Below are 57,671 nucleotides of genomic sequence, written 5' to 3' on the forward strand. Positions count from 1 at the left end.
GTTTGGATAAACCTCGGTCCAAAATAGACGCGATCAGAGCACCACCCATACCTGCAATAGTGATGACTTCCACTTCTCCCGCAGAAATCACATCAAGCCCGTCTCCACGACGCACTGTGATTTTCTCTTTCAGGCCAGCATCGCTAACTTGTTTGCATGCAGCATCATAAGGGCCAGGATTGACTTCCCCGGCTACTGCACTTGCGGCTTTCCCACTGCGGATCGCGGCTACTGGCAGCAACGCGTGGTCTGAACCGATATCAGCCATGCGGCTGCCATCGGGAATTTGATCATGTATTCGCTGTAATCGATTCGAAAGTTTCATGAAGCACCTACACCATTCATTTAATTTATTGATTTGCATTGAACAAGGAAAAGCGATAAAATAAAATCCAATCAAACATTTCAAGGATGAATTTCCAAAACCAAGAAATCAAGACGTTTAAATTAAAAATAAAGGAGACCCCGCCGCCGCTAAAGCGTCTTGCGGAAAGTCTCCCATAGTTCGATTATTCGAGGAAATCCTTGAGTCGTTTACTACGACTCGGGTGACGCAATTTACGAAGAGCCTTGGCTTCGATCTGACGAATACGCTCACGCGTAACTCCAAATACCTTGCCGACTTCCTCCAGCGTTCTTGTCCGTCCATCGTCCAGACCAAAACGCAGACGAAGAACATTCTCTTCACGCTCAGTCAATGTATCAAGTACATCTTCGAGCTGTTCTTTCAACAACTCATACGCAGCAGCATCCGCCGGAGCAAGTGCTTCCTGATCCTCAATGAAGTCACCCAGATGGGAATCATCTTCCTCACCAATCGGTGTTTCCAGAGAAACCGGTTCCTGTGCAATCTTCGTAATTTCACGAACTTTCTCCACACTCAGATCCATCTCAGCAGCGATTTCTTCTGGTGTCGGTTCACGCCCAAGTTCCTGCAACAGCTGACGGGATACCCGGATCAGCTTATTAATCGTCTCTACCATGTGCACAGGGATACGAATGGTACGCGCCTGGTCAGCAATAGCACGAGTAATCGCTTGGCGAATCCACCATGTGGCATACGTACTGAACTTGTATCCTTTTTTGTGGTCGAACTTCTCAACCGCTTTGATCAGACCCATATTACCTTCCTGAATCAAATCAAGGAACAACATTCCACGTCCAACGTAACGCTTCGCGATACTGACAACGAGCCGTAAGTTCGCTTCAGCCAGACGACGCTTGGCTTCTTCATCCCCGTTCTCAATCCGTTTGGCCAGTTGTACTTCGTCATCTGCCGACAACAATGGCACACGACCAATTTCCTTGAGATACATACGGACAGGGTCATTGATTTTGATACCTGGCGGCAAGCTCAGATCATCATCAAAGTGGAATTCGTCCTCTCCCTCTCTGGTGTTGTTCTCGGAATCTTCACTAGGACGAAGTGTAACCTCTTCATCATTTTCATTCACTACATCGATACCCAGATCACTCAGTTGCTCATAGAACTCATCCATTTGCTCTGCATCTTGCTCAAAAGGAGAGAGTTTCTCTATAATTTCCTTGTAATTCAACGAAGCTCTTTTCTTACCTGATTCAATCAATTGATCTTTAACCTGATCCAGTGTCAATTCTGTTTCTAGTTCAGTATGCTGATCATTCGCCATAACTCGACTCCCTCCTCCCTAGAAACATCCAATAATCAGACGTTCACTGTCTCTCTAGGGCAATCATTTCAATTGCAATCTGTGCCGCGCGTACAGAATCACCTGCCCGCTCTGCAGCAATCATTTCTTCTTTTTTCAAATCGTACTCTTTCTTACGCGGATGCTTCAGCACTTCCCTGATGCAATCATCGAGCATTTGAATACTCCATTCACCTGGACCATCCATCATCGAGATTGAACTAACCGTCTTTTCCAGGCGATCGTCATGCAGTGAAGACATAAAACGGCTTGTATCCGACGGTTTGCCTTGCGCATAGTAGGCATATAGATAAGCAGCAATAGCTGCATGATCATCCAAGTTAAAAGCTTCACCAAGATGCTCATTCACGTACTGGGCAGCCTCATCATCCTGCAACATCCAGGCAATCAGTTTGCGTTCAGCAGCGTGGTAAGCCGGCAACAGATTGGGTGTAGGCACCTGCCTATTTTGTTGCCTACCATTATTCCACCTTTTCGGGTTATTATCCCCAAACTGGAGGTTATTTTTCATCGCCTCCCGTTCTTCATTACACTCCTGCTTCAATGTTTCGAAGGATACGTCCACTTCTGCAGCCAGTTCACGAAGATACACTTCCCGCTCTGTTGGAGAAGGTAAGGGGGCAATCAGTTTTACTGCTTCTTTCGAATAGGCGATTTGTCCGCCACCCTCTAGCAGTATATGGCTTTTTTTTAGGTTTATAAGTTTAAATTTTGTAGTTGTCACGGCGCCGTCCACAATCTGGTTTCGGAACCGCTCACCACCATGCTTCCGGATAAAATCATCCGGGTCGAGTCCCTCAGGTATGAGAGCCACTTTGACCTGCAATCCGGCTTCCTCAAGAATGGGAAAGTTTTTGAGTGCAGCAGCCTGTCCTGCTCGGTCGCCGTCATAACATATGATGACCTCGTCACACATCCCTTTGAGCATCAGTGCCTGATTCTCGGTTAACGCAGTACCCATTGCCGCTACACCGTTCTGGATATCCTGATCCCATGCGGAGATGACATCACCGTATCCCTCGAACAAAATGGCTTGCCGTTGTTTGCGAATTGCATTTTTGGCATGATGCAGATTATAGAGAACACGGCTTTTGTTAAATAACCGGGTTTCCGGTGAATTTAGATACTTCGGTTGCCCGTCTCCCAATATGCGCCCTGCAAATGCAATTGGCTTACCGCTCCTGCCATTGATCGGGAACATAATCCGGTCTCGGAATCGATCCACATATCCCTGACCTTCATTTCGCGGTGACAGTAGTCCACCCTTTTCCATCTCTTCAAGCGGATAGTTACGTTTTTCGAGAAATTGTACCAGGGTGTCCCAACGATTTGGTGCGAACCCAATCTGGAACTGGTCGATCAACTTGTCGCCAAAACCTCGTGAGCGTAAATACTCCATGGCTGACTTGCCGTGCTCTGTATTTTTCAACAAAAAATGATACAGCTTCGCGGTAAGCTCATAAGCCTCCAACAGACGTTCTGTCTCCGGATTCACATGAGCAGATTCACGCCCTTGCCAGTCGCCCATAGAGATGTGACTTTCTTCCGCCATCGTCTTGACAGCCTCGGGAAAGGATAACCCTTCGATTTCCATCCTGAATTTGATGGCATTTCCACCCGTGCCGCAACCGTAGCAGTAGAAAATCTGTTTCTCAGGTGTAACGGTGAACGAAGGCGTCTTCTCGGAATGAAAAGGACAGAGGCCTTTCATATACTTCCCCTGTTTGGTCAGATGCACAAATCGGCTCACCGTATCGACAATATCATTCTGCTGTAACACCGATTCAATAATACTTTCGGGTATACCGCCTTGTCCGGTACTCATCTCTGGCCACCTTCATCTCTTCAACACGTAAATATAATTCGATAAACTTACACATTCTCCTGCAAATCTTTTAAAAGTTTTGTCAGTTTATGTTGAAAAATTTCTCGATCCTGCTCTGTGAAAGGCTTTGGGCCTTTCCCGTAATGGCCTCTTTTTCGTGCTTTGGCCGCAGTATGACGAGAATCCAACATGAAATCAATGTCACGATCGTTAAACTCACGACCACGAAAGGATAAAACATAACAACGTTTGCCAAGCGCAAGTGCCGCAAGTCCATAGTCCTGAGTGATAACCACATCGTATGGCTTAATATGATTAGCAATATACAGGTCTGCGCTCTGATCACTACGATCCACTTGCACGGTTCGCACCCCTTCTCCTCCTTGAAGCAAATGATCAAATGAAGAGACTAACAGTACAGGGACGTTGAAAAGGCGAGCGGTTTGCGCAATCTCGGTTTTGACCGGACAAGCATCACCATCCACAACAATGTGGCGTATATTTAACTCACTCAAACCCAGACCACCCGGTTTCATAAAATAGCTGCATATTGTAATATACGACCCCGGCCAGGCAAAATCCTTCTGCCGGAACGAGGGAAATCAAAGGCTAAAATACGGAGCGGTTGTCAAAAATACATTTCACAACCCGTTCCGTATATTTATACCCTCATATATCCTTCTTTAATACTGAATTTTAGCATTGCTCCAAGACTGTGGAAAAGGACTCATGAAATACGCCCAATTACCAAACCAACTTGGAAAAATCAGCAAATCCTTTCAAGTCACGATCAATAGCCGCGAGCAGTGCAAGTCGGTTCGCACGAACAGCATCATCTTCAGCCATAACCATAACCGAATCGAAGAATGAGGTAATACCATCCTTCCAAGCGGATGCAATAGCCAGCGCTTCAGCAGCATCGTGCTGAGTCAACGCCTGACGGTACTCTGCATTCGTTCTGCTCCATGCCTCGTGTAACTGACGCTCTCCATCTTCTGTGAACAGTTCCGGATGTACGGAAGCATTGGATGCTTTGGCAGCCAGATTACCCACACGGTTGAACGATTCAACCGTTGTTTTGAATGCGTCTCCTGTCAGAACAGCTGCCATCAACGCTTCACCTTTTGGAACCACAGCGCTGATATCATCGAATCCAGAAGAAATCACGGCATCCACGACGTCGTAACGGACGGTTTCGGACAACAATTTTTTCACACGAAGTCCGAAGAAGTCTTGCAGATCTTTACGAACTTCTTCATCTGCACGTTTCAACAGGTTCATCTGGGCATGCACTTGAAGTGCCACTCCGAACACATCTGACAATGTCAGCGGGAGCTTGTGATCCAGCAAAATCTGTACAATACCTGCAGCCTGACGGCGCAGCGCATACGGATCTTGAGAACCCGTTGGAATGATATTGATGGAGAAGCAACCCACGATTGTATCCATTTTATCCGCAGCACTCACAATAGCACCGACAAGAGAAGCAGGGGATTGATCTCCGGCGAAACGTGGCTGATAGTGTTCAAATACCGCTTTGGACACATCTTCTTTTTCGCCAGCTTTACGAGCGTAATCCTCACCCATCACACCTTGCAGTTCCGGGAATTCTCCTACCATCAGTGTCACCAGATCGAATTTGCAGATATCTGCTGAACGGCTAACGGATTCAGCAACATCACCGGATACTTGCAGTTTGGCAGCAAGTCCATCGGCAATCTTGCGAATACGACGCACTTTATCTCCAACCGTACCCAATTCTTCCTGGAAGACGATACTTTCCAGCTTCGACAATGCATCCTTAATCTGTAGCTTCTGATCTTCCTCATAGAAGAACTTGGCATCAGACAGACGTGCACGCAGAACTTTTTCATTCCCTCTGGCAATAACATCCAGTGAATCACTTCCACCGTTACGTACCGTCACGAAGAATGGCAACAATTGTCCTTCACTGTCCAGTACAGGGAAATAACGCTGATGCTCACGCATGGAAGTAATCAATACTTCTTGTGGAATATTCAAGAATGAGGAGTCAAATGTCCCGAACAATACGGTAGGTGTTTCCACCAGGAACAGGACTTCCTCCAGCAAGTCTTCCTTAATCGCAATATCCCATTTTTTCTCAGCAGCCAGTGCCTGAATTTGGGATACAATCATCTGTTCACGTTCCTGAACATCTGCAATAACATGTTCCGAACGCAGAACTTCCACGTATGAAGACGGATTGGAAATCACGGCCTCCTTGCCGAGGAAGCGATGTCCGCGAGTTATATTACCAGACTTGACGCCTGTTACTTCCAGGTCGATAACCTCACTGCCGAGCATAGCCACAATCCAGCGGATTGGACGTACAAATTTGAAATCATAGGAAGCCCAACGCATGAATTTCGGGAACGTCATGGCATGCAATACAGAAAGCAGCCCTTCGCCAATCACAGAAGCTGTTTCCACACCTTTGCTGCTCTTCGTAGCATAGATATATTCGACACCGTTTAATTCCTTAAACGTGAACTGGTCTGGCTCAACGCCTTGACTACGGGCGAATCCCAGTGCAGCTTTGCTCCAATTGCCACTGTCGTCCAGTGCAATTTTGCGTGAAGGACCTTTCACTTCTTCCTCTATATCTTCCTGCTTTTCAGCCACATTCTGAATCAAAACAGCCAGTCTGCGTGGTGTGGCATATGCATTCACTTCACCATAAGCAATGCGGGATGCATCAAGCCATTTCACGACACGTTCTTGCAGCTGTGCGATTGCTGCGCGCATGAAGCGTGCAGGTACTTCTTCCAGCCCAATTTCAAACAACAGATCCTTAGACATGCTCGGCTCCCCCTTTCTTGATCAGCGGGAAGCCTAGCTTCTCACGCTCTTCCATATATGTTGCAGCGACTTGGCGAGCCAGATTACGCACACGTGTGATGTAACCCGTACGTTCCGTTACACTGATGGCTCCACGTGCATCCAACAGGTTGAACGTGTGGGAACATTTCAGCACATAGTCATATGCCGGGAATACCAGATGCTGCGCCATGGCTTTGTTTGCTTCTTCTTCATGCATGTTGAAGAGGGTAAACAGCATTTTGACATCAGATACTTCAAACGTATATTTGGAGTGTTCGAATTCTGGCTGACGGAATACATCACCATACGTGATACCTTCCACCCATTCCAGATCAAACACATTCTCTTTATCCTGAATGTAAGAAGCCAAACGCTCCATACCATACGTAATTTCAACAGCTACCGGATTCGTCTCGATTCCACCAACCTGTTGGAAATACGTGAATTGCGTAATTTCCATTCCGTCCAACCATACTTCCCAACCTAAACCTGCACAACCAAGGGAAGGATTCTCCCAGTTATCTTCAACAAACCGAATATCATGTTTGAGCGGATCAATGCCCAGACGCTTCAGACTTTCCAGGTAAATTTCCTGAATATTGTCCGGAGAAGGCTTGATGATCACCTGGAACTGATGATGCTGATACAGCCGGTTAGGGTTCTCACCATAACGTCCGTCCGAAGGACGACGGGAAGGCTCCACATAGGCCACTTTCCAAGGTTCAGGTCCAAGTGAACGTAAAAAGGTCATCGGGTTCATCGTACCTGCCCCTTTTTCCGTATCGTATGGCTGGACAATAATACAGTTATGCTCGGCCCAGAATTGTTGCAGCGTTAAAATCATCTGCTGAAAATTCATAATCATGCTCCTTTTCAATGGTTTGTTAGCAAGCTTAGAACGGTGCAGACAACAATAAATAGCCCCCGTCCTACGCCTGTTGTACAGACGTAGGGACGAGAGCTATTCCCGCGGTTCCACCCTACTTGGCTTGGATCAAACAGATAATTCTGTTCGTTCCAGCCCACTTTTCCGTGTCCTTTCATGCTCCCGAGTGCCGTTTCAAAGACCGATTTAGCCCGGCTTCCACCATCCCCAGCTCGCTCATTCATGATTCACAAGTGTAATACAACAACTTGCCCCCACAAATGCAATAAATCCAGTCTTTTACTTTCTCGTTCAATGCATGTCTCATAAAGAGAAATTATATTTCATAATATATAAAATCTAGTATGAAGTCAAGATATAGTTTCACTTCCAGCAAAACGCCTCAAATCCCGTACTTCTCCATCTGATCGAGGAAAGAACGGGATTTAAGATTTAGACCAAGCTGATGATCCATGAAGGCACGCATCAGTTTTTTGATCTCATCACGGGTAGATTCACTCACTGATATATTTCCCAAGCGCTGCAGATCCAACTGCGCGAACAAACGTAACAACTTCAGAGCCTTTGGACTGACTGACATCGCCGGAGGATCGAAATGGTTGCATGCACGACACAGAACGCCGCCAAGTCTGGGACTAATAAACAACTGCTCATCCGGTCGCTCCTGGTTACAGGAGATACACTCATCAAACTGCGGACCATAACCGGATGCCTGTAATATTTTCATTTCGTACAGACTTGTAATAACAACCGGATCTTTCTCTTCCTTCAACGCCTGCAAACACGCCTTTAACTGTTTGAACCAAAAAGTACCTGTCTCTTCATCCTGAAGCACGCGATCCAATAGTTCACACGCATAAGAGGCATAAGAGGCCTTGACCAGATCTTCACGCAACTCATGATAGGATTCAACAATTTCTCCAGCATTCAGTGTGCCTAGACCTGTATTGCGAAAATATACATATTGACCATACGTAAACGGCTGCACCAGTGCAGCATGTCGGCTCTTGGGCTTTTTGGCACCGCGGACGAGTACCCCTACTTTCCCGCCGCTTTCGGTGCAAAGCGTAATGATTTTGTTCCCTTCGCCGTAGTCCATGCTGCGGATGACAATCCCTTCCACCCTGTATAGCATGCCTCGTCACCTAACCATTCCCGAATCAGCCAGTTATACATCGGCTTCTTCATCTTCAATCACTTCCCTTGCAGGTTCCGACTCCTGTCCTAACGAGTTACACGCCTCGGTATATAACAAATAGGACTCCACGTCCCCCGTCATCGCAAAAACCTTCCACGAAAAATCTCGCATCGGAATTTCATCCTCTCTTCGGAAATGACGTCTGCATCTACCAAATAGGATGGAGTCTTGCAAGGTAAACTATGTGTTGCAATTACTGGATACAATTCCGACGATCATTCGCGGCCAAAGCCAAGGTCACGCAGAACGCGATCCTGATTTCTCCAGTCTTTTTTCACTTTAACCCACAGATCCATGAAAATTTTGGAACCAAGCAGGTTCTGAATGTCATGTCGAGCACGTTTGCCCACTTCTTTCAGAAGCGCACCTTGCTTACCGATAATGATCCCTTTTTGCGAATCCCGTTCCACAAAAATGACGGCTGAGATATAAACGACACCATTATCCTGTACTTTCATATCCTCAATAGTTACAGCAATGGAATGAGGTACCTCTTCACGAGTCATCTGTAGAATTTTCTCACGGATCAACTCCGCACATACAAACTGCTCCGGATGGTCAGTAACCTGGTCATCTGGATAGTACTGAGGACCTTCAGGCAAATACTTGCCGAGCTGTTCCAATAGTGTGCTAACATTGCTACCCAGCATGGCAGATACAGGTACGATTTCAGCGAAATCGTGCAACTTGCGATACTCTTCGATGAGTGGCAATAGAGCTTCCGGTTCAATTTTGTCGATTTTATTCATGACGAGAATGACAGGCGTACGAATATTTTTTAACTGTTCCGCAATGTAACGGTCACCGCCACCCATTCCTTCCGAAGCGTCAATCAGGAACAGGGCTGCTTCTACTTCTCCAAGTGTGTTCAGGGCAGTCTGGTTCATGTAATCGCCAAGTTTGGATTGACGTTTGTGAATCCCCGGTGTGTCCAGGAAAACGATTTGCTGATGTTCGGAGGTATACACACCATGAATTTTATTACGTGTCGTTTGCGGCTTGTCCGACATAATCGCAATTTTCTGTCCGATCACCTGGTTCATCAGTGTGGATTTACCTACGTTTGGACGTCCAATAATGGCTACAAAACCGGATTTGAATGCTTGTTTTTTCATATGTTCCTCCTCAGGCGCCTAGGCCTGGAATATTGGTTTATTTTTTGGCAGAATTCAGATCAGAAGGCCCAAAAGCCCAAGGTAACAATTCAGCAACAGTGGTCTCTTGCAGATCACCTTTCATGTTCCCCAAGATGACTTTCATATCGGGTTCACACAGTTCGTACATAACCTGACGACATACGCCACATGGAGCAATCGGACCATCCGTGTCTCCCACAATGGCAATCGCTTTGAAGCTGCGAGGCTGCTGTCCACCTGCAATGGCACTGAACATCGCTGTACGCTCAGCACAGTTACCTGGGGTATACGCAGCATTCTCAATATTACAACCATGATGCACATGCCCTTCACTGTCAAGCAAAGCTGCACCTACACCAAAATGGGAGTAAGGCGTATACGCCTTCGTACGTGCCTTAATTGCCTCTTGCATTAACAAACCGTTATCCATCAATATTCTCTCCCTTAGGGTGATATAAAGCTGCGCTCTGTAAGTTAAGTTCAACTAAAGATCATTTACACTGGCCACTCCGCGTCCAGAATAACTTTTTGATCGCTGTTATCCCCAGATTTTTTGATTCACTTTTTTCAAAGTGAAAATCCGGGGATAAAGGCGAACGCTACGCTTCTACAAGTTATTTCTGGCCTCTACGTTATCGTGTAAATTAGAAAGTTCAACTTAAAAAAGATCCAACTTTACAATTAGTGTGTAGTATTAAAACCAAATCAAAATGAATCAAAACAAAGTAAAAAAAATCAGTACAAACCGAGCCAGTTCATCACCGGCTTAATGAAGACCATGCAACCGATGATGACGGCGAATACCGCAGCCAGCAGAACTGCCCCGGCCGCGGTATCCTTCGCCGCTTTTGCCAGCGGATGGATATGGGGATGTGCCAGATCAACTGCAGCCTCTACAGCCGTGTTCATCAATTCAGTCACCAGGACCAAAAAGACAGCGGTCAGCACAAACATCCAATCTATTCTTGAGATTCTGAAAAAAAAGCCGGCTACACACATCAAAACAGCCACTCCCGTGTGAACTCTCACATTACGCTGAGTCCGCAACCCATATGCGATTCCTTCCGCAGCATTGCGGAATACCAGACCCCAGGAGCGTCTTTTCATTATCGTGTCAACCCGGCCTGGGCCAATACCGCTTCTTGTTTGCCCATCATTTCAGCCTCACTAGCTTCATCCTGATGGTCATATCCGAGCAGGTGCAAGAAGCCATGGACAAACAGAAAACCAAGCTCTCGTTCAAAGGAGTGTCCATACTCCTCACTTTGCAGGATGGTCCGTGGAACGGAAATGATGATGTCTCCGAGAACATCCGGCATTTCTTCCATTTCTTCATCTTCGTCCAGCTCATAGATAATATCGAGTTCTTCATCCACCGTCTCGTTCATTGCAAAAGACAATACATCCGTAGGACGGTCAATACCGCGATAATCCCGGTTCAACTCATGGATCTGCTCATCATTCACAAAAGTCAGAGCCACTTCTCCGTCTGCTACACCTTCCGCTTCTCCGGCAAGATTCAGCAACTGCTCCAGCATTGCAATCATCGGTTCTGTAATTTCTTTATCCTGTTGTTCATTATTCCATGCCAGATTAAGACTCATTCTTTCATAACTCCTGTCTGCTCTTATTATTAAATTAGCCTGCTTCGGGTGAAGTCGGCTTCGGTTTCTTGATCTCCTCCGGATATTCTATCCGGGAGTGGAAGATACCCATCACCGTTTCCTTCAATGTTCTGGCGACGATGTCCAGTTCACGCATCGTAAGGTCACAATCATTGAATTGATGATCATCCAATCGTCCTTTAATAATCTTCTCAATCATGGACTCCACTTGCTCCACTGTCGGTTTGCGCAAAGATCTCACAGCAGCCTCCACACTATCGGCAATGCCAACAATAGCAGATTCCTTCGACTGAGCCTTCGGCCCAGGATAACGGAAATCTTCTTCGGTGAAATCAGGCTCAACGCCTGCTTCTTCCGCCTGGCGCAGTGCTTTGTGGTAGAAATAGTGGAGAAATGTTGTTCCATGATGCTGTTCCGCAATATCCCGAATAGGTCTTGGCAGCTTGTAATCCTTTTGCATTTCCACCCCATCGCGCGCATGGGCAACAATAATAGATTTGCTAAGTTTCGGATCGATCGAATCATGCGGATTCTCCATATTGTTCTGATTCTCAATAAAATAGATGGGTCGTTTTGTCTTGCCAATATCATGATAATACGATCCCACTCGACAGAGCAATCCGTTTGCTCCAATGGCTTCTGCCGCAGCTTCGGACAAATTACCTACCATAACGCTGTGATGATAGGTACCCGGTGTCTCTGTCAGCAACTTGCGCAGAAGCGGATGGTTCGGATTGGACAGTTCCACCAGTTTGAGCGCTGACAAGATACCAAATGATGTTTCGAAAAATGGCATCAGCCCGATGACCAGTATGGCCGTCAATACGCCACCAGCAAATGCAAATCCAACGCCATACAGTGTCGTGGTTCGGTTCCAATCTCCCGAGTCAATCAAAGCCAGAGTAAAGACGGCTATGGACCCGAACAAGCAGACCATAATGGCCCCTTTCAGGATCGTTGATCGCTGGCTAGCCTTATGTGTTGCAAAGATCGCAACAAACGAAACTACCACGGCGAAGAACCCTAGTTCGAAGTCAAAAAGCTGACCCTGATGCGTGTTCAAAATGATGCTGGACAACATGCCGATCAATATCGAACATACAAAGGCAAGCGACGTATCCAGCAGCAGCGCAATTAACATCGCCCCTACCGCAACTGGTGCAAGGAAGCCGACATAAGACCTCTCATTGGTCTGGATAATCGCCGTCACATGCATAACTACAATCGTAATAATAAAAATGAGAACAAGCATCAACAGCTGCGCATTATTATATTTGAAATGCGTTCCGCTGCATTGCTGAATATACATCAGAATTGCTGCCGACAACAGGCAGGAAAACATAAGAAGTCCAAGCTGTGGCCAGTAGTTCACTTCATTTTTCAGCAAGTCATTCTCATCCAGGAGAGCATACATTTCCGGGGTAATCATCTCACCTTTGGCAACTAATGTATCCCCTTGCTTGATAAAGACCGTTTGCGTGTTCTCACGCGCCTGTACTTTCGCTTCCTTGGTTCCCTCTTCGTCGTAGAAACGGTTAGAGGTCACCACGAGACGAGCAAGCTCCTGCACCACCTCACGTTGCGTGCGCTTACTAAGAGAGCTGACACTCACCATCTCGGCTACTTTGGCACGCGCGGTGGTTGCATCGCTGATCTGATCCGTCATTAACCGGGCAACAATGTCCCTCGCAACTGGTTTCATCTCCTGGATATCATCCGATGTCAGACGTGAGATTTTAATGTAGGTCTCTTCCGGAATACGGTAGCTCTGCTCCTGTACCACATTTCTGATCTCTTCCAACAGCGTCTCGGAGTATGTACCGGCTTTCCGATTATTATTGATATAGTTGGTCACAAAATCCTTCTGGCGTTGCGGAATTTCATCCCGATAAATATCAATTTTATCCTGACTTGAAATCTGATCATCCTGGTTCAATCGATCTACACGATCAAGCAGGGTTGTCATCAAATTTTCGTTCCGCATCTGCACGATCTGAAATATCGGCTGTACGCGTTCAGCCGCTTCTTCCTGTGCTTTGAGTGTGGCCTTGTTATTCGGAATCTGCATGGGCGCAGCAATATCCACTTCACTTCGTGTACCTTCCTGAATATCATACCGCTCGGGGAGCAGCTTGGAAGCCAGACTCACGTAGAAAAGAATCACCAGAAACAAAAACAGAAGATAGCGTGCCCACACGCTATACTTCCATCCTGTAGCCTTATTCTGAAAAGATTTGCCTTTTGACGGTTCCTTCGAGGTCACTTTAGACAATCCCTTTCTATGCTTGATTTTCTGCGGCGTGGTTGTAAGCCACGATAATTTTCTGGACGAGGGAATGCCGCACAACATCTTGCTCGGCAAAATAGACAAATCCAATCTCGTTAACTTCGTTCAAGATCGTATTCGCTTCCACAAGCCCGGATTTCTTACCACGCGGTAAATCAATCTGTGTCACGTCTCCGGTGATGACCATTTTGGAGCCAAAACCAAGACGGGTCAGGAACATCTTCATCTGTTCCGGTGTTGTGTTCTGTGCTTCATCAAGAATGATGAAGGAGTCATCCAGTGTACGCCCCCGCATGTAGGCGAGTGGCGCGATTTCGATTAACCCACGCTCCAGTGCCTTCGCGGTCTGTTCCTGTCCCATAACGTCATACAGGGCATCGTACAGCGGTCGCAGATACGGGTCTACCTTCTCCTGAAGATCACCTGGCAAAAACCCAAGACTCTCTCCTGCTTCAACAGCAGGCCGTGTGAGTACGATGCGTTTGACGCTACCTTCTTTAATTGCGGCAACAGCCAGTACAACAGCAAGGTAGGTTTTACCCGTACCGGCAGGACCAATGCCAAATACAATATCACGTTTTTTAATTGTAGTTACATAGTGCTTCTGTCCAATGGTTTTAACACGGATTGGTTTACCTCGGTATGTCGTCGTAATCTCGCCCTTGAACAGATCCAGTAGCTGGTCCGCCCGCATATCCTTGGCAAGTTCAATCGCATACTTCACATCTCTTTCGGTTAACACGTATCCGTTGCGTATCAATTGCAGTAACACATCAAATAATTGTTCAAGCGATTCCACCTGTTGTGCATTGCCGAAAATCACAATCTCCGCTTCACGGGATGCAATCTGGGCGGGAATCTCGGATTCAATCAGTTTAAGAAAAGTATCTTGGGGTCCAAAAAGAGATTGGCCCTCTCCCGCACTCTGGAGGGAGATTTGTATGCTGCGTGTTTGCTCTGACAAATATCCTCATTCTCCTTGACTATGGACTAGCGGAAGTTCCTCCGCAATGCTTTCTTCTACCTCAAATAAGACTTTCATATAAACTTTACCATTCTCTTTCTTCTCATGCAAAATTTTTTCACTTATAATTTTCGTTCCTTTGCCGTTTTTGGCGATAATATCGTTCCTTGCTCCTTCCAATCCTTTTGTTCTGGCCCATTCTATCGTCTGTTGTTGCTCATGTTCGCGGGTTTCCAGATCCTTCTCTGTCAGCCAACCCATGGGGAGTGTAAAGGATCGCCAAGTCAGTGGTTTATGATTACTCTCGGTATCAAAAGAACTGAACGGTGTACTTCCATATCCCCACAGTTGGATCGCCCATTTCCCCAGCACCATGTAAAAGCGTTCTTTGCTCTCACCTGTCATCGTGTTATGTTTTTGAACAAGCGGGACTTCTACCTCATACTCACGCCATACCAGACCACGAACTTCCCCTTTAGCAACGATGGTCTTGGTGTTCTCCTCATCCCCAAGAATACCCGAGATCAATACCTGACCCTTTTTGACACGCATGTCCTTCTGAACAACAGGACGTCCCTGCTCTGCATAGATTTGAGTGACAACAGCATCTGCTTTGCTGATCAAATGTCTGGGATTTAGTAATGGCTCGCGCTTCGGTTGCGCCGATTCCACGACCTGAATGGTAATGGTTGTCCCCTCTTTGCTCACGCCAATCCAGGTTACATCCGGCAGGGCGAGTGCGAGCTGTCTGGAGAGCTTGTCTTGGCTTTGCAAGCGGAACCCCCACTGGAAAGGGTATACCCCCTCCTTCTTCGCTGCTGCGAGCACCTCGTCCGTAGGAATGGTAACGTTACCCTTGACCTCCACATTCCACACCATAGACGACAACGCAAATAGAGCTGCCACAAAAAACAACATTCCCCCGAGAAAAAACTTCCTTCGCAATAGTCGGGCCGCAAAAAAAGGGAAACCGCTGCGATGGGTCACTTTCACCCTGCAGCCTGTCCGTTTCAGCAGCGGACGCAGCCTGAAAAAATGCGGCAGCAGAATGTTCATCTCTGCCACGCGTCCATCGTGAGCACGCAGGTTCCACACTTCCAGTCCCTGCTCTGCCACCGTGTTGATCAATGCTTCAATGTCTCCCCCAGTGACCGTGATTCGGACTGCTCCCCGCAGTTTGTACAGACTGGGCTGCTTCATCCGTTCCCCTCCACTCCATTCATATGAATATCCAGAATTGTTCCTTCAACAGCTACTTCATCCGGCAAAATGTTGCGTATCACCAAAGCAGTCCCTTTGATCTCCAACTGGCCTTGGGAAAGAGCCAGCACGATGCGATCCGGCGTGAAATGGATGACACCGCGATGATTCTCTATATACAGTTGCTTACTGCCAATCAGGGTTAACCGTGGCATATCATAAAGCACATCCTGCGGCAGATCCAACACTTCACTGGTCCATCTGCGCAGCTTGCGGCTGATCCGGGTCATTCGAAGGTCTTCCCCCTTCCTCTACAGTTCAACTTATGCGCAGATTCATGAATTTATGAAAATTCCGGGGCGTGTTAGGTACGAATATTGAGAAAAAAGGATAGAACACAGAAAAAGCCGTCTCCGGCGGCTTTATGCTCACCAGAGACGGCTCTATTTCCGTCCAATAGTATGACTTGTTTACAGTTTCCCTCTTGTGCCAAACGGCTGTTTGGAACGAGGAGAACCGAGTACTTCTGCCCATAGTACACCTGTACGAATATCAGCAGGACGAAGCGGAGACGCTCCCGATTCATCGGTGCTGGTCTCATCCCAGCTGGAATCAGACACAACTGGCCGATTCGCAGAAGAGATACGATTCAAGCGTTCTTCAATCAAGCGCTGCTGCTGTTCCATGCCTCTCATCTGTTCCTCAAGTGAATTTTCCATGGCACTCATCGTGCCCTCACTTCTGTAGTCACTTGCAGGGCGAGAAGATGCAGCAGGCTCCGAATACGGCTGATCATACTGATTCTCATATTGCTCGTCATCATACCGATCGTCATACTGTTCATCATAGCGGGGATCTACAGGTCCGGAAGACTGCTGCGGAGATGAGTTATCTCTTGAGCGTTCATCCCGACCTGAATCACCACTGCCTCCAAACGTAGGCATCCCGTTAGCAGGACGCTTTTTGTTCGGATCAGCCGATTTGGCAGCTTTCCCCAAGAAGGAGAAGAGCGCAAAACCGATGACGGCCACAATATACAGATTATCAAAAATCCATTCAAATAGGCCCATATGCACTCACCGCCTATCTTCCGTTTTTGGAATCACCCTGATCGTTGGAATTCGAACCTTCACCAGGTTTTCCCAATGTGTTACGCATTTGAGTATCCGCTTCAATATTCTTCAGGTTCATGTAATCCATGACACCGATTTTACCACTACGCAGTGCTTCGGACATCGCCAAAGGTACTTGGGATTCGGATTCAACAACGCGCGCTCTCATTTCCACTACGCGTGCTTTCATCTCTTGCTCTTGGGCTACGGCCATTGCACGACGCTCTTCCGCTTTGGCCTGAGCGATTCGTTTGTCAGCTTCTGCTTGCTCTGTTTGCAAGAATGCACCAATGTTTTTACCTACATCAACGTCCGCAATATCAATGGACAGGATTTCAAAAGCAGTACCTGCATCCAGACCTTTGGACAATACGGTACGGGAGATCAGATCCGGATTTTCCAGGACGTCTTTGTGAGAATTGGAGGAACCGTTCGTACTTACGATACCTTCGCCGACACGGGCGATGATCGTTTCTTCACCAGCACCACCGACGAGACGGTCAATATTGGCACGAACCGTAACCCGTGCTCTAACTTTAACTTCGATACCATCTTTGGCTACCGCAGAGACAATCGGTGTTTCGATAACACGTGGGTTAACGCTCATTTGTACGGCTTGCAATACGTCACGACCTGCGAGGTCAATGGCAGCAGCACGTTCAAATTCGAGTGGAATGTTCGCACGTTGTGCAGCAATCAGAGCGTTTACAACGCGGTCAACGTTACCACCGGCCAGGAAGTGACTCTCCAGTTGGTTCATTGAAAGTTTAAGACCCGCTTTAGTTGCTTTAATCATTGGATTTACGATACGGCTAGGCGTTACACGTCTCAGTCTCATCGCAACCAGTGTAATAATACTTACGCGTACGCCGGATGCAATCGCTGAAACCCAGAGCATAACCGGGAAAAAGCTGAAAAATACGCTCAATACGATAATACCTACTACCGCAATGAGCAAAATCGTAATCATAGATGTGTCCATTGTTTAATTTCCTCCATTTGCAATTTAAATTTGATAAAAATATTAGAAAAGACAATCATAAGTCCGCTGCTAAAGTAAAGAATGCACCACCTCGCTGGCAGCTTCAGCTACGTGGTTATGTACATTGCCGAAGCGTTGATCCGCTTCGACAACAGAGCGAGTTACACCGGCAATGCTTGCTGAACCACAATCCGGGTACCTTCCGCTTTAATCACAATAATCGGTGTATCAATGGGAATGAAGTCTCCGTCGGTCACGACGTCAATTCGTTCCCCTTCAAACATCGCTGTTCCAGAAGGACGAAGCGGTGTCAGACTGATTCCTTGCAGACCCACCAGCTCTTTGCGTTCTGTCGCTGATGAATAACCACGATCCGCAGACATACTGTCACTCAGTATGAACCGATTCCAGATCCCTCGATCCTTAAAGATGATTGAGATGATCGCAATGACTACCAGCGCTGCTCCAAAAGCGATACCCAGAGATACAAATGCGTCACTGGTATCATAAGCAGCCCTTACAACACCGGCCACAAGCGCAATCGATCCCAAAATCCCCAGAATACCGAAGCTCGGAATAAACATCTCCAGAATCATCATGATGAGTCCGACTGTAAATAGTACCCATGTCTCCGCTCCGGCAAATCCCGCAATGTAATTACCTGAGAAATATAAGACGAAACACACGATACCCACAATACCAGGAACTCCAAAACCAGGAACAATCAATTCAATGATCACACCCGCGATTCCGAGGAACAATAATACAGTCATGATAACAGGATTGGTAAGAAAAGATGAAATATTCTCTGCTGTCGTCCGTTCTACCTTAAACACATCATCCTGACTGTAACCGAGCCAAGTTGCCGCTTCTTCCGGTGTGTTGCTGATGTGGTCGGCATAACCGACTTTCAGCGCTTCTTCAGCCGAGAGAGCAATAATTTCACCTTTTTGCTTGGTTTTATTGATCTCCGGCATCTCCACGACCATGTTAACATCCGTCATTCCAGCTGCAATCTTGCTATCACGGCCACTGATTTCAGCCGCTCCCTGCATTTTGCTCTTCCAGAATGCAACAAGCTTCGGATCATCAACATGTTTACCCGTACTGTCCACCATAGCTGCCGCACCAATCATACTGCCTGGTGACATTACGATCTTATCTGCATTCAGGGCCAGAAAACTCCCGGCCGAAGCAGCATCTCCACGGACAAATGCAAGTGTCTCAATCGGACTGTCCTTAATCAGGGTACCCAATGCTTCCGCAGTGTCGACACGGCCTCCCGGCGTATTGATATCAAGAACGATCAGGCCAGCGTTCATCTTTTCCGCTTCCTTGAACCCGCGTTCCATGAACTTGCCAAGTCCCTGCTCGATTGGTTTATCAACCGGAATAATATATACGGCGCCACTCTTCTCAGCTGCATGCGCTGACGGTGATCCAATCCAGACAGGAAGCAACAGCGTCAGCAGCATTAAGAGCATTAATGGCCCCGTAAGCTTCTTCCGGCGCTTTCCCTTCACAATAGTCCCCCCTTTTCCATTAATGTTATACTGTCCAGCTTATGGTATTTATTACGTGCAATGCAACATTTCGTTTCAAAATCTTAAAATTATATTTGAAAACAGGCTCAATTGCAAGAATATAAATCCATAATAATACATATTAACCATTAAAAAGAAAATATCAACGATCACAAGAACATCAAGTGGTCTTGTATATGGAAAAAACACCCCCTGACAAGTCAGGAGGTGTTTATTGATTTGCTTTATTGCAGAAATTGTTGAACTGCTTGATTTACCAGTTTGCCGTCCGCTTTGCCTTTAACTTTCGGCATAAGGGCCGCCATGACTTTCCCCATCTCGGCTTTCGAAGAAGCACCGGTTTCCTGGATGGTCTGCTGTACAATAACTTTAATTTCTTCTTCGGAAAGCTGTGCGGGAAGGTACTGGATGAGTACTTCAATTTCCGCTTTTGCATTTGCCGCGAGGTCTTCACGGCCCGCTTTGTCAAATTCTTGGAGGGCATCTTTGCGCTGTTTGATTTCACGACTCAGGATATCAAGCACTTCGTTGTCATCCAAATCTCTTTTCAAATCTATTTCAAGATTCTTGATCGTCGAACGAATCAACCGAATGTTGGAGAGTCTGAACTTGTCCTTACTCTTCATCGCTTGCTTCATATCTTCGTTCAATCGTTCGCTAAGATTCATGTAGTTAAAATCCTCCTAAAACTTTCTCTTACGAGCAGCCTCGGACTTTTTCTTGCGCTTTACGCTTGGCTTCTCATAATGCTTACGTTTCTTCACCTCAGCCAATACGCCATCTTTAGCGATGGAGCGTTTAAAACGACGAAGTGCAGCATCAATAGTCTCGTTTTTGCGAACTTTAGTTTCAGACACCAGTTTTCCCTCCCTCCGACCAGACCGTCCAAGAGCAATAACACGGTTCATCATCTTTCATTATAGGCGAAAGGTAATAAAGGTGTCAACCTCAATGTAATGATCACTTATTTATATGAGCCATGTTCACATATTCATGGATTAAATGCATATGCATAATGACTCAATATTAGCACACGTTTGCATGTTTATTTGTGAGAATCAGACAAACTTGTCAACGCGCCAAGTCTTGTACCACCCAGCAAATGATAATGCAGATGATGAACGGTTTGTTCTCCATCCTTACCACAATTGTTGATTAAGCGATATCCTGTTTCCTCCACGCCAAGACGCTTGGCCGCCTCTTGAGCAGCCAGATGAATCTCGCCGATCAAAGGCAGATCTTCTGCAGTCACTTCATTCATGGAAGCAATATGTTTCTTCGGAATGACGAGCACATGTGTCGGTGCTGCGGGCTGGATGTCATGAAACACGATAACATGGTCATTCTCCAATACTTTATTGGAGGGAATGCTGCCCTCTACAATTTTGCAAAATAAGCAATCCATAGTTCATACCCTCCTTTGTAAACCATTGTATGTATTCCCTCTTATCATACTAGAAGTAAAAACCCACGTCCAATCTCTAGGCACATAGCCAGCCAGTCTAAACAAACTCTTCGTTCCTCTTCCTTTCATCGATCCATATCCATGGCTTTCAGGTGAAGAAACAACTCAAGAAATTCATGGGAATCAGTCAAGTAAAGAGGTACAGAGTTGATGATTTAAAGCCATAAAATTCCATATTTTTCTTTTAAATTACACTTTTATAGTATATAATCCCCATTGATATAGTTGCTTTTATTCTTGGCAATCCAAGGAGGATATTAAGGTAATGGGTAGAGAGTTTGTGGCTTTATTTGACCAATGGTCAAATGATTATGATCAAACCGTGATGGGACATGACCAACAATATCAGGAAGTATTTGAGCATTATGAAGAAATCCTTCATACAGTGGTCTCAGAGGTGAGCGGAACAATTTTGGAATTTGGCGTAGGAACGGGAAATCTCACAGAAAAGTTGATAGCCGCAGGTCATAAAGTATACGGGGTTGAACCCTCACAAGGAATGATCCATCAGGTGCAGAAGCGGAATCTGAATTTCGAATTGTTTGAAGGAGACTTTCTGGAATTCCCTCCTCTACCTGAGCCAATCGATGCCATCGTGAGCACTTATGCTTTCCATCATTTAACGGATGCGGAGAAAGAACAGGCGATTTCAATATATGCCAAGCTGCTAAGCCCCAATGGAAAAATCGTGTTTGCGGATACCGTCTTTCAAGATCAGGAGAGTCGTCATCAGATCGAGGATGAGGTAGCTTCTCTAGGCTATACCGAACTGCTGACAGATCTACGGACCGAATACTATACGACAATGGATGTATTACAAACCATTTTATCGAAATATGGTTTTATCACGCACTTTTCCCGATTAAACAAATATGTATGGTTAATGAACGCACAAAAGGAGATTGGTTAATTTGCCCATTTATCAACATGTACAGGAACTTATAGGTAATACGCCTCTGCTTGAATTAACCCGTTATCCATTACCGGAAGGAATCCGTCTATTTGCCAAACTGGAATTCATGAATCCCGGAGGAAGTGTGAAGGATCGGATTGGCAAGTTTTTATTGGAGCAGGCCTTGGCAAGAGGAGACGTTAAGCCAGGCGGAACAGTAATTGAAGCTACCGCAGGCAATACAGGAATTGGTCTTGCGATGGCGGCTGTAGGCCTGAATTTAAAGGTCATTTTCACAGTACCTCAGAAGTTCAGCATCGAGAAGCAGCAATTGATGAAAGCTCTTGGAGCTACGGTCGTGAACACACCCACATCAGAAGGAATAACGGGTGCTATACGCAAGGCTGAATTGCTGGCGAAAGAAATACCGGGGTCGTATATCCCAGGTCAGTTCTCCAATCCGGATAACCCACTCGCACATTATGAACATCTGGGCCCTGAGATTTGGCGTGATTTGAACGGACAGGTGGATGTATATGTCGCCGGAGCCGGGTCTGGCGGTACTTTTATGGGAGGATCCCGCTATTTGAAGGAGCAAAACCCGTTAATCAAAACATGTATCGTCGAACCTGAGGGTTCAATTCTCGCAGGTGGTCCCTCGGGACCACATCGTACAGAAGGGATAGGCGTCGAGACGTTATCTTCTTTTATGGATGTGAGTTATTTTGATGCCATTCATACGATCTCAGATGAAGATGCCTTTGAGCGGGTCAAGGATCTAGCCTTGCTGGAAGGCTTACTGGTAGGAAGCTCCTCAGGTGCAGCTATGCAAGCCGCATTAAACGAAGCCGGCCACGCAGCCCCCGGAAGTAATATCGTCGTTATTTTCCCGGATAGTAGCGAACGGTATTTAAGCCAAAATATCTATCATAGAGGACAATAACATGAGACCAAAAACAAAGCTGATTCATGCAGGAATTGTTGGTGATCCACACACCGGAGCAGTAAGTGTCCCGATCTATCAAGTAAGCACGTATGAGCAAGAATCGGTTGGCGTACACAAGGGATACGAGTATTCACGTACTGGCAACCCTACCCGTCATGCGTTGGAAGAAGTCATTAAAGAGCTGGAGAATGGCGTTCGCGGTTTTGCTTTTAGTTCGGGAATGGCTGCAATTCATGCTGTACTGTCTCTGCTGAAAACTGGAGATCACGTCATTCTGACGGATGATGTATACGGCGGGACTTACCGCATTTTCACCAAGGTGCTGAATCGTCTGGGGATCGAGTCTACCTTTGTAGATACCACCTCACTAAAGGCACTGGAGCAGGCTTTGCAATCCAATACGAAGGCCATTTATGTAGAAACACCTACCAATCCGTTACTCAAGGTCACCGATATTGCTGCTGTAGCGAAATGGTCGAAACAACATGAGTTACTGTTCATCGTGGATAACACGTTCAGTACGCCTTATTGGCAAACCCCGTTGGATATGGGGGCAGATATTGTACTGCATTCTGCAACGAAATATATCGGCGGTCATAGCGATGTTGTGGCAGGACTTGCGGTTGTCAACAGCGAGCAGCTTGGAGAAGACCTGCATTTTATTCAAAATGCCATTGGCGCTGTTCTGGGACCCATGGATTCATGGTTGCTAATGCGAGGTCTAAAAACATTGGGACTGCGGATGGAAGCGCAAGAACGCAATACAGAGCAGATTGTGACATTTTTAAATCAGCATCCGACCGTGAGCAAAGTCTATTATCCTGGGTTGCCCGACCATCCGCAGCACAAGCTGGCATCCACGCAAGCCAGAGGATATGGCGGTATGGTTTCCTTTGATGTAGGCAGTGCCGAAAAAGTAGATGAGGTGTTAAGCAAAGTCCGTTATTTCACATTGGCTGAAAGTCTGGGTGCGGTGGAGAGTTTAATTTCTGTACCTGCCCGTATGACACATGCTTCCATTCCCTATGAACGTCGGCAAGAATTGGGGATCACGGATGGTTTGATTCGTATCTCCGTTGGGATCGAGGATGTTGAAGATTTACTTGATGATTTGAAATCTGCATTAATTTAAGGGCATTTCAAATGAAGTCCATGATGGCTATCAATCGATTCTTACACTCATAGGTTTCAAAAAGGTCATGACTTACAGAAGTTCGCTTCTGCAAAGCATGACCTTTTGGATATTCGGTATGTTGCCACTTGTATTGCAATGACTGTCGCAATACATCAGGCTGGACTCCATATGTGATAAGACCTCTCTTTTGCATACTCTACGGTATCTATGAACGAAAGATATCCATCCTCAACTTGTTCTTTTCAGAGATTTTATAAGATGCATGAGAATGAATCACTGTCGTTATATCTGATTTTCTAATTTCAATAGTAAGGTAAAAGGGTTAACGCCGTAAGCGCAAATAACGGGAGCACCAGTCGGTTAAAACGTCTACGGCCATAACCATAATACGGATAAGGAGTAGGGTACCCGTATCCTGGATAAAATCCGCGCGTATGACCTATCGGATAGTTCGCTCCCGGCATTGCATTTGGAGCCCAGTTCGCATGATTCACCATGGCTTCTGGTCCAACGGGAACCGCCAGATATATCATTTCATCATCCACGTTTTCCATAATGCCATCATAGTGCATGCCATCATTCATCTGTACACATACATAACGGTGCATGTGTTCCTTGCATATTTTCTTCGCTTCCACCTTTTCCACTTGCCAACGCCTCCTCGATTCTACTCTTGATCACCTTTTCATGGTATTCAGAACTGGGCGAATTGACACTACGGGAAGACAGCAAAAAAAGAAGCACCCCGTGAGCGGCTTCCTTGGAAGGCTGCTGCGCGGACATCTATTCAGGAAACGTCCTGATCAGATGTCCGCCGGGGTACTTAAAACAAGTTTGTCGGCTTAACTGTAGTATAACAGCGGGATGAACCTGTATCTGTGATGTAACTCACTCCGCTATGTTATAAAAGCAAGAAAAGAAATATTTTTACAATAAGATTCGGTAATATTCAGTTGTTTGGACTATAAGAGGCGCTTCTATCATTTGTATTACTTACACGTTTCCCTCTACAGGGTCTCCAAGACCACCCGTGAGCCGTTTCCAGCTTCACCTGCCGGGATCACCACAAGCTTGCGTGGCAAGCGTGCACGCAGTTCAGGCACGTGACTGATTACACCGACAGCCAATCGGTCGTCATGCAATTTTTCCAGCGACGTAATGACGGTATCCAACAACTCCGGGTCAAGTGTACCGAACCCTTCATCCAGGAAGAAGAATTGAAGCGGGTATTGACCTCGCAGCTGAATCTGGGCCGACAGTGCCAAGGCCAGTGACAATGAGGTCAAAAACGTCTCGCCACCGGACAACGTCGATACCGGTCGTTTGACTCCCCCGTTGGCATCATCACAGATCACAAAACCACCACCGGAGTCTACCTCCAGTGAATAGCGTTGTTTGGTCAGGAAGCGCAGACGCTGAGAGGCCGCGTGACTAACCTGCATCAGTTGTTCCTCGGCAATATACTCGACAAAAGCATTGCCTCTGAACGCGGATTGCAGTTTGCTGAGCAGCTCGCCTTGACGGCTTACCTCCACCCGCTTGTTCTCCAGTTCGGTCCAGCGAACATGTCGCTGCTCTACATCCTCCAGATCACGTTCAGCGCGTGCTTTGGCCCGAAGGGCAGCCTCATCCTCAATTCGGACCTGCTGCAAACGTTCGGTACAGGCTAACCACTGTTCCTCCGATACGACTGCACCCCCCAGCTTCTGTTCCAGTTCACGCAATTGGGATGCGAGTTCACGCTCACGTTCACGGTGCTGCTGAATCTGTCCTGCCAGTCGTTCTGCTTCCTGAGAAGGAATCGCCGCGGACACAACAGCATCATCCGAGTCAAACGGGGATTGTTCCAGCAATTGCTTCCACCGTTCCTGTGCCTGTTGCAGATGTTCTGTTGCCGAGGCGGCTGCCTGCTGAGCCATAACGTCTTTCTTGGCTGATTCCTGCTTCAGCGTGTCTGCTTCTTTGAAGCGTTGTGCCGAGTCTGCAGCTGCTTTTCGCAGTCCATCCAGACGAGCCTGAGCCGCAGCAATCAAATCTTCTACCCGCTGCTCTCCAACCCACTGGCGCAGGCGTTCTTCCTTCTCCGCCAGCTGTTTACTATTGCCCTGCCACTGCGTCTGCCACTGGATCAGTTGTTTATCCAATTCCACCAGCTTCTGCTGGAGAGATTGAATGATCTGGTCTTTTTCCTCAAGGAACGTCACGCTTTTGTTCAGACGTTCCTTGATGTCTTCGGCGCGCGCATCGCGCTCCTGCATCGCCTGATAGAGGGCCTTGGCCTCCTCCTGAGCGATGCCCGGCAGTTCTGCGGCCCAGCGGCCCTGCAAGGCAGCCGCTGCGGCCTCGCTCTCGGCCAGCTTGCGCTCCGCCTGGGCGAGCCCGGCACGGCCGGCCTCCTGCGCAGCTGCCGCTTCCATGCGGCGCTGCTGCGCGCCCACAGCCGCCTGCTGCAACGCGGCGGCTTCGGCCTGGAGCGGCGCTGCTGCGGCAGCCAGCGCCTGCGCGGCTTCGCGCAGCGCAGCGGCACGCGATGCCCAGCCTGCCGGGGAACGCCCGTGTTCGGGCGACCCGGCGGGCTCGGGCTCCGCTGCCGCAGGCGCGGCCTCGGCTGCGGCAGGAGCTTCGCCAGCCGCAGCGCCAAGCTGCGTCAGCAGGCTGCGACGTTCGTGCAGCTGCTGGCGCAGCCCAAAGCGCAGCTCCTGCAGCTCCGCGTGCAGGCTGCGCAGCAGTTCCAGGTCCGCATCGCCTGCGTGCGGACCTTCTCCCGGCGGCGCAGCCGGGAGCGGGTGGTGCGGCGAGCCGCACACCGGGCATGGCTCGCCATCGCGCAGCTCGGCGCGCAAAGCGGAGGACAGCCGGTGCAGCTCCTGCTCACGCATTGTGCCACGCAGCTGTTCCTCCGCAAGGGCCAGCAGGCTTTGTTCGCGGCTAATATCCTGCTCACAGGCAAGCAAGGCCTCAAGGCCTGCTGACGCCTGTTCTACCAGATGCTGACGCTGATCACTCAGGCGTGTTTCTTGCTCAGCCGCCGCCTTCAGCTTGTCGGCTCCCTGTTCTGCCGACTGCTTATAGGCCAGCATGTCAGCCTTGTTTTGCTGCAGCTGCTCCGCGGCAGTATCCACACGATGCTTCAGTTCAAGCGCAGCCTGCAGCTGTCTGCGTTCCTCTGACTTCACTTCATTTGGCTGGAGGCTCTCCTGTAGTTCCTCACGCCGTTTGCGTCCACGCTGTTGCAGCTCCTTTTCTTTCTCAAGCTGCTGTCCCAGCGCAGTCTGTTCGCCCTGTCCCTGTTCCAGAAGCTGCGCGAGGCGCGAGCAATCGGCTTGAAGTCCGTCCCGTTCCCGTTGCAGCTCTTTCGCTTGTTCGAGTTGCTCCAGGCGCAGCAAAAGTTTCGGTTCTTCCTCGGCCATTTGCGAACGTGCCGTCTCGGCCTTGTCCGCTTCCTGAACAGCCAGACGCTCATGTTCCAGTGCTTGCTGATGAGCTGTCTCGGCGGTATCCTGCCGCTGCTTCTGCGTAGACTTGGCGTCTCGAACCGTCTGCAACGCAGGCAGTATTGCATCTGCCGCAACGGATTGTTTCAGCCGTTGTTCACCTGCCTCGACCTGTGGTTCTAGTGCTTTCAGCTTCTGCTGTTCATCCGTACGGGCCTGCCGTTCGTTACTTAACTCACGAATTTTACCCAGCTGTTCAGCTTCCTTCACAGCTTCATCCAGCGCTTTGCGGGACAATTCAGACTGCTGAACAGCGGTTTGAAGAAGACGCTTGGTTTCTTGCAGCGTCTCCTTACTGGCATTGCCAAGCCCCTGCTGCTCCGCAGCAAGAGATTGGTGAACCATATCGTTATCCTTGACCCGCCGACTTAATTTGATGGCCAGCTGATCCCCATACTTCTCCAGATGGAACAACCGTTGCAGCATCTGGCGACGTTCACTGCCTTTGAGTGACAAAAACTCGGCAAACTTCCCTTGTGGAAGTACCACTGCCCGTGTAAAATCATCCATCTTCAAACCGATCACATCTTCAACACAGCGATTCACATCTGCCAATTTGTCGGCAAGTACCTGCTCTTCGCCATTGACCGTCTCTATGAATTTGCTAATCGTGTTACTCACCGACACTTCATTATTCCGTTTGAAACGCCGCTCTACCCGGAACCTTCGAGTGCCTGCTGCCGACATCAGTTCGAATGTAAAAGCAACCGACAACGAATCTTCTGCGTGATTCATAATGCCTTGCGTACCGTTCACCGCACGTTCCACTTTTCCGTACATGGCAAGTGTGATGGCATCCAGCAAGGAAGATTTACCACTGCCCGTAGGACCGAAAATACCGAATAGACCCGTCTCCGTCAGCACGGTAAAATCAATTTCCTGCATCTCCCGATAACTTTGCAGTCCGGCAACTTTTAATAAAATGGGCTTCATCTTTCCTCGACCTCCTCACGCACACCCGGCTCGTCTTCATCCACAAGTTCCAGGAAAAGCTGTACCAGGCTGTCTTCCGGTTGTGCACCACCCGTCTGGCGCTGATAGAATTTACGGAACAGTTCATGTACAGGTAGCTCGGATCGTTGCTCCAAAAGCCCTGCTGCAGCCATCTCGGGGTACACGGGGCGAATGTGAATAATACCCTCATGTGATTTTCGCAACTGCTGAATCTCCTTCAGCGACATCGCCTCGTCCAGCCACACTTCCATGTCGATAAAAGCCTGCGGATCACGTCCCTCGTCCAGCCAGCGATATACTTCTGCCAAACCACCACGTGCCTGCCAACGCACAAGCGGACGCCCAGACGTTAACAAAACTTCCTCTACCTGTGCAGCTCCGCCCGGTGCCAGATCAACCATCGTGACAGACTTACTCTGCCCCGCTTCCGAGAAACTGTAGGCCAAGGGAGAGCCGCTATATCGAATCACACCGTCTCCTTTGACAGCCTGTGCACGATGAAGATGCCCAAGCGCTGTGTATTGTGCGCCAGTCGATAAGGACGAAGGGTCTACCGTGTAGGCCCCACCGATCTGAATCGGACGTTCCGAATCACTCTCAAGTCCGCCGAGCACATAGATATGGCTCATGGCTAAATTTACGGTATCCGGGCGAAAAGAAGCTGCCAGACGCTGCATTAACATGCCTACCCGGTGACTGTATGCCTGACGAAGTACATTTTCGTCCCCATCCGTGGTCAGCAATTCATTCAATCTCGCTTCAGAAGGATAAGGTAATGCGGCTATATGTGCGGTCTCATCGGTTCGCTTCGCATAGATGGTTACCGCTTCTGAAGTAGGCATCCCTACGAGTGTAATGCCCTGCCTGTTCACCAGTGGTGTTACAGAAGCCACCCGCTCTGGCTGATCATGATTTCCTGCAATTACCACGAGAGGTCTTCCATGCTCCGTCAGACGTGCTGCCGCTTCATAAAAAAGTTGTTCCGCCGCTGCGGGAGGATTCACGGAATCATACACATCTCCGGCCATCAATATGGCATCAGCCTGCTGCTCATCAGCCACCCTGACAAGTTCATCAACGAAATCTTCCTGTTCACGCAGTCGGCTTCGTCCTTCCAGCGTTTTTCCCAAATGCCAGTCCCCTGTATGCAAAATACGCATCGTCCGTTCCACCTCTCTCTCCCATGTAATATCCATGGTTTCAAATTCCGACCTTTTTATAACTTCACTGCATGTCCACCATCAAAAAAGTACAGCCACTTCCGGTCAACTTTCCGTCCCAATATATCTTCAATGGCCCGTCCATACAGCTCCAGCTGGAAGCCATAGTTTTCCGTAAGTGTACGCAGCCCACCACGATGGTCCAAAACCCGATCTGTCTTGTAATCGAGCAAAACAAGCTCACCGTCCACCTCATACAGACAGTCAATAATTCCCCGGACCAACACCGTTTCATTTTCAATGGTGGCCTGCATTTTATTTTTTTCATCTACAGTCTGTATTTCTGAGTTCGTAGACTGCGCATGTAGCCATTCCACAGGGGACTGATGTGCCGGAAGTCCATACACAAACGGGATCTCCCGTTTTACCCACGCTGCACGCAACAGCTCTTTCCCTGGTTCTGTATCGAAAAATCCGACCAGCTCTTCGAGTTCGATAGCCTCCACGTGGTGGGGCAGCAAAATCTGAAGCTCTACCAATCGCTGAGTGGTCTGCTCAATAAGCTGTGAGTCAATGGCCGATCCATCTACAGGAAGATGTTGCATCAACGTATGATACACGGTCCCCCGCTCTGTCCCTGTCAATTGCTTCTCTCCCATAAATTTGGGACGACGCAGATGCAATTTGAACGATGTACCCGCAGATCCCGCATCCGAAACGTTCAGCGTACCGTGTGAATCCGACCCTGATCCAGTCTCACGCTCGTTAGATTCACCAGATACGCCACGTAGTACATGACCTGCTTCATCTTTGGTGTAATTGCTTCCTGGGGTGTTGTGTTCCAATAATGTCTCGGACTGCTCTCCCAGTTCCTCCATCACCTCTACGGACTGGATGTCCTGCATCGCAAGTAACGTTTTCAACTCAGTAACAGATGTGCTGGCTGCCACTTGAGTTGCTGCTTCATAGGGGTACATCCACGAAAGCCGTTGATCAACCTCGCGAATCAGCCGTGTCTCCTCTTGTTGAAGAGCTACTGTATCTGCACCTTCATCTCCAATGTTTTGGTTAGCCATATCTTGTTCACTCTTCGTCAGCTCTTCTACAGTTGAGGATATAACCAACTTCACAGGCTGAACTGCTTTTAGGGCAGCAATTCGTTCTTTCCGCACCTCAGTCATCCCGTCTTCTTCCCCAAGTGTCTGATCCACCACATGGTCACGAGACACCTGATCAGCAGAAACAATAGAAATCGCCCATCGTGATTGATCATCTGCAAGACAGGCTGAGAATGAATCATTGCTTCCTGCAAGTTCTCGCAGCACAGTCGCATCTGGATGTCTCATCAGGGATGGCCCAATCCAGTCCAGGTAGCTCCGTCCCGCAGCAAGCAGATAGTCTGGTAATGCCAATTCAGAGCTATCCTTGACCTGAGACCACGCCAGCGCTTTTTTCGCGGCATCTTTTACGGTACCCAGCAGAATCATTTTTTCTTTGGGACGGGTCAATGCAACATACAGCACACGCATCTCTTCAGCAAGCAGTTCAAATTGTGCACGACGACGAATCGCCAGATTGGCTAGTGTAGGATAGGCAACCCGGTTCTCACGATCCACAAACCTCGGACCAAATCCCAGTTCCTTATGCATTAGAAACGGTGCGTTCAGATCCTGCTGATTGAACATCTTGGAGATGCCACCGACAAAGACAATTGGAAACTCCAAACCTTTACTCCGGTGAATCGTCATAATACGTACGGCGTTGTCCTGCTCACCAGAACTACCTGCTACAGTTCCGAGGTCTCCCCCATTTTCCCGCAGTCTGGAGACATAAGTGAGGAAACGGAACAAACCGCGATTCGCAGTTGATTCCTCATATTGTCGTGCGCGATCGTACAGTGCCTTGAGATTGCTTTGACGTTGCAGTCCTCCTGGAAGACCACCAACCCAGTCCAAATACCCGGTTTCCCGATACATACGCCAGATCAGTTCACTTAGACTGCCTTGTCTTGCCTCAAGTCTCCACTGCTGCAATTGACGCATAAAACGAATTAACTTTTGCTGCAGCTCCGAGCCTGAAATCTCCGTTATGTCCATATCCTCGCTTGCCTGTCCAGTAAAACCAGCATCTTGAATTCCATCTCTATGCACATCCAACTCGTATACATCGTCCAGAATCTCTGCCTCAACAGAAGCTGCTGTCTCCCGCTGTCCCTGTTCCATCTGTGACCAGGCTTCCGGCCACTGCAACTGGACCATATTGGAATCAGGATCGTTATCCTGCCGGGATTGTTGCACGGCATTAGTGGAAGAATCTCTCCACTCTCCGGCAGCCGATATAACTGCATCATAGAATGACTGTCTTTTGTCACCGAGCCGAATCTGTGCCAGTTCCTCTTCATCCAGTCCAACAATCGGGGAACGAAGCACGGAAGCGAGCGGGATATCCTGCCTTGGATTATCAACAAGCTGAAGCAGAGACATCATGATTTCCACTTCCGTAGCCTGAAAATAACCCTTGCTCTGTTCCCCTCCAGCAGGAATTCCCTGCTGTCTGAATTCCTCAATCATGAGCGGAGCCCACATCAAGGTTGAACGCAGCAAGATGACCATGTCACCATAACGTGCAGGGCGCATCGCTTGCAGGGCTTTGTCATATACATGGAGGGCAGGTTGGTCCGTATCCCCAACCATCTCACGAATCCGCCTCGCGATCGCCCGCGCTTCCAACTGGGCCGTTTCAAGTTCGGCACTCTCCAGTTCTGCGGAGACCGATGAATCCCCGTTCTCATCCGTACTCTCTGTCAGATCAGGACCACCGCCTTGACGATCGATCAGCATGAGCTCAGGTGTATATGCCTCATCGCCAAGCGTCTCTGACGGGAACGTAGCCCCATATGCCAGTTGAGCTCGTTCATCGTAAGCAATCTCTGCTACGCCTTCGTTCATGAGTTGCCGGAATATCATGTTAACCGAATGCACAACTTCCGCACGACTGCGGAAATTCCGTGCAAGATCAATACGTTGACCTGTTCGATTCAGGCGATCTTCATCATTTCCGCTCTCACGCGTGTTCGCTCCATACTGGCGATACTTGTTCATAAACAGACCCGGCTCTGCCAACCGGAAACGGTAGATACTCTGTTTGACATCACCTACCATGAATCGGTTCCCCGGGTTTTCTCTCGAGATCAGCTTCACGATATCTTCCTGAACCGTATTGGTGTCCTGATATTCATCGAGCAACACTTCATCGAATCGCGAACGGTACTCCATAGCCGCGTCGGAAGGCATCGACAGTTCAGGCGTCGAATCCTCATGTCGCAAAATGTGAAGGCAGTAATGCTCCAGATCACTGAAGTCAACTTGCCCACGTTCCTGTTTGGCCTGTCGATAACGTTCTCCAAATGTACTAACCAGCCTCGACAGTTCCTGCATGAGTGGTGCCGCCTGCTCCAGTTCCTGCCAGAACGAAAACGCAGTTCTTCCGAACAATGAACCTTTCAGGTCGGTCACTGCCTTTTTCGCAGCCTCACGGAGTTCCTTCACCTGATCCTGTAAAGCCGGGTCCGTCTGATCTTTTTTGCAGGGTTTCAGTTTGCCGAATACAGCGGGTTGAAACACTTCTGGCAACCTTTCCCATGGAATAACCTGGGCCGCAGACAACAGCTCTTCTACCATCACCAGGTCTTCTTTTAACGTATCTGCATAAGGTGCCGGACCTTCAGGCTGCATGGAAATATGGATGCCTTGACGGAGCAGTCCTGCTGCACCACTTAGAGCAAGAGCCGCATCACGCAAAATACTCTGAACCCATGCTGAATGTCCAAGCTCCTCCACACTTTCCACCTGAAAAGCAGATGCCATCTCTGATAGCCAATGATCCGGCCAGGAGTGACTGCGGGAGAAATCATACAATCGTTGCACCAGTCGATGCATGGCATCATCATTTCGTTCTCCACTGAACCAGTCCACCAATTCGCGGAATGTACTACCTTCATCTTCTTCGCCATACTTTTCCTCAAATAGTTCTTCAAGTAGTTCCTGGCGCATGATTTCCGCTTCATTTTCATTCAGGATACGGAAAGCCGGGTTCAGCGGAATTTGCTGATAGTAACGGCGAATGACTTCCATACAGAATGAATGTAACGTTGTAATAGATGCACGCCCAAGCAGTGACAGCTGCTTACGCAGATGCTCTTCTCCTGGCTGTTCTTCAAGCGCACGTTCCAGCGCTTCCCGAATCCGTTGTTTCATCTCGGCGGCGGCCGCTTTGGTAAATGTAGCTACAAGCAAGCGATCCACACTGAATCCTTGGGAGGGATCTGCAATCTTGCGAATAATTCGTTCAACCAATACGGCTGTCTTGCCTGATCCCGCCGCTGCGGCAACCAGAATGTCTTCTCCGCTTTCGGAGATGGCACTCCATTGGTCATCACTCCAGAAGCTACCTTCCGGTTTTGGCATATTCGTCATGATGTTTCCCCTCCCTTGGTGTGAGATAACATATCCCAGATTTGCTGTTTGCCCGGTTTGGACAACAGATTATATTCATTTCCTTCAATATTCTCATCAAACTGACAAACAGGCTTATATGGACAGAAGGTGCACGCCACTTCCTGCTGAATACGATAAGGCTCAATGGCCACATCCCCATCCGTAATTCGGGTACCGATCTCGCGGATATTACTGCGTACCGAAGCAAGCAACGTATCCCATTGCTCAGGCGTAGCTACAGCGGCGCTACTATAAAAGCTTCCGTCTGCCTTAAGGGCAACCGGAATAATAGCTGAATACCCCTTATCCAGAGTGTTATCCATTTGAGCAATTGCATCCCGATCCGCCAGCAGCAAACCTTTCATTTTGAACCGTTTCAGCAGTTCTTGTCCGGCCTGCTCCGATGTCATGCCGTTTGCGGATTGCAAAAGCGGGTTATGCACATGGAAATACAGCGTTCCTCCCGGCATCGCCGTTTCCCCAAGCCATTCCTCGGCAGCACTAAGCAGCACCTCTAGATAGGTGAGCATCTGCAATGACAGACCATAGTACACTTCATGTAACTTGAGGTCCGTCTGGCTTGATTTATAGTCAATGACACGCAGGAGCAGACCATTCTCGCCTTCTGCCACATCCACACGGTCAATCCGACCCACGATCTCCATTACACAGCCGTTCTCCAGTTCAAAACGTAGTGGCGGCAAGGTTTTATCCGGTCCAAAATCAAGCTCCAGCCCAATCGGTTCAAAACTTCCACGTCTAGACTGTTCCCCGAGAATAACGGATGCCCGGCTAACAATGTCCTTCAATTTGCGGAAAATATAACCGTATCGCTTGGTGCTTAGTAAAATCTCCCCTTGCAGCTGTGGTGCAATCTGCTCCACAGTTTGCTCGGCTTCCTGACGGCATTGGTCTGGAGTCAAACTGCCCCAACTACGATTTTCTTCGCGCAACCGCATAGCCAGCTGGCTTAGTGCAGCATGAAACAGCTGTCCGATATCAGGAGCCTGAAGGCGGTACAATTGCCGTTCTTTGAGACGCAGCCCGTGCGAAGCAAAATGGGAGAACGGACAAGCTACGAACCGCTCCATTCGCGAAACACTCGTCCTTACCTCTGTGCCATACAATCTGCGACTGGTAGCTGTACGTAGTGGTAATGCCCGATTACGATAAAAGATTGATCCCAGCAGTTGCTCCAACTGAGGTCTGCTTGTCTCCCGAGATGCATGCCAGTTGTAGACTGCCCACCACATTTCAGGAATGTCTTCTCCGCGGCGCCATTTACGTAACTGTCCAATGAGCGCAGACAAACTCTGCCCTGGATGTGTAACATAGGACCAATGAGCTTCTTCCGAGTTCGCAACCGGTGGTTGAGCAAGCAATGGCTGTTCTTGTAAACCAAACATTTTCCGTACATGGCGGACAATCTCGGAAGGAAGCAGTGCTTTCCCCTCATCATCAGCAACCGGGTAACTCAGCCACAACTGGCTGCTTGCCGCTGTAAGTGCCGTATAGATCAGAAAACGTTCATCCAGCATCTGCCTTGTTGCACCTGGTCCAAGCGCCACGCCTCTTTCTGTCAGCAACGATCTTTCCAGCTCCGTTAATACGCCATCATCCTGAGGTACGGCGGGCAATTCACCATCAACTGCACCAAGGATAAATACGTATTTGATGTCCTGAAGACGTGTACGGTCCATGGAACCGACCAATACCTGATCAAGTGCTGGTGGTACCAGACCCAGCTTGAGTTCGGTCAACCCGGTCTCAATCATTCCAGCAAACAGAGTGATATCCAGCCGTTCATTTCCCATCATATCTACCATCTGATCCAATAGATCCAGCACAGCTCCCCACATCTGCCTATGTTCTCTCGACCTTTCAGGGTCACCTTGCGCCTTAGCTTCATTAGACATGTTCTCCAGCTTCCAGGGAATTTCGGCATCTTCCAGCAGTCTGTATAGTGCCTCGCACTGGGCTTTGGCCGTTTTTGCCTTTTTCATTCGTTTCTCAAAAGCACCCAAGGAATCTGTAATGACCGTTCGACAACTCTCCATTAAAGAAAGCATTTGGTCCCGTCCTCGACTACGGCCATCCTGACCATTATCTTCCAGTGATAAGCTAGGAACATACTTCCACGGTTTGCCGTCAGTCCAGCGATATCCATGAATACCACAGGCCAGTGCATAATTCTCAAGCTGGTCCATATCTTCACGGGTGATGGAACCATCACGCGGAAGCAACAGATCCGTTTTGACACAGCGAAATACATCCTCGTAACGCCAATGGCGACGAACAATATCCAGTGCGGAACGGATAAACTCAGATAATGGATGATGAAGTTCATTTCTTCTCCGGTCCAGAAAGACGGGTACGCCATAATCCCTAAATAGCGGTTCAGCTATATCTGCGTAGGTATCCAACTGACGGACAAGTACAGCCATATCCCGATAACGCGCACCTTCGTTTTGTGCCAGGCGCCGCATCTCACGCAGTGCTCCCTCCATCTCAGCTCGACGGTTCTCCGCTGCAACCAGGCGGATTTCGGAATCAAGGCCATCACTTTTCCACCGAATTCGGCGGTCGAACCCAGCCTCCAGATGAGCAAGTCCTGGACGATCCCTGTATCTCGGTGGAATCTCTGAATCTAGCATAGTTATATCGCTCGGTACACCCAGTTCTTCAGCCATTCCTTTCAGGCGCGAGTAGGCACTCGCTGTGGGATAGAACAGTTCCAGTTCTCCAGGCAGCGCACCGTGATCATATGGACGATCCAATGTCAGTGCAATCGTCACAGAAGAGGACTGCAACATGAGTCGACCAATCACACTCATCTCCTGTGGCGTGAATCCCTGAAAACCATCAATCCAGATCTGGGCATCCTGCAGCAATGCACTTTCCGACAAACGCTCTGTCAGCTCGGTCAACGTGTCTTCATCATCAATATATAATTGGGTCAGTTCCTGTTCATAGTCACGATATATTAGATTCAAGTCATGCAACTTGTCCTCCAGAATTGGCGAAGAGGATGAGGTATTCCATCCAGACAGCCCTTCTTCCAGTGATGATGGATCAACTTCATAACGTTTAAATTCACTATATAAGTCATTTAATTCCCCTATAAAACCCAGCTGACTGCCGGATGCACCAAACAGCTTCAATTCTTCCTTACGGCGCTGGATGACCTTGTATAGCAGCATCTTTTTGCCTTCGGCTCCGATCGGAATACGAGCTGAACCGCCGGCTTCCTGCATTACGCGGTAGGCTAACCGGCGAAAGCCGAGCACTTCTGCGCGCATTGTACCTTTAATTGCTCCTGAAGACACCAATGATTGCTCCGTTCGAAAAGAACTCTGTTCCGGAACAAGTAAAATCAAAGGTGTGCCTTGCGGCTCCTTTTGAAGCAGGGATGTAATTTCCCGGGTAATCAGCGAGCTTTTGCCGCTGCCTGCCCGACCAATAACAAAACGAACGGACATGTCTAATCCTCCAAACCACACGTACAAGATTTTAATTCCCAGTATAACATATCTGACTTGGTTCGGAACATACGTTTGCCACTATCCGGTAAAACCGGAGAACATCTCCGTTAACACGGCAAAAAGCCCGCAGCTGTTCACACTGTGGACTTTTGACTGAAAGTATCATTCATTTAAACTTTACTTTACCTTACGAGAGATTAAAAAAAGTGACAAGAGACTCGTCTAATTCTTTTTACTGCGCACTTCGAAAATAGCAAATTTCAGGTAATGTCCCTCATCCACGCCCAAAATTTGCGGATGATCCTTACCAGCTGCTTTCCAGTCGATTAGACGCAGCACTTTGCCTGCATCTTCCGCTGCATCCGCAATCGTATCCAGGAAGAGGTCTGGACGCATGTGATATGAACAGCTGGCTGTTACCAAATATCCGCCCTCATTAACCAGTTTCATACCTTGCAGGTTGATATCCTTATATCCACGGCACGCACCTTTAACTGCTGATTTCGTTTTCGCAAACGCCGGGGGATCGAGGATGACCACATCAAATGTTTTACCGCCAGCTGCAAGGGCTTTGGATGTATCTACTTTCTGTTCGGCAGCACGCGCACGTGCAGTACGTTCATCCAGTCCTTTCACTTGTTCACGCAAGTACTGGAATGCATCGGCAACTACGAATTCGACCCGGTCGGTAAAACCGTTCAGCTCCACATTCGTTCGTGCACTCTCAATGGCATGCTCTGAAATATCAAGACAAGTCACTTTTTTAGCTCCATATTTGCAAGCATTCAACGTGAAGCTGCCCGTGTGTGAGAAGCACTCCAGTACGGTAGCACCATCCCAATAAGGGAATGTAACCACCTTACCGCTTTTATTCACAGGCAAGAGCTGCTCTGTGCCATCCTGCTCGGTCTGTTGAAGTGTAATTCCACTCTTATAGCCCCAACCCTTCATGAGGGGTTCGATCGCTGCACGATTCTCACGTTGGTCGAAGAAGTAACCTGTCTTCTGGCCTTCTACGATATCCACTTTAATGAGTAGTCCATTCTCTGTAACGGTGACATGCCGCGGGCACTCCCCGTACAGCGGGCCTTTGGTCTGCTCCAAACCTTCCAGTTCACGAATCGAGACATCACTGCGCTCATAGATGCCTTCCGGCTGCATCACTTCAATGAGTGCTTGTACAATGGCTTCACGGCAATGATCCATGCCGAGTGTAAGCAACTGTACAACGAGAATGCTGCCGAACCGGTCAACGATCAATCCTGGCAGAAAATCAGCTTCTCCGTATACGAGACGGTACGCCTCTCCATCCTGGATAAAGCGTTCCCGATAACGCAAGCAATCGCGGAAACGAGCTGCAAAGAACGCCGTGTCCATCTGTTCGGACTCCAGCGGTTGATACGCTACAACTCTTACAGTGATCTGAGATGCGGGATTGTAATAACCTGTCGCCAAATAGCGACCTTGATGATTCAATACATTGACCAGATCTCCCGGTTCCGGGTTTCCGTCAACCGAGGCAATTTCATTGTTAAATATCCATGGATGTGCATGTTCAAGCCGCTTTTTGCGACTGCGTTCGAGTGTAACTGATGGCAAGGTAGATCCACTTCTTTCATAGTTAGTTGAAAAGATAGGTTTGGTGCGGCGCGTAAATGACGTTCCGGGTTCGAATCGATCTTCCGATCGCTGTTGTCTCCAGATTTTTTTGATTCCCTTTTTTAAAGGGAAAATCCGGAGACAGCATATGCTCCCGATGTAGCTTTCTTTCAGAAAGCTTTTAGGCGCACGCTTCGCTTCTTCAGATTCGATTTCGTCCCCACCACTACATTTGAACGAATCACCGTATCTTTCGAATTGGGCTGGGTAATTTAGGTCGCTTCCCTTTGAATTCCTTTAGGCTTGTCATGGTTGTCTTTGTTTACTCATAGGATGAGTTAAGGAACCGGACGGAAGGAATGATGTTTCTATGTTTAGAGATGTTATATTGCCCTTACTCTATGGGCTTATTATCTTTTTTGGTGGCATGAAGTTGATGGAGACCGCCTTGCAGCGCATGGCTGGGCCCATGCTGGCTGGTTGGCTCAATCGCGCTACCTCTGCTCCATGGAAAGGCATGGCTTTCAGCGCGGGTGCAACGGCCCTGTTGCAGAGCAGTACTGCGGTCACTGTACTCACCATTGGACTGGCTAATGCCAGATTAATTACCTATGGACGCACACTCGGCATCATCCTCGGCACCAACATCGGGACATGTCTGACGACGGAGCTGGTGGGACTGCAGATCGGACGTGCTTCCCTACCGCTGCTCGTCCTGTCGCTGACGGGCTGGGCCATGTTTGTTGTTCTTGGTGAACGCAATCTGGCCGCTCCTGAACGCACGCGCCGAACTTTGTTTAACATCCAGTACAGCTTCCTCGCGACTGCCGGATTTGCACTCGTCATGACAGGCATTCAGGTGATGCAATCCATTGCCTTGCCCTTGCGGAGCATGGGCGTATTTCAATGGTTTCTCGACCGCTCGGCCGACAGCTTATGGTGGGGCTTCCTGGCAGGTGCCTGCCTGACAGCGCTCATTCACAGCAGCGCGGCTGTCATTAGCATGGCGATTACGCTCGCTGCCACAGGGGTATTGCCTGTGGAGATCGGCATCGCCATTGTGATCGGGTCCAACGTGGGGACCTGCATCACCGCCGTGATCGCTGCCGCGGGCGGAGCATCCGCAGGCAAATTTGTCGCAGCCTCCCATGTTGTATTAAACATTGCGGGAGCGCTGCTGTTTATGCCGCTGATCGGCCAGCTGCATGCAGCTTCGGCCTGGCTGTCAGCGGACAACGGGGCACAGATTGCGCATGCCCAGACCCTTTTTAACATCACCAGTTCACTGCTTGCTTTGCCATTCTGTTACTTGCCAATCTGGCACAAAAAACCACCGGTCCACGCCCCCGCGGCGAAGTCACCCGTGGCTTGATGATCTGCCTATCCAGACCTGCAGAACGTGTGCGCTAACTGGACAAGACAAACACTCGTTATACGTTAATGCCCAACTTGTTCAGTGCTACGCGCAAGATGTCATCGTTATTATCATATCCGCTCTGCTGCTGTCTGGACCATGCTTCTTCCGGAGCATACCAATCCACACCCTTGATCTCTTCAATCTGAGGCTGTAAATCACCACTCTCGGCTTCAACAAGATAGTAATGGACTTCCTTATCTACCGGACCGAACTCTGCATGTTGGTACGTATATGCAATGATATCAACTGGCTCCACAATGCGTCCCACCATACCTGTCTCTTCCAAAATCTCGCGCAGTGCCGTCTGTTCAATTGTTTCTCCATCTTCCATTTTGCCCTTGGCGAGAGTCGTTTTACCATAACGATCTACGATAAGCTGAATTTGAAGACCTCCGTCTTCCCCTGTTCTATAGACAACTCCGCCTGCTGAAATTTCTTTTTTGTTCATCGTGCTCTCCCCCATCGACTTCAATATCTTATTTTTTGCAAAAGAAGGACCTCATCTCCCGGGTAAGCTCCCCAAGGAAATGAAATCCTTGTTTCTGACGCCTCGATTACATCGCGGCGGACTTAAGATTCTCTTCCAACACACGTACCAGCGTAGCCTGACTCTCGTTGACGCCGGCTTTAACCACTTTGACTCGGCACACTTTACCGACCATATCCATGGTTCCGTCAAAGACCAGTTGAATGTAGTTGTCGCTATAACCGTGCAGCTTGCCACTTCCCTCGCGGCCTTTGGCTTCACCTTCAGGAATGACATCGAGTACCTGTCCGACAAACTGCTCAGCGTACTCCAGCTGCATCTGCTCGGACAAGTCAATCAGTTCATGCACACGTGCATTTTTGACCTCTTCGTCCACCTGATCTTCCATACGTGCTGCTGGTGTACCCGTACGCTTGGAATAAGGGAATACGTGCATTTCGGAGAAACCGATTTTCCGCATCAACTCATAGCCATTACGGTACATCTCATCCGTCTCACCCGGAAATCCAACAATAATGTCAGTCGTAATCGCCACATCTGGCATCGCTTCCCGAATGCGAAGCATTTTGTTGTAGAACTCTTCTGTCGTATATTTGCGACGCATGCGTTTCAATACTGTATCATCCCCGGCTTGCAGCGGAATATGGAAGTGACGCACGAGTTTGTCCGAACGTTTGATCACGTCGAGCATGCGGTCATCGATCTGACTCGCTTCAATCGAGCTGATTCGAATACGCTCCAGACCCTCTACTTTATCCAAATCCCACAGCAGATCGGTCAGATCATAGTTCTCCATGTCATCCCCATACCCACCTGTATGAATACCAGTCAGAACAATCTCCTTGTATCCGGCGTGTACGAGTTGATGCGCCTGTTGAACGATGCTGTTCGCTTCCCGGCTGCGCGAGAGACCACGAGACCACGGAATAATGCAGAATGTACAGAAGTTATTGCAACCATCCTGAATCTTCAGGAAAGCGCGGGTACGGTCAGCAAAATCCGGTACGTCCATCTCTTCAAATACACGGGTTTTCATAATATTTCGCACCGCGTTAACGGGTTGACGTGACTCCTGAATTTCATTGACATATGGCAAAATCTTATCACGGTCCTGTGTACCGATAACGAGATCCACGCCAGGGATGTCCAGAATCTCTGCCGGAGAAGTCTGCGCATAGCAGCCTGTAACAGCCACAATCGCCTCCGGGTTGCGCCGAATGGCACGACGAATAATTTGACGGCTCTTTTTGTCGCCGGTATTGGTTACTGTACAAGTATTAATCAAGTATACATCCGCTGTCTGTTCGTCAAAGTCCACTTGATCGTATCCTTCGTTTTTGAACAATTGCCAAATCGCCTCTGTATCATAGAAATTAACTTTGCAGCCTAAGGTGTAAAACGCCACGGATGGCATAATTACATTCCTCCCATTTCTCCGGATTCATATAGCACGCAAGTTAGTGCTGCCATCCCAGCTGTCTCAGCACGCAAAATGCGTTTGCCCAGTCCAACAGATACAGCACCTGCCTGATCAGCCTCTGCCGTCTCCTTCTCAGAAAATCCACCTTCCGGTCCAACAACGATCAATACTTCTGCACTCGCACCAAGTGCAAGCTGTTCAACAAATGGTTTCAGCGCATCTCTCAGCTGTTTACCGTTTTCTTTCTCATAACAATAACATACCAGGCTATAGCCCTCAAAAGAAGATAACAGCCCTTTCCAGGAAAGTGGCTGCTCAACGGATGGAATGCGATTCCGGTGACTCTGTTCGGCAGCTTCCTTGGCAATTTTCCGCCACCGCTCCAACCGTTTGCCTTCTTTCTTGGCATCATATTGCACAATCGTACGTTCTGATAGGAAGGGTACAAATGATACCGCCCCGATCTCAGTACATCTCTGGATGACTGTTTCCATCTTGTCACCTTTGGGCAAACTCTGTGCCACGGTTACACGAATCCGAGCTTCATGGTCCATAACCAGCGACTCTACAATATTGGCCGTCACTTGGCCAGCTTCAATGGTCTCAATCTCCACGAGTGCTTCTCTGGAGTTTCCGTCACTGACAATCAGTTTATCTCCAGGTTTACCACGCATGACCTTGCCGATATGGCGTGCATCATCACCTGTGATGTTCACAGCGTGTTCATTAAACTGTTCTGCAGATACAAAATATCGCTGCATAAGTCAATCCACCCATTCTGTCCTGTTATGACTGGAATTCACCCCGCCCATTGACAGGCGTGAATCCAATCGCCACAGATGATCATACAACTTTTACGTGTTTCTGACCAGTATATCCGTCCAAAACACGATACGCTTTTAGCGATATAATTCAATAACCAGCTTTGCCAGATCCACGTACATCGTTTGCGCGAACTCATACAAAGGTTGAATGGTTACATTTTGCAAAGGAGGTATAACAAGAATTAATAGGAAGATAAAAATGGACCATTGCTCCACACCCTGCAGCTTGCGGCTGATTGAAGGTGGCAGTGCATCTTCTAGAATCCGATAACCATCCAACGGGGGTAACGGAATCAAGTTAAACAGGAACAGGAAAAAGTTTGTTAGATTAAAAATAGCGAAGAACGTTGTGATTGCTGTGAGCAGCCGCTCATTATCAATCCCGCCGAGTGCTCCTGAACCAACCAGTGAAGCATAGATGATTGTACCGATGATCGCGAGCAACAGATTGCTTAAAGGCCCTGCTGCGGATACGATGATACCCATCAATCTAGGCTTGTCGAAGTTAGCCCGATTAACCGGAACCGGGCGCGCCCAACCAAAACCGGCAATAATGAGCAAAAGCACACCAAACAAATCAAAGTGAACAACCGGATTCAGTGTAACCCGACCCAACAGCTTGGCTGTCGGATCACCGAATTTGTTTGCAAAATATGCATGCGAGAATTCATGCACCGTAAATGCGATCAGAATGGTCAGCAGGAAAAACGGAAGCTGATCGATCGGATAACGAAAGAACGAATTCCAAAAGTCCATGGGTTACCCCTTTCTGGCTACAAACGCCAGCCAATCCTCATCACGGTGGATCGCACTCACTTCAAACCCGGAGGCTACCAGTGCATCATGCACAACCTGCTCTTTGTTCTTCCAAATGCCCGATACAATATAGGTGCCTCCAGACTCAAGCGCATGATAGACATCATCTACGAACAACAAAATGATCTCAGCCAGAATGTTCGCCACGACAACCTTAACTGGCAGTTGCACACCAAGCGCAGGGTCCTGACTCCCGAGGACGGACAACAGATCACTCTCTTTAACCGTAATTTGTTGCTCCAGCCCATTCAGTTCCACATTCTCCCTGGCACTGATTACCGCAACCGGATCAAGATCGAGCGCCAGCACATGTTTTGCCCCAAGTTTTATCGCTCCAATAGCCAAAATGCCAGAACCTGTACCTACGTCAATGACTTCCTCGCCGCCCTGAATAATCGTTTCCAGTGTGCGCAAGCAGAGGGAGGTCGTTGGATGAGTTCCTGTACCAAAAGCCATTCCTGGATCAAGCTCAATTATCTTCTCATCCGGACTTTCAGGCGTATACTCTTCCCACGTTGGCTTGATCGTCAAACGTTCTGATACACGTACCGGCTTGAAATATTGTTTCCAGGCTGTTGCCCAGTCATCTTCATCCACTGTACGCGTCTCATAACGAACCTCACCTGTATCAATTCCGAAATCGCTAAGTTCCTCGATTCTCGGATTAACTTCTGACTGTAATGCAGCCATATCCGTACCTTCGGAGAAGTACCCTTTGATGACCGCAAAGCCTTCAGGAATATCATTCAAAGGAACGTCGTATAACTCACCATACGTTGTGTCCCGTTTTTTATTTAAAGTACCGGACTCTTCAATTGAAACCCCTCCAGCACCCGCTTCATGTAAAAAATTCGAAATCATCTCCACAGCTTCTTCTGTGGTATGTATTGTTAGTTCATGCCATAACATACTTGGTTTTTCCTCCTCATTTTTCAAACATCCCAACTATTGTACTACACAAGCGAGCCGGAGCACAAAGTCGACCATGAAAAGAAAAACAAAACAGGATATCCGCAGTCTAACTGCTCGAATATCCTGTCATCTATTCAACCATATCTATTTCATTTACTTCAGCATTTTGCATAATTCGAATCACTTAGCAAAAACGCCCACCATTCTGTGTGATCATCTCTGCGGCTTGCGGGAGCGAATCATTGGATATGGACACGGTCAGCAAAATTTCTTGTTTTATCCTGTCGGCCGAATCCTCTTCGGGCGTATCATACACCTGACCATTGGATAACATTTCCGTTTCATCACTAATCAGGGCAAGTACATTCAATTCGCCACTAAATCCTCCGACGACAGCCGTAGGAGAATTATCAGAGCCCGTAACATCGTGTGAGTTCAATGCAGACGCTTCATTGCTAAGGCTCTCGATACTCAATTGGTTCGGGTGTAACAATTCCAGGGCTCTGCGTGCAGACTCGGCCTCAGCCCAGCTTGTAAATACAGCTTCGAGGGTAACCGCCGAGCGATCTTCAGTCATGAAGCTCCCGTCCCTGACGTCGATCAGCCGCTTCACTGCGGCGTAGTGCTTCTATATCCTCATGATCCGCAGCTTCAGCGCTGAATTCCACGTCCTCATTTTTAGCAGACTGCAATCGTTTCATCTTTTCCGTTTTCGTGAGAATCTTGCCTGGACGTTCATGTTCTGCCATTGTAATGCTCCTCCTTCATATTGGGAAACTAGATCATTCCACCGGCTTGTTCGATAATAGACATAGCGCGGTGATGTACCGATTCATCTACGATGACCGTTAGTAATACATCCCTTCCCGTAGGTCCTCCCTGTCCACCATCACTCATGCCGCTTGCAGAAGGGTCCGCCGCAGCCATGATACCAGCGCTGGCATTCGCCTGCATCGAATCGGGCACCCATGATGAAAAACTGCCGGAAACGCCCGGCTTGTAGGAAGCCCCGCTTGGTCCTACACCCGCATATCGGCTGAATCGATTAATCGACAGGTCCTCCACTCGCAATGCCTCCAGTTTTTTGGCTGCCCCTTGCGCCTGCTCCGGGCTATGAAAGTACGCCAAAATATTTTTCTCGGTCATCCGCTTCACCTGCTTCCCTAATTTCTCGCATATCAGCTATGCATATCATTCTCGCCATGCTATCTTTCCGCAAGTTTGCTCAGAATATACCGAAATGCTCCCACAAATTACTGTCCGTTCTTCATAGCATAAATCCATGGATTTTGCGAAAACCACTGAATCTGTAAAAAAGCGTACAAAAAAAAGGACACCCCACGGTAAAAACCGCTGTGGTGTCCTTTGGGACTTGCTTTATTTTATTCTCAGTCGCCGCGGAAGGCGCGTTTTACTCTGTCAAAGAAGGATTGTTCATGCTCATGTGTTTGCTCTCCATCCAGTGCAGCAATTTGGCGAAGCAGATCCTTCTGCTCGTCATTCAGCTTACTAGGTGTAACCACAACCACTTTCACATGCTGATCCCCTTGCCCCATACCGCGCAGGCGTGGTACACCTTTGCCTTTGAGTCGGAAATACGTTCCCGTTTGTGTACCAGCTGGTACTTTCAACTTCACTTTCTCAGTCAACGTCGGGATCTCAACTTCATCTCCCAGAGCTGCCTGAGCAAAGGTAAGTGGGATTTCGCAATAGATATCGTCGCCTTCACGCTCGAAGAAATCATGTGATTTCACGCGAATGACAATATACAGATCTCCCGCTGGTCCGCCACGCAGGCCTCCCTCGCCTTCACCTGTCATACGCAGTTGTGCGCCATCATCTACACCCGCTGGAATGCGAACATGGATTTTGCGTTGCTTGCGGACTTTACCGCTGCCACTGCACGTTGTACATTTTTCTTTGATAATTTGGCCCGAACCGCTACAGTTCGAACATGCACGACGATTAACCATACGACCGAACGGTGTATTTTGCACGACTTCCTGCTGACCGCTACCTTGGCAGACCGAGCAGGTTTCCGGTTTCGTTCCAGGTTTGGCACCTGAGCCATGACACGTATCGCAGCCTTCGGTACGCGGAATCGTAATATCGGTTTCTTTGCCGAATACCGCTTCCTTGAACTCAATCGTCATCGTGTACTGCAGATCATTCCCCCGTTGCGGAGCATTTGGATCACGTCGTCCACCGCCACCGCCGCCAAAGAACATGTCGAAGATGTCGCCAAATCCGCCGCCGCCAAAATCACCGCCACCACCGAATCCACCTTGATTCGGATCGACATGACCATATTGATCATACTGGGCACGCTTCTGACCGTCACTCACTACATCGTAAGCTTCTTTAACTTCTTTAAATTTAGCTTCCGCATCAGCAGCCTTGTTTACGTCAGGGTGATACTGACGGGCAAGCTTACGGTAAGCCTTTTTAATCTCATCGTCGTTAGCCGTTTTACTAACGCCAAGCACCTCATAATAATCACGCTTTTCAGCCACTCTTCCACCCCCATATCATTCACCATATCGCACATCGTGACAAAAGGAAAGCCAAAGCACGGGAGCCCCGGCTATGACTTTCCCTCTAATTCGAACGTCACCGATGTTTAATTCGCGTAGAACTACGAATTAGTTTTGTTTTTTATCTTCGTCCACAACTTCGTAATCAGCGTCTACGACGTTGTCACGTTTTGCGGAACCTTGTTGCTCTTCAGCGCCTTGTGCTTCTTGCTCTTGCGCCTGTGCTTGCTCATACAGTTTCACAGACAGTTGTTGAACGATCTCTGTCAGTTCTTCAGTAGCAGCTTTGATATCCTCCAAGTTGTCGGAAGCCAGAACGCCTTGCAGTTTTTCTTTAGCTGCATTCGCTTTTTCAACTTCGCCAGCGTCTGCTTTTTCGCCAAGATCTTTGATCGTTTTGTCAACAGAGTAGATCAGTTGATCTGCACTGTTTTTCGCTTCAACGAGTTCTCTGCGTTTTTTATCTTCTTCAGCGTGCAACTCAGCATCTTTCATCATTTGCTCAACTTCAGCATCGCTCAAACCGCTGGAAGAAGTGATTGTGATTTTTTGAGTTTTGTTTGTACCTTTATCTGTTGCAGATACGTTAACGATACCATTGGCATCAATATCGAAGCTAACTTCGATTTGTGGAACACCACGTGGAGCTGGTGGAATATCACCCAACATGAAACGTCCAAGCGATTTGTTACCCGCTGCCATCTCACGCTCACCTTGCAGAACATGAATCTCAACGCTTGGTTGATTGTCTGCATATGTGGAGAACACTTGAGATTTGCTTGTAGGGATCGTTGTGTTACGCTCGATCATTTTAGTGAATACGCCACCCGCTGTTTCGATACCCAGGGACAATGGAGTTACATCAAGCAATACAACGTCTTTCACATCACCTGTCAGTACGCCCGCTTGTACAGCAGCACCCAAAGCTACAACTTCATCCGGGTTAACGCCTTTGTGAGGCTCTTTACCCGTCAGTTTTTTGATCGCTTCTTGTACAGCTGGAATACGTGTGGAACCACCAACCAATACGATCTTGTCGATATCGTTAGCCGTCATACCCGCATCGCTCAATGCACGACGAGTTGGTTCAAGCGTACGCTCAACCAGACCTTCAGAGATTTCTTCAAATTTCGCACGGCTCAGGTTCAACTCCAAATGCTGAGGAACGCCATCAGCGACTGTGATGAACGGCAACGAGATCGTTGTAGTCAATACGCCGGAAAGTTCTTTTTTCGCTTTTTCCGCTGCATCTTTCAAACGTTGAACCGCTGCTTTATCTTTACTCAAGTCAATGCCTTGATCTTTTTTGAATTCACTTACGAGGTAATCGATGATCACTTGGTCAAAGTCATCGCCGCCCAATTGGTTGTCCCCGCTAGTTGCTTTAACTTCGAAGAAGCCATCACCCAGTTCAAGAATGGATACGTCGAACGTACCGCCACCCAGGTCATATACGAGGATCGTTTGGTCTTCGGATTTCTCCATACCGTATGCCAAAGCTGCTGCTGTTGGCTCGTTGACGATACGCAGAACTTCCAGACCTGCAATTTTACCCGCATCTTTAGTTGCTTGACGCTGACTGTCATTGAAGTAAGCTGGTACAGTGATAACTGCTTGAGTTACCGTTTGACCCAGATAAGCTTCAGCATCGGATTTCAATTTTTGCAGGATGATTGCAGAGATCTCTTGTGCAGAGTAGTCTTTGCTATCGATTGTTTCCTTGTGGGAAGTACCCATGTGACGTTTGATCGACATGATGGTACGATCCGGATTTGTGATGGCTTGACGTTTTGCTGTTTCACCAACAACGCGCTCTCCATCTTTTTTGAAACCGACTACGGATGGAGTTGTACGTGCGCCCTCCGGATTTGGAATTACGACAGCCTCGCCGCCTTCCATTACTGCTACGCATGAGTTTGTTGTTCCTAAGTCAATACCGATTACTTTGCTCATCCGAAAATTTCCTCCCTCAACAATTTAAAATGAATGGGTCTGATATGACCCTTATTAGATGTTCATGTTGCTAATCGTGCTCTATGTGTACAAACCTTTATATTAAACTTCGCCCACATTGTTCAACCAAGGAGCCGACTCATTCCTTCCGATACGGAAATTATGAGCTGACTTTAACCATAGCTGGACGAAGCACTTTATCTTTCAGCATGTAGCCTTTTTGGACTTCCTCAACAACGATACCTTCTTCGTATTCGTCGCTCTCCACTTGCATGATTGCTTGGTGGAATTCAGGATTGAACGGTTGTCCTACCGATTCCATAGCTGTCAGTCCCTCATTCGTCATCACAGTTTCCAATTGACGGAAAATCATTTGGATGCCTTTGGAGAAAGATTCGGACTCTGTTCCTTCCGGTACAGTAGCCATGGCGCGCTCGAAGTTATCAATAACCGGTACCAGTTCGGTGACCAGCTTCATCGAAGCGTATTTAGCCAATTCTTCTTTTTCCTTCTGTGTACGACGACGGAAGTTGTCAAAATCAGCTTGTGCACGGACATAACGCTGCTGTTGCTCCTCAGCTTCTGCCTTCAGACGTGCAAGCTCATCCTGCTCCTGATTAGCGATCTCTTCAGCTTGTGCTTCTGCAGCGCCAGCTTCATTGACAGGCTCCTGCTCAGCTGCTGTTACCTCTTGTTCTTCTGTAAATGATTGCTCCTCTTTCAAGATGTTCACCTCCTTATACGAATGAAATGGTTCATTCCCGTCTCTTATTTGAAACGATGCGTCAGCATCGCCGTCAAATCACGGGATAGTGTATTTAAAATATGAATGACACGTGCGTAATCCATCCGCGTGGGTCCCAGAATACCGATCGAACCCAAAGCCTCGCCGTCCAATGAATAGGAGGCTGTAATCAGGCTGCAGTTAGCAAAGGCTTCATGATCATTCTCAGTGCCGATTCGCACTTGAATACCAGATCCACCCGGCACGGGCATCATCAATTTCATGAGTGTTGGTGTCTCTTCCAGCAGATCAAGAATATCTTTTACCTTTTCGATATCTTTAAACTCCGGTTGAGTCAACATGTTGGTGGCACCACTGAGGAACAGACGATTGTCATGTTCGTTGTCAAAGGCACTGTTCAGCACCTGCATAACTTCCTCATAACGTGTAATATGCCGTTCCATCTCTTGCCCAAGTTCGGTATAGAGACGGGACTTTAATTTGTAAATTGGCACGCCGACAAGCTTGGTATTTAACAGGCGAACCACATTCTCCATCTCGGCGACCGAGATTTCTGGTGGAATCTGGACCGTCTTGTTTTCTACCTGACCTGTGTTGGTCACAATGATTGCCACAGCTTCACTTTCGTTCAGCGGAAGCAATTGGAAGTGACGAAGGGACGTATGGAATACTTCCGGTCCTAGCAGGATCGAAGTATAATTCGTCATATGTGACAAAATATTGGATGCATGCTGAATAACTTGTTCCATGACGTTCAGCTTTTCGGCGAAGAACGACTTCAGATCATCCAACTCTTGAGGCTCCACCTGATTCCAGGGAACCAAATGATCGACATAATATCGATAGCCTTTATGGGATGGAATTCGTCCTGCCGATGTATGCGGCTGCTCCAGAAAGCCCATATCTTCAAGGTCCGCCATTTCATTACGGATCGTCGCCGGACTGTATCCAACATCTCCCCTTTTGGAAATGCTCCGGGACCCTACGGGCTCAGCTGAACGGATATAGTCATCCACTATAGCGTTCAGAATCATTCGTTGACGCTCTGTTAACATGGTGAGTATTCCCTCCTTCTGACTGCACTGTCCCATGTCGTTAGCACTCCGGTTAGATGAGTGCTAAGCGGTAATACAAAAATACCAAACTGACGTGAACATTGTCAAGTGAGTTTGATGAGTGGGCTCATCTATTTATAGTATAGACCAATGTGGGCGAGTACTAACAACTTTATTGAACATCCTTTGAAGTAAAAAGGACTGCATGTAGGGCAGAGGTTGACTCGGCTCGATCCATGCAGTCCATTCAGTTGTTAGGCCGAAACGTTAAGCTCTTTCAATACCGCGATTTCATCACAACAATCCTGCTTGCTGCAATGAACACAGTCGGTCCATACTTTCTCGGGGAAAATCTCTTTCTCCACCACGGCAAAGCCGTTTTTGAGGAAGAAGGACACTTCGTATGTCAACGCCATAACCTTAGGGATTTGTTGTTTCTCGGCTTCTTCTACCAGTCGGTCCAGCAATCGGGAGCCAATACCGAGCCCTTTGTGTCCTTCCGAGATACCGAGTGATCTGACTTCCACCAAATCATTCCCCAGACGACAAAGCGATCCGCAACCCACGACTTCACCATCGACTTCGGCTACAACAAAATGCTCCAGTTGTCGGTGCAGTATTTCCCGTGATCGCGGAAGCATGATCCCACGCTCTGCATAGCCCTTAATCATTTCATACAGTGGTTCAACATCTTCCGGCACGGCTTTTCTGCATATTACCGACATCCTGCTCTCCTCCTATTACCAAGCTTTCCAGAGGAAAGCTGACTTCGTAGTTGTTAAATTAACACGCTCTGTAAAATCAATATGAATAAATATACAACAGAGCGTATAGAATTTCAAGCTACGAATTCAGCGATATGGACCCGATAAACTCCGCAAAAACGTCATTTCCGAACAGGATACCCTGCTCGCTCAGTCGGAAGCCGTCTGCCGTCCGCTCAAGCAACCCTGCGTTCAACATTTTGCCCAAAGGCTTCGCAAACACTTCTTCCATGGACTCTCCGAACTGTTCGCTAAACCGCGAGGCTGAAGCCCCCTCCAACATTCTCAGTCCAACCATCAGATAATCTTCCATGGCCTCTGGCCGAGCGATCTCGAAATGATCCAGACGAGGCAGTCCTGCTCGTGAAGCTTCAACATAAGGATTTATACCTTTAATATTCATATGCCGTTCGCGGCCCACATATCCATGCGCACCTGCACCCAGACCGTAGTAGTCCTCATTACGCCAGTAGGTAATATTGTGACGACTCTCGAAGCCTGGCTTGGCAAAGTTACTGATCTCGTATTGTCCATAGCCTGCTTCTTTCATACGTCTCATTAATAGAAGATACATCTCCAGCTCGTCATCTTCATGAGGAAGAGGCAACTGGTTCTTCTGATACAGTGTATGGAAAAGTGTATTCTCTTCTACTTTCAAGCTGTAAATGGAGTAATGCGGCAGATCCAGTTCCAGCGCTTTGTCGATGCTCTCATTCAACATTTCAACGGTCTGGTTCGGCAACCCGAACATCAGGTCAATGGACAGGTTATTCAAGCCCGCTTTACGAGCGTTCTCCAAACTACGATATACATCATCCGTGTTATGAATACGCCCAATGCCTGTCAGCAGATCATTCTGAAAAGCCTGTACGCCAAAGCTGACGCGGTTGACGCCGCCTTCTTTCATCGCAGCGAGCTTCTCCGCATCCGTTGTTCCCGGGTTGGCTTCCATCGAAAATTCAATATCGTCCGCCCAATTTGGGAAATACGTTTTGACGGAACGAAGAAATACCGCCATCTCATCCGGTTTCAAAGCCGTTGGCGTACCACCACCTACAAATATGGTCTTGATCTCACCCGGTGGATTTGCCTTAACTGTATGTTCCATCTCCCGCTCCAGCGCTTCGAGATATTGCATCACGGGCTGATCTTTCAGAACGTAGGAGTTAAAGTCGCAATAAAAACATTTATTCGTGCAAAAGGGAATGTGAAGATACACCGCTTGGGGCGCACCTGTCTTCCGGCTGTGTGCTGCCAATGTCATGGCAAGTCCCCCTCTATTTGAAAAAAGGAAAGCCATCCGGCTTCCCTTTCAGCTTAGTTATTTAATATTCTGTGTTGTACCAATTCAATTTCGATACACACAATCTGTGTTGTACCCGAAAATGAATTCTCCTAATCTAATTTGAATACACACATTCTGTGTTGTACCAAAAGGACTCACGTGACGTTTGCAAGCAAACGTCCTACAATTCAATTTCGATACACACACTCTGTGTTGTACCCGAAAATGAATTATTAGTCATCAATTTTCAGTACCGCCATGAATGCCTCTTGTGGTACCTCAACGTTACCAACCTGCTTCATCCGCTTCTTACCTTCCTTCTGCTTCTCAAGCAGTTTCCGTTTCCGCGAGATGTCACCACCATAACACTTGGCAAGTACGTTTTTACGCATTGCTTTTACCGTTTCACGAGCAACAACCTTGGTACCCACAGATGCCTGAATCGGCACCTCGAACATTTGCCGTGGAATCAGCTCGCGCAGTTTCTCACAGATAATACGTCCGCGGTTATACGCACGGTCACGGTGAACGATAAAGGACAAGGCATCCACCTGTTCGCCATTGAGCAAGATATCCATTTTCGCCAGATTGGACTGACGATATCCAGACAGCTCGTAGTCAAAGGATGCATATCCTTTGGTGCTCGATTTCAACTGGTCGAAGAAGTCATATACAATTTCGGACAACGGGATCTCATACGTAATCGTAACCCGGGTTGTGTCCAAATATTCCATATTCACATATTCGCCACGCTTGTTCTGACACAATTCCATAATGGTACCTACATAATCATTCGGTACGATGATGGCTGCTTTCACGTATGGCTCCTCGACATAATCAATCCGGCCTACCTCAGGGTAGTTAGATGGGTTGTCAATTTGCATTACTTCACCATTGGTCAGCGTCACGTGATAGATTACACTTGGTGCAGTCGTGATCAACGGGATGTTGAATTCACGCTCAATACGCTCCTGGATAACGTCCATGTGAAGCAGTCCAAGAAATCCGCAACGGAATCCAAAACCTAGGGCACTGGATGTTTCCGGCTCAAAGCTGAGTGAAGCATCGTTCAATTGCAATTTCTCCAACGCTTCACGCAGATCAACATAGTCCGATGTTTCGATCGGATAGAGACCGCAGTAAACCATTGGATTAATTTTGCGATAACCCGGCAAAGGTTCCGGTGTTGGATTTTTGGCATCAGTTACCGTATCCCCGACTTGTGTATCGCCTACATGCCGAATACCAGCAACGATAAATCCAACATCACCCACGTTCAGCTCGTCCACGATGGTCATACGAGGTTTGAACGCTCCAACTTCAATGACTTCAAATGTTTTACCTGTTGCCATCATTTTGATTTTGGAACCGGATTTGATTTTGCCGTCAACAACACGTACATATACGATTACACCTTTGTACGGGTCATAATGTGAGTCGAAAATCAGCGCTTTCAGCGGCTGATCAGGGTCGCCAGTCGGTGCAGGAACACTTTGCACCACTTGCTCCAGAATTTCTTTGATTCCGATACCTGCCTTGGCCGAAGCCAGAACAGCGTTGCTCGTATCCAAACCAATAACATCTTCCACTTCCTGCTTCACCCGATCAGGATCAGCGCTTGGAAGGTCAATTTTGTTGATAACCGGTAAAATTTCAAGATTATTGTCCAATGCCAGATACACGTTGGCGAGTGTCTGGGCTTCAATTCCCTGAGCCGCATCCACAACGAGTAGAGCGCCTTCACATGCCGCGAGGCTCCGTGATACTTCATACGTGAAGTCTACGTGTCCCGGTGTATCGATCAAATTCAATAGATACTCTTCACCATCATCCGCTTTGTAAGTCAGTGCTACTGCTTGTAGCTTGATCGTAATTCCACGTTCACGTTCGAGATCCATCTGATCCAAAACTTGTTCTTGCATTTCTCGTGTTGTCAGCGCACCTGTGTACTCCAAGATCCGGTCCGCAAGTGTTGATTTGCCGTGATCTATATGTGCAATAATAGAAAAGTTACGAATTTTACGTTGTCTTGCCCGAATATCAGTCATTCCTTACCCCCAGAAACAGCCTAGTGTCAATCACTTCATTATAACAGTTGATGCAGAGTGCATCAATCCCGTGATGTCTTAACTTTATAATAAAGTGTGATCATGAAACTCCCAGAGGTTATATTGTACCTTTAAATCATGGTATTTTATTCAGCAACTCCGCTAAAAAGAGAGACCACCCACTTGATTCCACTATGAGAGAGATTTTGCAATAGTCCAGCTGTTTTGTCTGCCAACACATCAACCGGAGCCTTACTCTGATCTGCCCCAAGCACTTGGCTTGGTGACTGAACAGGTACAAACGGTGGTTCTTTGACTTCCTTTTGGACAGGTGCAGTCGGAACAGATTCGGTAACCGGTGAAGTTGGCTCTGTTGTCACAGCGGTTGACGTGCCGTCTGATGCATTACCCATATGAAAGTTGCTGCCAGCCAGCTGCATTCCAAACAGCACACCCAGCAACATTAATACAGCGATGGATAACAGTCTTTTACCGAATCTGGACATATGCTTTGCCTCCTGTCACTCTCTATTATTTTGTTCTTCATACATATATAGTCCCTATCCACCCTGTGATGACGTTTCTGCACTGGCTTTATCCACCTTCTGATCTTCCCAATACACTTGGGCAATCATGTCAGCGAGGATTTTGGAAGTCCGTTGTAACTCAGCCCCTGTATTATCGATCCCACCAATCTCAATCAAAATGCTGTTGGGTGAAAGGGTTTGGTTATACTCTCCGTTGTTGGCTCCTCCGCCGTCCTTGCCCCAGACACCACGGGATACTCCAGGATACTTGGCTTCCAGTTTCTTATGAATTTTCGCTGCAAAAGCTTCATTCTGCCGCCAATTCGGATTTTCATGTCCAATAATGAAATATACTTTGGCATAGCCCAAGTCATTAATAGTAGTCGTTGTTTTGCCATGACGCTGTGAATCACGATGAATGTCTATGAGATACGTCAGATCGTCATTTTGAGCGAGTGCCGCTTTTACCGTTTGACGGGAATATTTATAGGAATAGTTCCAGTTATAGTCCTTTACTTTGGTGGGGTAATCATCCTTTGCGTGCTCTACGCCGATTCCCAGCTTCTCCAGACTGTCTGAGAGATAGGTTCCCACTTGAAACACATTGCCTGTTGATTTGCCTGATGATGGGTTATCACTCTTCGTACCTAGCAGTGGATTGTAGCCTTCCCGTGGATGAGAATGATAGATGAGAACTGATTTTTTACCTGTTGTCGGTGAACCGCTATTGTCTTTCTCGCCATCCTTCGCTGGGGGATCTTCTTTAACTTCTCCATCTCCAGCCTCGCTCGAATCAGGGGGATCCGTGTTGTCCTGACCGGGTGGAACATGCAGCTCACTATCGGGTTTTCCTCCATCCGCTGAAGCCGTATCCGTAAGACCAGGACCGGGCTGATAATCTTCGGGAGCCTCAGCTTTTTCGTTACCAGAGCCAGGCCGGAGCAGTACAGGTTGGTTGGAGCCCATGCCCGGCATTTCTCTCGCAATCAGGCTTTTGGGGTCTTGAGGGTTTACATTCGTCAGCAATTGGAAAACAAAAGAGGTGAGGTTCTCACCGGATATGGCAGAGGTCTGTTCTTTCTGGGTGAGATGGGGCATCTCCATACCGAGCATATCGACAAAAAAGCGACTTGATACGGCGCTCGCAAATCCTTTCATGGAAGAAACGGGTGAATTATTTAAGCGTTTCTCTGCCATCCCCCCGAGACCAAGTACGACAAAAAACAAAGCAGATATGATCATAAGCAACAACAACGTACGGCCCATGGCCAGCACGTGCAGACATCTTTTTTTCCACTTCCCAATATTCCAGGCCAATATCTTGTTCATTCTGCTGTCTCCTTCCCTGCTGGACAACTCTTATACTTCAACTCTATGAGTGCGCCCAATTTGATAGAACAGGAAAATGAAAGATTCCGGGAACAAAAAAAAGAAAGTCCGATAGATTCGGACCTTCTTCTCAGCAGTTTACGTTTTAATGTGTATAGGCGGCTACGTTATCTGGATTCACTGCATCGTGGAGTGCAGCGTTAAGTCCTGTAGCGATAACATTGGCAATTCCCTCAATAAACTCATCAATTTCCTTTGGGGTAACAATGAGGTCATGACCCAGTGGCTCCAGTACCTCCTTCACCAGACTTAGTCGATCTTGCTCTCCGATGTCGTCCAGCATGCCCATGATCTGTTTCGTCTGATCCGTTTCTTGGCGGAAGTGTGAGCGCATCATCTCAATGACATTGTTCACGATGGTGGACGCATAACATACAGTCGGTACGCCGATGGCGATGCAGGGAACGCCCAATATTTCACGGGTCAATCCACGCCGTTTGTTGCCAATACCTGAACCCGGGTGGATACCAATGTCGGCTACCTGAATCGTTGTGTTTACACGTTCCAAGGAACGGGAGGCCAGAGCATCAATCGCAATAATTGCATCCGGCTTGGTCCGGTCTACAATCCCCTGTACGATGTCA

The 57,671-nt window shown here is 48.0% G+C and carries 51 protein-coding genes (2 of these 51 only partly in view); 4 read left to right on the plus strand and 47 right to left on the minus strand.

Annotated elements, in window-relative coordinates; genetic code table 11:
• The 23 genes from NYE45_RS20805 to NYE45_RS20915 form a co-directional block, all read right to left on the minus strand.
• Window positions 1-325: the 5' portion of a class I SAM-dependent methyltransferase gene (locus NYE45_RS20805; protein ID WP_145151060.1), read on the minus strand. The gene continues 434 nt to the left of window position 1, outside the view; 325 of the gene's 759 nt are visible here — the first part of the coding sequence; it begins with the start codon at window positions 323-325; its stop codon lies off the left edge, out of view.
• Between the two features lie 184 nt (window positions 326-509).
• Complete coding sequence (gene rpoD, locus NYE45_RS20810; protein ID WP_062835490.1) at window positions 510-1,649, minus strand: RNA polymerase sigma factor RpoD; 1,140 nt, start codon at window positions 1,647-1,649, stop codon at window positions 510-512.
• A gap of 43 nt (window positions 1,650-1,692) precedes the next feature.
• Window positions 1,693-3,513 carry a DNA primase gene (gene dnaG / locus NYE45_RS20815; protein ID WP_036615029.1) on the minus strand — a complete coding sequence of 607 codons (1,821 nt, stop codon included), beginning with the start codon at window positions 3,511-3,513 and terminating at the stop codon, window positions 1,693-1,695.
• 47 nt (window positions 3,514-3,560) lie between these two features.
• On the minus strand, window positions 3,561-4,049 hold the full coding sequence (locus NYE45_RS20820) for a DUF188 domain-containing protein (RefSeq protein WP_062835491.1): 489 nt from the start codon (window positions 4,047-4,049) through the stop codon (window positions 3,561-3,563).
• Between the two features lie 208 nt (window positions 4,050-4,257).
• On the minus strand, window positions 4,258-6,333 hold the full coding sequence (glyS, locus tag NYE45_RS20825) for a glycine--tRNA ligase subunit beta (RefSeq protein ID WP_340013818.1): 2,076 nt from the start codon (window positions 6,331-6,333) through the stop codon (window positions 4,258-4,260).
• The gene (glyQ, locus tag NYE45_RS20830; RefSeq protein ID WP_017687252.1) at window positions 6,326-7,213 is read right to left on the minus strand and encodes a glycine--tRNA ligase subunit alpha; all 888 of its coding nucleotides are present in this window, start codon (window positions 7,211-7,213) and stop codon (window positions 6,326-6,328) included. Before glyQ ends, glyS begins: the two co-directional genes overlap by 8 nt.
• A gap of 14 nt (window positions 7,214-7,227) precedes the next feature.
• Window positions 7,228-7,464 carry a hypothetical protein gene (locus tag NYE45_RS20835; protein WP_340013819.1) on the minus strand — a complete coding sequence of 79 codons (237 nt, stop codon included), beginning with the start codon at window positions 7,462-7,464 and terminating at the stop codon, window positions 7,228-7,230.
• A gap of 158 nt (window positions 7,465-7,622) precedes the next feature.
• A complete protein-coding gene (gene recO, locus NYE45_RS20840) occupies window positions 7,623-8,375 on the minus strand; it encodes a DNA repair protein RecO (RefSeq protein WP_340013820.1) in 753 nt (250 codons plus the stop codon).
• A gap of 33 nt (window positions 8,376-8,408) precedes the next feature.
• On the minus strand, window positions 8,409-8,549 hold the full coding sequence (locus tag NYE45_RS20845; RefSeq protein ID WP_340013821.1) for a YqzL family protein: 141 nt from the start codon (window positions 8,547-8,549) through the stop codon (window positions 8,409-8,411).
• A 104-nt stretch (window positions 8,550-8,653) separates the two neighbouring features.
• Window positions 8,654-9,553, minus strand: a complete 900-nt coding sequence (gene era, locus NYE45_RS20850; RefSeq protein WP_145151051.1) for a GTPase Era — start codon at window positions 9,551-9,553, stop codon at window positions 8,654-8,656.
• Window positions 9,554-9,590: 37 nt separating this feature from the next.
• Entirely contained in the window at window positions 9,591-10,004 is a 414-nt protein-coding gene (locus tag NYE45_RS20855) for a cytidine deaminase (RefSeq protein WP_062835495.1), read from the minus strand.
• A 305-nt stretch (window positions 10,005-10,309) separates the two neighbouring features.
• Window positions 10,310-10,681 (minus strand): diacylglycerol kinase family protein, encoded by a 372-nt coding sequence (locus NYE45_RS20860; protein WP_340013822.1) that lies wholly within the window; start codon window positions 10,679-10,681, stop codon window positions 10,310-10,312.
• Window positions 10,681-11,178 (minus strand): rRNA maturation RNase YbeY, encoded by a 498-nt coding sequence (ybeY, locus tag NYE45_RS20865; RefSeq protein WP_036674804.1) that lies wholly within the window; start codon window positions 11,176-11,178, stop codon window positions 10,681-10,683. Before ybeY ends, NYE45_RS20860 begins: the two co-directional genes overlap by 1 nt.
• A 34-nt stretch (window positions 11,179-11,212) precedes the next feature.
• Window positions 11,213-13,462 (minus strand): HDIG domain-containing metalloprotein, encoded by a 2,250-nt coding sequence (locus tag NYE45_RS20870; RefSeq protein WP_145151045.1) that lies wholly within the window; start codon window positions 13,460-13,462, stop codon window positions 11,213-11,215.
• A gap of 16 nt (window positions 13,463-13,478) precedes the next feature.
• Window positions 13,479-14,450: a PhoH family protein gene (locus tag NYE45_RS20875; RefSeq protein ID WP_017687243.1), complete on the minus strand. Its 972-nt coding sequence runs from the start codon at window positions 14,448-14,450 to the stop codon at window positions 13,479-13,481.
• 6 nt (window positions 14,451-14,456) lie between these two features.
• A complete protein-coding gene (yqfD, locus tag NYE45_RS20880) occupies window positions 14,457-15,650 on the minus strand; it encodes a sporulation protein YqfD (RefSeq protein ID WP_340013823.1) in 1,194 nt (397 codons plus the stop codon).
• Entirely contained in the window at window positions 15,647-15,940 is a 294-nt protein-coding gene (yqfC, locus tag NYE45_RS20885; protein WP_017687241.1) for a sporulation protein YqfC, read from the minus strand. The genes yqfD and yqfC overlap by 4 nt, the downstream gene beginning before the upstream one ends.
• A 180-nt stretch (window positions 15,941-16,120) precedes the next feature.
• On the minus strand, window positions 16,121-16,720 hold the full coding sequence (locus NYE45_RS20890; protein ID WP_340013824.1) for a hypothetical protein: 600 nt from the start codon (window positions 16,718-16,720) through the stop codon (window positions 16,121-16,123).
• Between the two features lie 13 nt (window positions 16,721-16,733).
• Window positions 16,734-17,744 carry a flotillin-like protein FloA gene (gene floA / locus NYE45_RS20895; protein ID WP_076332307.1) on the minus strand — a complete coding sequence of 337 codons (1,011 nt, stop codon included), beginning with the start codon at window positions 17,742-17,744 and terminating at the stop codon, window positions 16,734-16,736.
• Window positions 17,745-17,905: 161 nt separating this feature from the next.
• Window positions 17,906-19,228 (minus strand): NfeD family protein, encoded by a 1,323-nt coding sequence (locus NYE45_RS20900; RefSeq protein WP_340017414.1) that lies wholly within the window; start codon window positions 19,226-19,228, stop codon window positions 17,906-17,908.
• 284 nt (window positions 19,229-19,512) lie between these two features.
• Entirely contained in the window at window positions 19,513-19,956 is a 444-nt protein-coding gene (locus NYE45_RS20905) for a GatB/YqeY domain-containing protein (protein WP_062835503.1), read from the minus strand.
• Window positions 19,957-19,971: 15 nt separating this feature from the next.
• The gene (gene rpsU / locus NYE45_RS20910; RefSeq protein WP_005547957.1) at window positions 19,972-20,145 is read right to left on the minus strand and encodes a 30S ribosomal protein S21; all 174 of its coding nucleotides are present in this window, start codon (window positions 20,143-20,145) and stop codon (window positions 19,972-19,974) included.
• Between the two features lie 188 nt (window positions 20,146-20,333).
• Window positions 20,334-20,693: a histidine triad nucleotide-binding protein gene (locus NYE45_RS20915; RefSeq protein ID WP_169481657.1), complete on the minus strand. Its 360-nt coding sequence runs from the start codon at window positions 20,691-20,693 to the stop codon at window positions 20,334-20,336.
• 325 nt (window positions 20,694-21,018) lie between these two features.
• Between NYE45_RS20915 and NYE45_RS20920 the strand changes: the two genes are divergently transcribed.
• Genes NYE45_RS20920 through NYE45_RS20930 form a run of 3 tightly spaced genes read left to right on the plus strand, consistent with a single transcriptional unit; the run spans window position 21,019 to window position 23,723 of the window.
• Window positions 21,019-21,663 carry a class I SAM-dependent methyltransferase gene (locus tag NYE45_RS20920; protein ID WP_340013825.1) on the plus strand — a complete coding sequence of 215 codons (645 nt, stop codon included), beginning with the start codon at window positions 21,019-21,021 and terminating at the stop codon, window positions 21,661-21,663.
• Between the two features lies 1 nt (window position 21,664).
• Window positions 21,665-22,588, plus strand: coding sequence for a cysteine synthase family protein (locus tag NYE45_RS20925; RefSeq protein ID WP_340013826.1), 924 nt, complete (start codon window positions 21,665-21,667; stop codon window positions 22,586-22,588).
• Between the two features lies 1 nt (window position 22,589).
• Entirely contained in the window at window positions 22,590-23,723 is a 1,134-nt protein-coding gene (locus NYE45_RS20930; RefSeq protein ID WP_340013827.1) for a bifunctional cystathionine gamma-lyase/homocysteine desulfhydrase, read from the plus strand.
• 305 nt (window positions 23,724-24,028) lie between these two features.
• On the opposite strand, the gene NYE45_RS20935 is transcribed toward NYE45_RS20930, so the two are convergent.
• From NYE45_RS20935 to NYE45_RS20960, 6 genes are all read right to left on the minus strand, one after another.
• The gene (locus tag NYE45_RS20935) at window positions 24,029-24,373 is read right to left on the minus strand and encodes a hypothetical protein (protein ID WP_036674796.1); all 345 of its coding nucleotides are present in this window, start codon (window positions 24,371-24,373) and stop codon (window positions 24,029-24,031) included.
• A 360-nt stretch (window positions 24,374-24,733) separates the two neighbouring features.
• Window positions 24,734-28,153: an SMC family ATPase gene (locus tag NYE45_RS20940; RefSeq protein WP_340013828.1), complete on the minus strand. Its 3,420-nt coding sequence runs from the start codon at window positions 28,151-28,153 to the stop codon at window positions 24,734-24,736.
• On the minus strand, window positions 28,150-29,334 hold the full coding sequence (locus tag NYE45_RS20945) for an exonuclease SbcCD subunit D (protein WP_340017415.1): 1,185 nt from the start codon (window positions 29,332-29,334) through the stop codon (window positions 28,150-28,152). The genes NYE45_RS20940 and NYE45_RS20945 overlap by 4 nt, the downstream gene beginning before the upstream one ends.
• 56 nt (window positions 29,335-29,390) lie before the next feature.
• A complete protein-coding gene (addA, locus tag NYE45_RS20950) occupies window positions 29,391-33,809 on the minus strand; it encodes a helicase-exonuclease AddAB subunit AddA (protein ID WP_340013829.1) in 4,419 nt (1,472 codons plus the stop codon).
• Window positions 33,806-37,309, minus strand: coding sequence for a helicase-exonuclease AddAB subunit AddB (addB, locus tag NYE45_RS20955; protein ID WP_340013830.1), 3,504 nt, complete (start codon window positions 37,307-37,309; stop codon window positions 33,806-33,808). Before addB ends, addA begins: the two co-directional genes overlap by 4 nt.
• 225 nt (window positions 37,310-37,534) lie before the next feature.
• The gene (locus tag NYE45_RS20960; RefSeq protein WP_340013831.1) at window positions 37,535-38,911 is read right to left on the minus strand and encodes a class I SAM-dependent rRNA methyltransferase; all 1,377 of its coding nucleotides are present in this window, start codon (window positions 38,909-38,911) and stop codon (window positions 37,535-37,537) included.
• Window positions 38,912-39,281: 370 nt separating this feature from the next.
• Between NYE45_RS20960 and NYE45_RS20965 the strand changes: the two genes are divergently transcribed.
• Window positions 39,282-40,283: a Na/Pi symporter gene (locus NYE45_RS20965; RefSeq protein ID WP_340013832.1), complete on the plus strand. Its 1,002-nt coding sequence runs from the start codon at window positions 39,282-39,284 to the stop codon at window positions 40,281-40,283.
• Window positions 40,284-40,341: 58 nt separating this feature from the next.
• On the opposite strand, the gene NYE45_RS20970 is transcribed toward NYE45_RS20965, so the two are convergent.
• The 18 genes from NYE45_RS20970 to gpr form a co-directional block, all read right to left on the minus strand.
• A complete protein-coding gene (locus NYE45_RS20970; RefSeq protein ID WP_169481176.1) occupies window positions 40,342-40,776 on the minus strand; it encodes an NUDIX domain-containing protein in 435 nt (144 codons plus the stop codon).
• Window positions 40,777-40,882: 106 nt separating this feature from the next.
• Window positions 40,883-42,229: a tRNA (N(6)-L-threonylcarbamoyladenosine(37)-C(2))-methylthiotransferase MtaB gene (gene mtaB / locus NYE45_RS20975; protein ID WP_340013833.1), complete on the minus strand. Its 1,347-nt coding sequence runs from the start codon at window positions 42,227-42,229 to the stop codon at window positions 40,883-40,885.
• Window positions 42,230-42,231: 2 nt separating this feature from the next.
• Window positions 42,232-42,996, minus strand: a complete 765-nt coding sequence (locus NYE45_RS20980; protein WP_340013834.1) for a 16S rRNA (uracil(1498)-N(3))-methyltransferase — start codon at window positions 42,994-42,996, stop codon at window positions 42,232-42,234.
• A 138-nt stretch (window positions 42,997-43,134) separates the two neighbouring features.
• Window positions 43,135-43,815: a site-2 protease family protein gene (locus NYE45_RS20985; RefSeq protein WP_264928123.1), complete on the minus strand. Its 681-nt coding sequence runs from the start codon at window positions 43,813-43,815 to the stop codon at window positions 43,135-43,137.
• 3 nt (window positions 43,816-43,818) lie between these two features.
• The gene (gene prmA, locus NYE45_RS20990; protein WP_340013835.1) at window positions 43,819-44,784 is read right to left on the minus strand and encodes a 50S ribosomal protein L11 methyltransferase; all 966 of its coding nucleotides are present in this window, start codon (window positions 44,782-44,784) and stop codon (window positions 43,819-43,821) included.
• A gap of 187 nt (window positions 44,785-44,971) precedes the next feature.
• Window positions 44,972-45,364, minus strand: a complete 393-nt coding sequence (locus tag NYE45_RS20995; protein WP_340013836.1) for a hypothetical protein — start codon at window positions 45,362-45,364, stop codon at window positions 44,972-44,974.
• Complete coding sequence (locus NYE45_RS21000; RefSeq protein ID WP_062835520.1) at window positions 45,357-45,536, minus strand: YfhD family protein; 180 nt, start codon at window positions 45,534-45,536, stop codon at window positions 45,357-45,359. Before NYE45_RS21000 ends, NYE45_RS20995 begins: the two co-directional genes overlap by 8 nt.
• A 28-nt stretch (window positions 45,537-45,564) precedes the next feature.
• Window positions 45,565-45,933 carry a hypothetical protein gene (locus NYE45_RS21005; protein WP_264928126.1) on the minus strand — a complete coding sequence of 123 codons (369 nt, stop codon included), beginning with the start codon at window positions 45,931-45,933 and terminating at the stop codon, window positions 45,565-45,567.
• Between the two features lie 242 nt (window positions 45,934-46,175).
• Entirely contained in the window at window positions 46,176-47,300 is a 1,125-nt protein-coding gene (gene dnaJ, locus NYE45_RS21010) for a molecular chaperone DnaJ (protein ID WP_062835521.1), read from the minus strand.
• Window positions 47,301-47,429: 129 nt separating this feature from the next.
• Window positions 47,430-49,274, minus strand: coding sequence for a molecular chaperone DnaK (gene dnaK / locus NYE45_RS21015; protein ID WP_062835522.1), 1,845 nt, complete (start codon window positions 49,272-49,274; stop codon window positions 47,430-47,432).
• 160 nt (window positions 49,275-49,434) lie between these two features.
• Window positions 49,435-50,007: a nucleotide exchange factor GrpE gene (gene grpE / locus NYE45_RS21020; protein ID WP_340013837.1), complete on the minus strand. Its 573-nt coding sequence runs from the start codon at window positions 50,005-50,007 to the stop codon at window positions 49,435-49,437.
• A gap of 35 nt (window positions 50,008-50,042) precedes the next feature.
• A complete protein-coding gene (gene hrcA, locus NYE45_RS21025) occupies window positions 50,043-51,074 on the minus strand; it encodes a heat-inducible transcriptional repressor HrcA (RefSeq protein WP_036615092.1) in 1,032 nt (343 codons plus the stop codon).
• A 254-nt stretch (window positions 51,075-51,328) separates the two neighbouring features.
• Window positions 51,329-51,799 carry an N-acetyltransferase gene (locus NYE45_RS21030; RefSeq protein ID WP_017687214.1) on the minus strand — a complete coding sequence of 157 codons (471 nt, stop codon included), beginning with the start codon at window positions 51,797-51,799 and terminating at the stop codon, window positions 51,329-51,331.
• A gap of 118 nt (window positions 51,800-51,917) precedes the next feature.
• Complete coding sequence (gene hemW / locus NYE45_RS21035; RefSeq protein WP_036668565.1) at window positions 51,918-53,102, minus strand: radical SAM family heme chaperone HemW; 1,185 nt, start codon at window positions 53,100-53,102, stop codon at window positions 51,918-51,920.
• A 254-nt stretch (window positions 53,103-53,356) separates the two neighbouring features.
• Window positions 53,357-55,171 (minus strand): translation elongation factor 4, encoded by a 1,815-nt coding sequence (lepA, locus tag NYE45_RS21040; RefSeq protein WP_062835525.1) that lies wholly within the window; start codon window positions 55,169-55,171, stop codon window positions 53,357-53,359.
• Window positions 55,172-55,317: 146 nt separating this feature from the next.
• Window positions 55,318-55,677, minus strand: a complete 360-nt coding sequence (locus NYE45_RS21045; RefSeq protein WP_340013838.1) for a hypothetical protein — start codon at window positions 55,675-55,677, stop codon at window positions 55,318-55,320.
• 54 nt (window positions 55,678-55,731) lie between these two features.
• Window positions 55,732-57,027: a stage II sporulation protein P gene (locus NYE45_RS21050; RefSeq protein WP_340013839.1), complete on the minus strand. Its 1,296-nt coding sequence runs from the start codon at window positions 57,025-57,027 to the stop codon at window positions 55,732-55,734.
• Between the two features lie 145 nt (window positions 57,028-57,172).
• Window positions 57,173-57,671: the end of a GPR endopeptidase gene (gpr, locus tag NYE45_RS21055; RefSeq protein WP_340013840.1), read on the minus strand. 503 nt of this gene lie beyond the right edge of the window; 499 of the gene's 1,002 nt are visible here — the last part of the coding sequence; the start codon falls outside the window, past its right edge; it ends in the stop codon at window positions 57,173-57,175.

Source organism: Paenibacillus sp. FSL K6-1318, from assembly GCF_037976905.1.
Classification (GTDB): domain Bacteria; phylum Bacillota; class Bacilli; order Paenibacillales; family Paenibacillaceae; genus Paenibacillus; species Paenibacillus amylolyticus_A.

Bases quoted from the DNA above. Each gene is read 5' to 3' on its own strand.
- NYE45_RS20970 (WP_169481176.1), bottom strand. From the start codon at position 40,776: ATGAACAAAAAAGAAATTTCAGCAGGCGGAGTTGTCTATAGAACAGGG.
- recO (WP_340013820.1), bottom strand. From the start codon at position 8,375: ATGCTATACAGGGTGGAAGGGATTGTCATCCGCAGCATGGACTACGGC.
- NYE45_RS20855 (WP_062835495.1), bottom strand. From the start codon at position 10,004: ATGGATAACGGTTTGTTAATGCAAGAGGCAATTAAGGCACGTACGAAG.
- addB (WP_340013830.1), bottom strand. From the start codon at position 37,309: ATGTCCGTTCGTTTTGTTATTGGTCGGGCAGGCAGCGGCAAAAGCTCG.
- NYE45_RS20930 (WP_340013827.1), top strand. From the start codon at position 22,590: ATGAGACCAAAAACAAAGCTGATTCATGCAGGAATTGTTGGTGATCCA.
- NYE45_RS20890 (WP_340013824.1), bottom strand. From the start codon at position 16,720: ATGGGCCTATTTGAATGGATTTTTGATAATCTGTATATTGTGGCCGTC.
- dnaK (WP_062835522.1), bottom strand. From the start codon at position 49,274: ATGAGCAAAGTAATCGGTATTGACTTAGGAACAACAAACTCATGCGTA.
- addA (WP_340013829.1), bottom strand. From the start codon at position 33,809: ATGACGAATATGCCAAAACCGGAAGGTAGCTTCTGGAGTGATGACCAA.
- NYE45_RS20900 (WP_340017414.1), bottom strand. From the start codon at position 19,228: ATGCTCTTAATGCTGCTGACGCTGTTGCTTCCTGTCTGGATTGGATCA.
- era (WP_145151051.1), bottom strand. From the start codon at position 9,553: ATGAAAAAACAAGCATTCAAATCCGGTTTTGTAGCCATTATTGGACGT.
- NYE45_RS20980 (WP_340013834.1), bottom strand. From the start codon at position 42,996: ATGCAGCGATATTTTGTATCTGCAGAACAGTTTAATGAACACGCTGTG.
- NYE45_RS20915 (WP_169481657.1), bottom strand. From the start codon at position 20,693: ATGGATTGCTTATTTTGCAAAATTGTAGAGGGCAGCATTCCCTCCAAT.
- glyQ (WP_017687252.1), bottom strand. From the start codon at position 7,213: ATGAATTTTCAGCAGATGATTTTAACGCTGCAACAATTCTGGGCCGAG.
- NYE45_RS20965 (WP_340013832.1), top strand. From the start codon at position 39,282: ATGTTTAGAGATGTTATATTGCCCTTACTCTATGGGCTTATTATCTTT.
- NYE45_RS20940 (WP_340013828.1), bottom strand. From the start codon at position 28,153: ATGAAGCCCATTTTATTAAAAGTTGCCGGACTGCAAAGTTATCGGGAG.
- NYE45_RS20845 (WP_340013821.1), bottom strand. From the start codon at position 8,549: ATGCGAGATTTTTCGTGGAAGGTTTTTGCGATGACGGGGGACGTGGAG.
- rpoD (WP_062835490.1), bottom strand. From the start codon at position 1,649: ATGGCGAATGATCAGCATACTGAACTAGAAACAGAATTGACACTGGAT.
- floA (WP_076332307.1), bottom strand. From the start codon at position 17,744: ATGGACACATCTATGATTACGATTTTGCTCATTGCGGTAGTAGGTATT.
- NYE45_RS20985 (WP_264928123.1), bottom strand. From the start codon at position 43,815: ATGGACTTTTGGAATTCGTTCTTTCGTTATCCGATCGATCAGCTTCCG.
- yqfD (WP_340013823.1), bottom strand. From the start codon at position 15,650: ATGAAGCAGCCCAGTCTGTACAAACTGCGGGGAGCAGTCCGAATCACG.
- lepA (WP_062835525.1), bottom strand. From the start codon at position 55,171: ATGACTGATATTCGGGCAAGACAACGTAAAATTCGTAACTTTTCTATT.
- ybeY (WP_036674804.1), bottom strand. From the start codon at position 11,178: ATGAGTCTTAATCTGGCATGGAATAATGAACAACAGGATAAAGAAATT.
- NYE45_RS21005 (WP_264928126.1), bottom strand. From the start codon at position 45,933: ATGACCGAGAAAAATATTTTGGCGTACTTTCATAGCCCGGAGCAGGCG.
- prmA (WP_340013835.1), bottom strand. From the start codon at position 44,784: ATGTTATGGCATGAACTAACAATACATACCACAGAAGAAGCTGTGGAG.
- NYE45_RS20945 (WP_340017415.1), bottom strand. From the start codon at position 29,334: ATGCGTATTTTGCATACAGGGGACTGGCATTTGGGAAAAACGCTGGAA.
- glyS (WP_340013818.1), bottom strand. From the start codon at position 6,333: ATGTCTAAGGATCTGTTGTTTGAAATTGGGCTGGAAGAAGTACCTGCA.
- yqfC (WP_017687241.1), bottom strand. From the start codon at position 15,940: ATGACCCGGATCAGCCGCAAGCTGCGCAGATGGACCAGTGAAGTGTTG.
- NYE45_RS21030 (WP_017687214.1), bottom strand. From the start codon at position 51,799: ATGTCGGTAATATGCAGAAAAGCCGTGCCGGAAGATGTTGAACCACTG.
- NYE45_RS20905 (WP_062835503.1), bottom strand. From the start codon at position 19,956: ATGAATCTTAGCGAACGATTGAACGAAGATATGAAGCAAGCGATGAAG.
- mtaB (WP_340013833.1), bottom strand. From the start codon at position 42,229: ATGCCATCCGTGGCGTTTTACACCTTAGGCTGCAAAGTTAATTTCTAT.
- NYE45_RS21050 (WP_340013839.1), bottom strand. From the start codon at position 57,027: ATGAACAAGATATTGGCCTGGAATATTGGGAAGTGGAAAAAAAGATGT.
- hrcA (WP_036615092.1), bottom strand. From the start codon at position 51,074: ATGTTAACAGAGCGTCAACGAATGATTCTGAACGCTATAGTGGATGAC.
- NYE45_RS20835 (WP_340013819.1), bottom strand. From the start codon at position 7,464: ATGAATGAGCGAGCTGGGGATGGTGGAAGCCGGGCTAAATCGGTCTTT.
- NYE45_RS20820 (WP_062835491.1), bottom strand. From the start codon at position 4,049: ATGAAACCGGGTGGTCTGGGTTTGAGTGAGTTAAATATACGCCACATT.
- NYE45_RS20995 (WP_340013836.1), bottom strand. From the start codon at position 45,364: ATGACTGAAGATCGCTCGGCGGTTACCCTCGAAGCTGTATTTACAAGC.
- NYE45_RS20860 (WP_340013822.1), bottom strand. From the start codon at position 10,681: ATGAAAAGACGCTCCTGGGGTCTGGTATTCCGCAATGCTGCGGAAGGA.
- dnaG (WP_036615029.1), bottom strand. From the start codon at position 3,513: ATGAGTACCGGACAAGGCGGTATACCCGAAAGTATTATTGAATCGGTG.
- hemW (WP_036668565.1), bottom strand. From the start codon at position 53,102: ATGACATTGGCAGCACACAGCCGGAAGACAGGTGCGCCCCAAGCGGTG.
- NYE45_RS21045 (WP_340013838.1), bottom strand. From the start codon at position 55,677: ATGTCCAGATTCGGTAAAAGACTGTTATCCATCGCTGTATTAATGTTG.
- NYE45_RS21000 (WP_062835520.1), bottom strand. From the start codon at position 45,536: ATGGCAGAACATGAACGTCCAGGCAAGATTCTCACGAAAACGGAAAAG.
- NYE45_RS20920 (WP_340013825.1), top strand. From the start codon at position 21,019: ATGGGTAGAGAGTTTGTGGCTTTATTTGACCAATGGTCAAATGATTAT.